The organism is Blastococcus sp. SYSU D00669, from assembly GCF_054050715.1.
In genome coordinates this window covers 54216-109665 of sequence record NZ_JBJGZV010000004.1, presented here as the reverse complement: position 1 = coordinate 109665, position 55450 = coordinate 54216, and the positions used below count along the sequence as shown (strand labels likewise).

Sequence of the window (55450 nt, the reverse complement as noted above, 5' to 3'; positions counted from 1 at the left end):
GATCGCCCTGGCCGCGGCCAACTTCGCCCCCGAACCGGCCGAGCAGAGCCCGAGCCTGTGGTTCCCGGCCGACCGCGCCTGGTGCGTCGTCACCGACATCGACCTGATGAGCAGCTACCTCGGTGGCAGCCGGGAGGCGGTGGCCGCGGTCCTGGCCGCCGACGGGCTCGACGCCTGGCCGGCCGAGCCGGACGACCCGGTGTCGCCGGACAGCGACCCGGTCAACCCGCCTCCGGAGTAGGGGGGCTGGACGGCGGAGCGCCGCCCCTGCATCCTGCGCCGGTGCGCCTGCTCACCGCCCGCCTCACCGCCGTGCTGTGGGCGCTGACCTGGTGGGTCTTCCCCGGCTTCGGTCTGGCGGACCTGTCCGTCTCCTGGGACCCGGACTGGCCGGTGGTCCTGGAGGCGAGCTGGGGCGTGTTCACGACCGTGCTCGTCGGCGGCTCGTTCCTGGCCGTGGCGGTGCGCCCGGCCCGGTCCGCTCCCGCGCTGGTCACCCTGGCGATCGCGCTGGGCGCCCTGCTGGTCGCCGCCGCGGCCGGGCTGGAGTGGCAGGTGCTCGGCTACGCCGGCGTGCTCGCGGTCGAGGCGGCGGTCCTGGTGGCGCTGCTCCGTCCGTGGCGCGAGGCGCTGCGTCCGGTGGCACGGGGCCGCTCCGCGCCGCTGCTGGTCGTCGCCGTCCTCGGTGCCTGGCCCTGGCTGGCGCACGCCGAGCGGATGTTCCGCGAGAACCGCCGGTCGGCCGGGGTGCTCATCGGCGACCTCACCATGGGGGTCGACCACCACGCGGTGCAGGGGGCGCTGGCCCTCGCGCTCGTCGCGCTGCCGCTGGCCGCCGCGGTCTGGCCGCGGGGGCGGCGGCACCTGGGCGTCGGCGCGGGGCTGTGCGCCGGCTACCTCGGCGTGGTCTCGTACGCGTTCCCCGTCACCTGGGCGGGCCTCGACCCGACCTGGTCAGTGCTCTGCCTGGTGTGGGCGGCGGCCCTCGTCGCGGTGTCGCTGGCGCCGGCGCGGTCGGCCGGGCGGGCGGCGCCCGCCGTCGACGAGCGGGCGGGGGTCCGGTGACCACCGACGGCCTGCTGCCGTGCCCCTGCTGCGGCAGCCGGACGCTGCCGGGCCACGCGAACTACGACATCTGCCCGGTCTGCTTCTGGGAGGACGACGGGACGACCGCTCTGGACCACCCGAGCCCCGTCAACCGGATGGCCTGCCTGCTGGAGGCGCGCAACGCCTACACCGCATGGGGCGCGATGGACCCCGAGTTCGTCCACCGCACCCGGCCGCCGCGCACCGACGAGGTCCCTCCCGGGACGCCGTTCCGCGGTGAGCTCCCCTACGACCGGTGGCCGTCGGTGGAGGTGGCGCCCGGCGTGCGGTTCGGCTGGATCGGGCCGTCGGTGTCGTACGGCGTCCACGAGCGGGAGGGCTTCGTCGTGCTCGCCGACGGGCGCCGCGCCGGGTTGCGCGTGCTCGGCGACCCGCACGCCGACCGGGGACGCGCCTGGCCGGTCGAGGACGCGTACCGCGACCGGGACGCGGTCCTCGAGGTGCGGGTACCGGGGCACCTCACCTCGACCGAGGACGTCGTGGCCGCGTTGCGCGCCGGGCTGGCGGCCGAGGTCGTCGCGCAGCTCCCCGCGCCGGAGGGCCCTTGGGCGCCCGCGCGGACGTCGCTGGGCCAGACCCGGGTGCACGGCGGTGGCGGGCACGGCCAGGACGACTGGGAGGCCTCCCCCGACGATCCCGACCGCGTGGCCGGGTGGGCCGAGGCGCAGCTGCGGGCGGGCGCGCAGCCGGGGGACGAGCTCGAGGCGCTCGGTCCCCGGGAGTGGGTGGTCCGGCGGCGGTCGCCGTCGGGGCTGACGATCCGCGGCGTCACCGTCCACGACGCCGGGCAGCTGCCGCCCGGCGTCCCCGGCCCGCTGCCCGACGGCACCCGCTGCGTGCTCCGGTGGAGTTCCGGGCTGTTCCCCGCCCCACCGCCGCCGGCCCCACCACAGCAGCAGCGGCGGCGGTGGGGACGCGGCTGACGCTCACCCGCCGGCGATCTTCCGCTCCAGGTACCAGGAGAAGTGGCCGCGGTAGCGCCGCTGCAGGTCGGGGAGCTGCCAGTCCCGCCCCCGGACCACGCCGCGGCACCGCTCCGTGCCGCAGGAGCAGGGCATCTCGTCGTCGTGGTCGTCGAAGAGCGCGTAGTCGGTGGTGATCTCCTCGCCCGCGCCGATGTCCCGCATCGCCACGACGAGGACGTTCCCGCCGAAGCCGGCGTTGGGGTCGCACGAGTGGTTGAGGAAGAGCATCACCGGCTCGTACTCGTCCGGCTCGCGTGCCACGAGGTGCAGGCCGTCGGCGATCTGCACGGCCGAGTTGGGCAGCGGTTCGGGCAGCGCGGCCAGCTCCTCGTCGGTCACGACGTGCCCGCCCTTGACCGCGACCACCTCACCCGCGGCGATCGGCGCCGTGGCGCGCAGCCCCCGCCCGGCGATCCCGCTGGCGAGGCCCTTCTGCGCCTTCGGTGAGATCCACGACCCGACGGGCGCGGCGGTCACGGCGTGCTCCTCCTACAGCTGCGCGAGCTCGGCGGCGAGGTCGTCCAGCCCGAGCGAGCCCTGGGAGAGCGCGGCCATGTGCCACGCCTTGAGGTCGAAGTCGGCGCCCCGGTTCTCCCGCGCGGCCTCCCGACCGGCCAGCCACGCGCGCTCACCGAGCTTGTAGCTGATCGCCTGCCCCGGCATGCCGAGGTAGCGCACCAGCTCGCTGTCGAGGAACTGCGGGTCGCGGCCGCAGTTCTCGCCGAAGAACGCCCGCGCGAGCTCGGGCGTCCAGGGCTGCCCGCGGTGGTCGGCGACGGCGCCCTCGGCGTCGTCCGGGATCGGCAGCTCCAGGTGCATGCCGATGTCGACGACCACGCGGACGGCGCGCATCTGCTGGGCGTCGAGGTAGCCGAGCCGGGCACCGGGGTCGGTGAGGTAGCCGAGCTCGTCCATGAGCCGCTCCGCGTAGAGCGCCCACCCCTCGACGTTGGCGCCGACCGAGCCGATCGACGCCTGGTAGGTGGAGAGGTCCTCGGCCACGTAGGCCCACTGCGCCAGCTGCAGGTGGTGGCCGGGGACGCCCTCGTGGTACCAGGTCGAGACCAGGTCCCACAGCGGGAAGCGCTCGCGGCCCAGCGTCGGCAGCCAGGTGCGGCCGGGCCGGGAGAAGTCCTGCGACGGGCGGGTGTAGTACGGCGCGGCCGCGCTGCCGGGCGGCGCGATCATCGCCTCGACCCGGCGGACCGGCTCGGCGATGTCGAAGTGCGTCCCGTCGAGGGCGTCCATCGCCTCGTCCATCATCGCCTGCAGCCGCTCGCGGACGGCCTCGACGCCCTCGACGGCCTCGCCGTGCACGTCGAGCCAGCGCATCGCCTCCATGGGCGTCGCCCCGGGCACGACCTTCCCGGCCTCGGTGCGCTGCTCGGCCAGGATCCGCTTGTGCTCGGCCCAGCCCCAGGCGTAGGCCTCCTCCAGGCCGCCGCCGGCGCCGAGGTCGGAGCCGGTCCACCGGCGGGCGAACATGGCGTAGCGGTCGCGGCCCACTGCGTCCGGCGTCCCCTCCGCCTGCGGCCGGTACGTGTCGCGCAGGAAGTCGCGGACGCCGGCGACCGCCTCGTCGGCGGCCCGCGCCGCCGTCTCCAGCTCGCCCCGCAGCGCCTCGGGACCCGCTTGCACGAACCCGTGGAAGTACGGCCCCGCGAGCCACTCGCCGAGCTGGCCGACGACGGTGTCCACCTGCCGCGGCGCGGCGAGCAGCCCCCGCCTCGAGCCCTCCTCCAGCGACTCGCGGTAGCCGCGGTAGGCCTCGGGCACGCGGGCCAGCCGACGGGCGATCACCGCCCAGTCGTCCTCGGTCTGCGCCGGCATCAGCGCGAACACCTGGCGGATCGAGTGCACGGGGCTGAACAGGTTGGACACCGATCGCAGCCCCTCCCCCGCCTCGTGCGCGGCGAGCTCGGCCTCCAGGCGCTCGCGCAGCAGGCGGGCGCAGCGCCGCTCGACCGGGTCGTCCTCGAGCGCGGGGTCGTTGGCCAGGACGCGGTCCAGCTCGGCGAGGGTGTTGCGGAGCAGGGCCGCCTCGGCCTCGAGACCGGCGGGCGAGATGTCGGGCAGCCGGTCGTCGCCCGGCCGGTTGCCGAGGGCGGTGGCGACGATCGGGTCGAGGTCGCTGACCTCCTCGACGTAGGCGTCGGCGACCGTGCGCGGGGTGGCAGGGCGGGTCGACGAATCGGGAGTGGTCATCGGATCCGTTCGAGTCGGGCGGACATGGTGGGGCGGAGCTGACGGTCGGGCCCGGCGCGGTCGATGGCGTACAGGAGCGCGCCGTCGACGATGCCGTAGAGCCGGACGGCGTGGACGACGTCGGGTGCGTCCGGCGTGCGGGCCAGCACGTCGGTGGCCAGCTCCCAGCTCGTCGTCGTCCGCGCCCGGCCGGCGTAGATCTCGACCCAGCCGTCGGGGCTGGCGACGAGGAGCTCGACGTCGTCCTGACCGCGGGCCCGGAGGAACCCCGACTCGCGGGAGTCGGGGCCGACGATCTGCCCGTCGTCGGTCAGCCGCCACGACCGCGCCTCGTAGGCGAGGAAGCCGCGCCCGTCGTGGGCGAAGCGGATCCACTGGCCGAACCGGTGGTCGCCCTCGGGGCCGGCCGCCTGCCCCTCGCCGTGCCACTCGCCGAGCAGCGGGAGGACCGACAGCAGCTCGTCGGAGACGTCGGGCCCGGAGCGAACGTCGGCGGTGTCGGGGACGGGCAGCTCGGTCGGGGCGCTCACCGGCGCACGCCCCTCGGCCGGCGGCCGGCCCGGTAGGCGCCGTACGCGCTGCCCAGGGCGGCCAGCGCCACCAGGGCGACCAGGAGCCAGGCGGAGACCATGACCCCACCGTAGAAGGACGGCGGCGCGCCGCCTCAGGCGGCCGGGGCGCCCGCCCGCGGACCCACGCCCGCGGCGTCGGCCACGACGTCCGGCCACGGGGTGGCGGTCAGCCCGAAGGTGGCCGTGGTGGCGGAGGCGTCGATGACGTAGGGCTGGTCGAACTGGTGCCGGACGTCGAGCACCTCGCGCATCTTCGGCGAGAACGGGCCGATCGCCCGCAGCAGGCCCCACGGGATCCCGCTGACCTCCGGCGCGGTCCGCCCGAGCGCCGCGGCGAGGTCGGTGAGCGCCTGCCGCTGCGTGCGGACGGCGCTCGGCACGTGCCACGCCCGCCCGTGGGCGCGCTCGTCCTCCGCGAGGGTCACCAGCACCTCCGCGACGTCGGGGATGTAGGACCACCCGCGCGGCACGTCGGGGTCGCCGACCACCCACGCGCGGCGGCCGGCCCGCAGGGCGGGCAGCTGGCGCTGCAGGTGCGAGTGCGCTGCAGGCACGGTGGGGCCGACGAAGTCGGCGGCGCGGGCCTCGGTGACGCGGGCCCGTCCGGCCCGGTGCGCGGCCAGCATGTCCTCCCACATCCGGACGCGCACGCGGCCCTTGGTGTCGGTCGCCCGCAGCGGCGACTCCGGCGTCATCGGGCCCTCGGGCCGGCCGTAGCCGTACAGGTTGCCCATGGTCACCAGGACGGCGCCGGCGTGCTCCGCCGCGGTCAGCAGCGCGGCGGCGACCGGCGGCCAGTCGCTGGCCCAGCGGTGGTAGGCGGGGTTGACCGCGTTGTAGAGCGCGGCCGCCCCGTCGGTGGCCGCGATGAGGGCGGTGGCGTCGGCCGCGTCCACGGCGCGGTGCTCGACGCCCGCGGTGGACGTGCCGCCGCTGCGGGACAGCACCCGCACCTCGTGGCCGCGGGCGGCGAGTAGTTCCGCCGTCGCCGTCCCGACCGGACCCTTGCCGACGATCACGTGCAGTGCCATGCCGTTCCCCTGTTCTGCGAGCAGTGCTCTCGGATATGACTCATGCTCTCCAGTCGTCCCGTCGCTGTCAAGAGCAGTGCTCTCACTTGCGTTCAGTGTTCTCGTAGGCGACCATGGCCGCGTGCCGACCACCGCCCGCGAACGCGTCCGCGCGGAGCTCACCCGCGAGATCACCGACGCGGCCCGCAGCCAGCTGGCCGAGGTGGGTGCGGCCGGGCTCTCGTTGCGCGCCGTGGCGCGCGAGCTCGGGATGGCGTCGTCCGCGCTCTACCGGTACTTCCCCAGCCGCGACGACCTGCTGACCCGGCTGATCATCGACAGCTACGACGCCCTGGGCGCCGCCGCCGAGCGGGCCGACGACCCCGGCGCGCCGTCCCGGCAGCGCTGGCTGGCGGTCTGCCGCGCCGTCCGGGCGTGGGCCCGGGAGCACCCGCACGAGTACGCGCTCCTCTACGGCTCGCCGGTGCCCGGCTACCGGGCGCCGGAGGACACGGTGCCGCCGGCGGTCCGCGTCGGCACGCTGCTGGGCCGGATCCTCGGGGACGCCGCACGGGCCGGCGAGCTGCCCGACAGCGCCGGCGAGCGCGACCGCGGGCTGATCAGCGACGACACGGTCACCGTGCTCGGCGGCGACCACCCGGCCATCGACGAGACCGTCCGGGTGCGCGCGCTGCTGGCGTGGAGCTCGATCTACGGGACGATCAGCTTCGAGCTGTTCGGCCACTTCGTGGGCGCCGTCGAGGACGCCGACCGCTACTTCGACCGCGCCATGGAGGAACTGGCCGACCTGCTCGGCCTGGCATGACGGCCACCGCGGAGGGGCCGCAGGTCGAGATCCGCGCCCCGCTGGTCGTGCGGGTCACCGGCTGGGTGGTCGCGGTGGGCGGCCTGGTGCTGGTCCTCGGGCCCGGACTGGTCGACGCCGTCCGGGCCGGCGACCCCGGCGCGGCCGTGCTGCGCGTCGCGTTCGCGGTGGTGTGGCTGGCGATCGCCGTGCGCACCACCGGCACGGCGGTCCGCACGACCGCGGACGGCCGGCTGCTCGTGCGCAACCAGCTCCGCACCCGGACCTTCGAGCGGTCCGAGATCGAGGACGTCCGCCCGGCCACCGGCCGGTCCGCCCAGGGAGCGGGCCTCCACCTGCTGCTGCGGGACGGCACCGTGGTGGCGCTGCAGGCCGCCGCGCCCCCCGGCCTGGGGGTGCACCGGCGCGACCTGACCCGTCACCAGGAGGCGCTGCGCCGGTGGCTGGCGGCAGCGTGAGGAGCTCCCGTGCCGTTCACCGGTAGCCACCCGGCGGCGGTCCTCCCGTTCCTGCGCACACCGCTGCCGGCGTCGGCGCTGGTCGTCGGCAGCACGGCCCCCGACCTGCCCTTCTACCTGCCGCTGCCGCAGTGGTACGCCACGCACACCGCCCTGGCGGTCGTGACCACCGACCTGCTCGTGGGCCTCCTCGCGTGGGCGGTGTGGCACGGCCTGCTGGTGGCACCGGCGCTGGCGACGGCACCCGCGCCGCTGCGGGCGCGGCTCGCCGGGCTCCGGGCGGGCCTGCGTCCCCGGCTCGCCACCGGGCGGCAGGCGCTGCTGCTCGTCGCGGCGCTGGTGCTCGGCGCGGCCACGCACGTGCTGTGGGACGAGTTCACCCACCCCCGCCGCTGGGGACCCGAGCACCTGCCCGCCCTCGCGGCGAACTGGGGACCGCTGCCGGGTCACCGCTGGCTGCAGTACGCCAGCAGCGTCGTCGGCGTCGTCGTCCTGCTGGCCTGGTCGGTCCGCTGGTGGCGGCGGACCCCGCCCGCACCCGTCGTGCCGGACCGGGGCACCCGGTGGGTCTGGCCGCTGCTCGCGGCCGTGGCGGTGGTCGCCGGCACCGCCGCGGCGCTGCGCGCGGGGACCCTGGACGACGCCGTCTTCCCCGGCGCGCGGTGGGCCGGCGGCTCGGCCCTGCTGGCCGGCGTGGTGCTGGCCGCGGCCTGGCACGCCGCGCGCCGGCTCCGCCGATCGGACGAACCGCGCGCCGGCTGACGGGAGATCGGGGCCCGCACCGGACAGACTCCCGGCGTGGACCCCGCTGCCGACCGGCGCCGGCGCTTCGAGCGCCTGGTGGCCGCCGTCTTCGAGCCGGTCCAGCGGTACCTGCTGCGGCGGGCAGCGCGCGGCTGCCTGGCCAACAGCCGGCGCGGCACGGCCCGGCAGGAGCGCCTCGTGCACCGGCTCGCCCAGCAGAGGACCGACGAGGCCGAGGACGACGGCGCGCTGGCCGAGGCGCTCGCCGGGCTGTCCGCCGCCGACCAGGAGCTCCTGCGGTCGTGGGCCTGGGAGCAGCTGCCGCCCCGCGAGATCGCGACCGTGCTCGGGATCAGCGCCAACGCCGCCGGCATCCGGCTGCACCGGGCGAAGCGGCGGCTGCGGGAGGCGTTCTCCGCGCGAAAGGACGGCGACGCGGCCGGACAGGTGGGGGTGCGGGACGGAGGAGGTGCGGCGTGACCGGGTCCGAGGACGACGACGACCTGCGCGCCCGCCTGGCCCGGCTCGACCCGGCCGGACCGCAGGTGCCGGTCGACCCCGCCACCGGCCTGCGGGCCGCCGAGCTGAGGGAGCGCGCCGTGCAGAGCACCGACGTCCCGACCGACCTGACCACCCGCCGCCGACCGCTCGCCCGGCTGGCTGCCGCCGCAGCCGTCGCCGCCGCCCTCGTCGTCGCGCTCGTGGTCGGCGGGGGCGGCTCGCGGGAGCCGACCACCGCCGCGTTCTCGCTCCCGGCGCCGGACGCCGCGGCCTCGTGCCTGGCGTTCGACGTGGCCGTCCTGCGGGACATGCCCGTCGCGTTCGCCGGCACGGTCACCGCGGCCGACACCGAGCGGGTCACCCTCGACGTCGACCGCTGGTACGCCGGCGGCGAGGCCGAGCGGGTCACCCTCGCCGTCCCGCCGGGCCAGACCTCGGCCGCGCTGGACGGCGTCGGCTTCCGCGCCGGCGAGCGCTACCTGGTGACCGCCGCCGCCGACGGCACGGTCAACGGCTGCGGCTACAGCGGCCCGGCCACGCCCGAGGTGGAGGCGGCGTTCGAGGAGGCGTTCGGCGGTTAGCCGCGCAGCAGCCGGAAGGCGTGCGTCCAGGTGCCGTGCGCGAACCCGTACGCCGTCCAGGCCAGGGCCATCGCCTCCAGCCACCGGCTGGCCTCGATGCCGCCGAGGTCGGCGACGTCCCAGCCGGTCTGCTCGAGCAGGCCGGTGACGGTCTGCTTGGCGCCGGCGTCGTCCCCGGCGATGAACATCGTCGGCGGCCCGCCGGGCAGGTCGGGGTCGACCATGAGCGCGTTGCCGACCGTGTTGTAGGCCTTGACCACCCGCGCCTCGGGCACCGCGCGCTGCACCTGCTCCCCCAGCGAGTCGGTGGTGCCGACGAACAGGCCGGGCCGGCCGGAGGACGTCTCGAGCGGGTTCGTGGCGTCGACGAGCACCTTGCCGACGAGCTCGTCGGCGACGGACCGGACCAGGTCGACCGCGACCTGGCCGTTCACGGCGAGGACGACGAGCTCGGCGACCCGGACCACCTCGGCCGGCTCCCCGCTGGGCACGCCCTCGATCTCCGCCCGCCGGGTGCCGATCCGCACCCGGTGCCCGTGCCGCGCGTACCCGATCGCCAGCGCGCGTCCGACGACCCCACTGCCCAGGATCCCGATCTCCACGGCTGTCGATCGTGGAGCGTCGGCACCTGTCGGGGAAGTACCTCAGGCCTCCTCCGGGTCCGGGCCGCGCACCGCGCGGCCACCGTCCACCGGCAGCACCGCCCCGGTGACGAAGGAGGCGGCGTCGGAGAGCAGGAACGCCACGGTGTCTGCCACCTCGGCCGGCGTGCCGACGCGGCCCAGGGGGTGGAGCACGGCCATCTGGTCCGTCGTCCGCGCCGCCGCCTGCGGGCCCTGCGACCGGAGGAGCTGCTGGTAGCGCTCGGTGTCGATCGAGCCCAGCGCCACCGCGTTGACCCGGACGCCGTCGGCGCCGTGCTCGACGGCCAGCGCCCGGGTGAACCCCTCGACCGCGGCCTTGGCGGTCGCGTACGGCAGCGCGCCGCGGACCGGCCGCTGCGCCTGGTGGCTCGAGACGTTCACGATCGACCCGCCGCCGCCGGCGGCCAGGAAGCGGCGGACGGCGCTCGTGCAGCCGGTGACCACCGGGGCCAGGTTCGCCGCGATCAGGGCCAGCACCTCGGCCGGCGGGTGCGTGTCCACGGCCGCGTCGCGGAAGACCGCGGCGTTGTTCACCCAGCCGGCCAGCCGCCCGGCGGCCTCGGCGCGGTCGGCGGCCTGCTCGGTCACGGCGGGGTCGGCGGCGTCCCCGGTGACCGGCAGCAGGCGCGCACCGGCCGGGTGCGCCGGCAGCCAGGCCAGCGCCGCGACGTCCCGTTCGAGGACGACGACGGTGCTCCCGTCGGCGGCCAGCCGCTCGACGACCGCCCGGCCGACGCCGCGGCCGCCGCCGGTCACCACGTAGGAGCGGGTCACGGACCGATCCTCCCCCGGATGCGCGTCAGCCCGCCCCGGCCGGAGCCGGGGCGGGCTGGACGTGCTGGAACGGCCCCGCCGGGCGGCGGGGTCCGTCCTCAGGCGAGGGCGACGGTCGTCTCGTTCAGGCCGACGTCGGCGGTGAGGGTGCGCTCGCCCTTGCCGACCGGGGCCAGCGAGCGGACCTTCCACTCACCCGGAGCGGCGAAGAACCGGAACTCGCCCTCGGGGCTGGTCACCACCTCGGCGGTGAACTCGTCGGTCGCGTCGAGCAGCCGGACGTAGGCGCCGGCCACCGGCGCGCCGTCGTGCCAGACCTGGCCCTGGATCACCGTCTGCGTGTCCAGGTCGATCCCCGCGAGGCTGCCGCCCTGCTTCGGGGCTCCGCACATGCTCAGGCCCCCTTCTCGATCGGGACGCCGACGAGCGAGCCGTACTCGGTCCACGAGCCGTCGTAGTTCTTCACGTTCTGCTGACCGAGCAGCTCGCGCAGGACGAACCAGGTGTGGCTCGAGCGCTCACCGATGCGGCAGTAGGCGATGGTGTCCTTGCCGGTGTCGAGGCCGGCGTCGGCGTAGAGCTGGCGCAGCTCGTCGTCGCTCTTGAAGGTGCCGTCCTCGTTGGCCGCCTTGCTCCACGGCACGTTCACCGCGGTCGGGATGTGGCCCGGGCGCTGCGCGCCCTCCTGCGGCAGGTGCGCGGGGGCGACCAGCTTGCCGGCGAACTCGTCGGGCGAGCGGACGTCGACCAGGTTCTGCTGGCCGATCGCGGCGACGACCTCGTCGCGGAACGCGCGGATCGAGGTGTCGGGCTCCTGCGCCGTGTACCGGGTGGCCGGGCGGGAGACCTCGGCGTCGGACAGCGGGCGGCTGTCGAGCTCCCACTTCTTGCGACCGCCGTCGATCAGCTTCACGGCCTGGTGGCCGTAGAGCTTGAAGTACCAGTAGGCGTAGGCGGCGAACCAGTTGTTGTTGCCGCCGTAGAGCACGACGGTGTCGTCGTTGCCGATGCCCTTCTCCGACAGCAGCTGCTCGAACTGCTCCTTGCTGACGAAGTCGCGGCGCAGCGGGTCCTGGAGGTCCTTCTTCCAGTCCAGCTTCACCGCACCCTCGAGGTGGCCCTTGTCGTAGGCGCTGGTGTCCTCGTCGACCTCGACGAACACGAGGCCCGGGTCACCGAGGTGCTCCTGGGCCCAGTCGGCGGAGACGAGCACGTCGTTGCGGCTCATGGGATTTCCTTCCTGGTGGGAGGCGGTCAGGCGGCGCGGGTCCGGGGCCCGGTCGCGCGCCGGATGAGCAGGTACATCTCGCAGCCCAGGCAGAAGCCGGTGGCCGCGTTGAGCAGGGCCGCCACCAGCGCCAGACCGGTGGCGATCGCGCCGACCAGCGGCGCGTCGAGCAGGTAGCCCAGCGTGCCGACCGCCGCGAACAGCAGGCCGACGAACTGGGCGAAGCGCGGCGGGGCCTCGGGCTCCCGCTCGCGGACCGGTCCCAGCCGCGGGGCGAGCAGGACCCGGAAGAGCACGCCGTACGGCGCGTACCGCAGCCCGGCGGCCGCCCCCACGGCGAAGACCACCGTCTGGACGGCGAGCAGCTGCCAGGAGGCGGTCAGCAGGACGACGGCGAGCGCGACGGTGGTGACCCACGCGGCGAAGCGCGGGCCGCGCACGTCGATCTCACGCGACGGTGCAGTCATGGAGGAGACCTTCGGACGGCGGACGGGGCACGTCTGGACGGTCGCGAACCGACCTCAGCGGGTCGGACACAGGCAGCTGCCGACGCGGCACAGGTCCACTGTGCGGCGCGAGGTCAGCAGGGTGCCCACGAGCCGAGGGTAACGGATCACGTCGTGCTCCCCACATGGGCGTCGACGAGAGCGGTCAGCTCCGCAGGTGCCGGGGCGCCGCTGCTGCGGCCGACCAGGCTGCCGTCGCGGCGCAGGTATAACAGGGTCGGGGTGCGGCGGACGTCGAGCTCGCGCACCTCGTCGAGGTGGCTCTCGGCGTCGACGTGCACGTAGGCCAGCCCCGGCCGCGTCGCCTGCAGCTGCTGGACCCGCGCACGGGTGGCGCGGCAGGGGGCGCAGAAGGCCGTGGAGAACTGGACGACGGTGAGGTCGGCGTCCTGCGGCCGGACCCCCAGCCGCTCGAGCACCGCCTGCGGACGCACGTCGCCGTCCCCTCCCGCCGCGCGGACGGCGCCGTCGCGGGCGCGCAGCCACCAGGCCGTGACCGCCGTCAGCACGAGGGCGACGCCGAGCACGACGGCTCCGATCGGACTCATCCCCCGCGCCAACACGGCGCTCCGGCGTCCGCATTCCCGGCGGCGCCGGTGTCAGCCGCGGAGCACCGTGTCGGTGGCCTCGACGGTGACCACCACGCCGTCCTCGCCGGGGCGCACGCCGGTCAGCTGCAGGCCGAACGGCAGCGCGGGGATGTCGTAGCGCAGGTCGAGCAGGTCGCTGACCTCCCCGACCAGCCAGCTCGGCACGTCGGCACCCGCGCCGGCGGCCTCCTCGACGTCGACCACGAGCTGGTTGCCGTCGAGGGTGACGGTGCCCGCCGCGGTGAGCGGCAGCGTGAACCCGGCGACCTCCACCGTCCTGGTGATCCGCAGCCCGTCGCCCTCCGGCGCGAGGGTCGTGTCCCCGCCGAGCTCGGCGGCGAGCAGGTCGTAGGCGAGGGTCGCCGTGCCGTCGACGCGGTCGACCGGCACCTCGCTCACCGACCCGGAGACCAGGCTCGACAGCGGCACCTGCACCCCCTGGAGGACGACGTCGGCGCTCGTCCCCTCCGGCTGCCCGAGCTCGTCGGCGGTCAGCGAGATCCGCACGTCCTCGTAGTCCCCGGCCACCACCTGGGTGAGGAAGGGGAAGCCACCGATCTCCACCGACGGCGTCCCCTGCAGCCCGCCCTGGGTGGCCAGCTGCTCGGCCACCCGGTCCTCGGCGAAGCCGACGGCGAGCCGGTCGGCGACCAGCGCGAGCCCGAGCAGGACGACGAGCGCGATCAGCAGACCCTTCACGCTCAGAGCGCCGTCTGCAGGGCGAGGGCGACCGGCGCGCAGGCGGCCAGCGGCAGCACCGCCTGCAGCACCGGGAGCGCGACCGCCCGCCCGCGTCCCCCGCCGGTCTCGACGGCCACGCAGCTGGCCGCGACGGCGACGAGCGCGGCGACCGCACCCAGCACCGCGCCGAACGTGCCAGCGGAGACGACGTCGGCGAGGCCGGCCTCGCCGCGGCGGGCCAGCGCCACCGCGACCGCGGCCGCCACCGCCAGCAGCAGGCCGATCAGCCCGCGCGGCACGTCGGCCGCCAGCTGCGGCTGCGGCAGCACGAGGTCGACGAGGTGCCCCACGACCAGGGCGGCGCCCACCACCAGCAGCGCGGTGGTGACGAGCCCGCCGGTGGGGTCCGTCCGGCCGAGCAGCAGCAGGACGGCGAGCGCCGTGACCGCGCAGACCAGCAGGACACCCGTCGCCAGGCCGGCCACGACGTCGTGCCGGTCGCGCCGGAGCATCTGCCCCAGGACGACGACGAGGAAGGCCGGCCCGAGCACCGCCAGGAGGTCGCCGAGCGCGGGGCGGTCGGACAGCTCGAGCGCGAGGACGCCGCCCACCGCGGCCGCGACGCCGACGACCCCCGTCCCGACCCCGGCGCCGGTCACCACGACCCAGGCGGCGACCAGCAGCACCTGCAGCACCAGCACCGCGGCCGGCAGGGCGCGCTCGTCGGCCGGCTGCGCACCGGCGAGCACCACGCCGACGGCGACCACCGCCGCCAGCGCCGCGGGCAGGTGGTGCGCGCGGCGCGGGACGGCCGTGTCCACGTCGACGGAGCTCACCGGTCGATCGTCTCAGACACCCAGCGCCCGATCCGCTCGACGAGGGGGGCCGACACGCCGCTCTCGGCGTGCCCGAAGCCGGGGACGACCCAGGCGGTCGCCGACGGTCCGGCGGCCTGCGCCAGCGTCCGGAAGTGCTCGAGCGGGAAGTACTCGTCGCGGTCGCCGTGCACCAGGAGCAGCGGGGTGGGCGCGATCCGGCTCACGACCTCCACCGGCGCGGGCAGCGGGGTCAGCCACGGCCGGTCCAGCCGCACCAGCCGCCGGCCCACCGCCCGGCCCGGTGAGGTCTCGAGCAGCCAGTGCACCCGCCGCATCGGCCGGGTGTCCCGGACGTACCAGCGGCTCACCGCGCTGACGCTCACCACGGCGTCGGGCCGGTGCCGGCCCAGCGCCGCCTGCCGCAGCACCGCTCCCCCGCCCATCGACAGCCCCAGCGTGACCACCGCGTCGGCGCCGTCCTGCCGGGCGGCGCCCACCGCGGCGTCGACGTCGGCGAGCTCGAGGTCGCCGCCGACCGACGAGCTCCCGTCCGAGCGCCCGTGGCCGCGGAAGTCCAGCGCCCGCACCGCGCCGAAGCGGCGCAGCCAGCCGGTCAGCCGCACGAACGGCGGGTAGGCGACCGAGTTGGTGAAGCCGTGCGCCACCACCCAGGTCAGCGTCCGCCCGTCCGGCCGGGGCGGGGCCGCGGAGGGCACGACGATCCCGCGCAGCGTCACCCGATCAGGTGTGACGACCTCCCAGGTCCCGTTACCTGTCGGTAACCACGAGGTCGACGGCACGTCGGTTATCCTGCGTGCTCACGCTCGACAGCGCCGTCGACGCCTCCCCCCACGAGGAGACCGCATGCGACTCGTGCTCATGACGGCGGCGCGCCAGGCGACCACCGAGGTCCTGCCCGCGCTGGGGCTGCTCGCCCACCAGGTCCGCGTGGTGGCGCCCGAGCTGTCCAGCCTGCTCGACGGCGACTCCGGCGACGTGGTGCTGGTCGACGCCCGCCACGACCTGATCCAGGCCCGCACGCTGTGCGGGCTGCTCTCCTCCACCGGCGTGGCCTCCGCGCTGGTGGCCGTCCTCTCCGAGGGCGGCCTGGTGGCGCTGTCGGCCGACTGGGGCGTCGACGACGTGCTGCTCGACACCGCCGGCCCCGCCGAGGTCGACGCGCGGCTGAAGTGGGCGACCGCCCGCCGGCTGGCCGCCGCGACGCCGGTCGACGGCCCCGAGGGCGGCGTCACCAAGGCCGGCGACCTGGTGATCGACGAGCACAGCTACTCGGCCAAGCTCCGCGGGCGGCCGCTCGACCTCACCTACAAGGAGTTCGAGCTCCTGAAGTACCTGGCCCAGCACCCCGGCCGGGTGTTCTCCCGGGCGCAGCTGCTGCAGGAGATCTGGGGCTACGACTACTTCGGCGGCACGCGCACCGTCGACGTCCACGTCCGCCGGCTGCGCGCCAAGCTCGGCACCGAGCACGAGGCGCTGATCGGCACGGTGCGCAACGTCGGCTACAAGCTCGACCAGCAGGTGGCCGAGGCCGCCGCCAAGGCCGAGAAGGCCGAGGCCGAGTCCGCCCCCGCACCCCTGGTCTGAGCCGGCCCTGACCTCCGCGCCCGCGCTCCGCGACGTCGACCGGCTCGCCCCGGACGACGTCGCCGCCGTCCTCGCGCTGCTCGACGCGGCGCAGGACGCCGACGGCGTCCGCCCGGTGTCGGAGGAGACCGAGCTGCGGCTGCAGCACGGGGGACCGCCCGGCAGCCGCGACGTGCTCGCCACCGCGGCCGACGGCGCCCTGGTCGGGTACGCGCGGCTCGAGACCGACGCCGACGTGGTCGCCGAGCTGGTGGTCGCACCCGCCGCCCGCCGGCAGGGCGTCGGGACGGCGCTGGCGACCCGGCTCGAGCAGCTCGCCGGCGGCGGCCCGCTCGCGGTGTGGGCGCACGGCGACCTGCCGGGCGCCACCGCGCTGGCCGGGCGGCGCGGCTACGGCCGGGCCCGGGTGCTGCTGCAGATGCGCCGCGACCTCACCGGCGTCGACGCCGACCCGCGGCCCCGGCTGCCGGAGGGCGTGCAGGTGCTGCCGTTCGTCCCCGGCCGCGACGAGGAGGCGTGGCTGCGGGTCAACGCCCGCGCCTTCGCGTGGCACCCGGAGCAGGGCCGGTGGACCGCCGAGGACCTGCGGCTGCGCGAGGCCGAGCCGTGGTTCGACCCGGCGGGTTTCCTGCTGGCCTGGCGCGGCGACCCCGACGACGGCGGCGTCCTGCTCGGCTCGCACTGGACGAAGGTGCACCCGCCCGGGGACGCCGCCGACGAGGCGGTCGGCGAGATCTACGTGCTGGGCATCGACCCCGACGCCCAGGGGCTGCGCCTCGGGCGCGCGCTCACCGACCTCGGGCTGGCGCACCTGCGCGGCCGCGGGCTGGGGCAGGTGCTGCTGTACACCGAGGAGGACAACGCCGCCGCCGTCGCGCTGTACGAGCGCACCGGCTTCCGGCGGTTCTCCGTCGACGTGCTGTGGCGCCGGGCGTAGCGAGCTGAGACGGTCTCGTTACCGGCGATAGCCGACGCGCCCTCGTTCACCGAGCGGTTGTGATCCCGTTCTCACCCGGTCGGGAAACGCTCGGCAGGCGTTCACCGCTCGTTCACCCGGCGACCCGGATCAGGCCACCTCGGCTCCCTAGCTTTCTCGCACGTTGGTCCAGTGCGCCCGGCTACGACGTCCGGGCCGTGTCGAGAGGCAACGACTTGAAGCTCAGCACCAAGACGCGCGCCATCCCCCTGGCGATGGCGCTCGCCGGCTCCCTCGCGCTCGCCGCGTGCGGCGCGTCCAACGAGTCCGGCGGTGGTGACGGGGGCAGCGAGGGCGGCAGCAGCGCCGAGCAGCTGAGCGGCACCCTGAACGGCGCCGGGTCGAGCGCCCAGCAGGCCGCCATGCAGGGCTGGACGGCCGGCTTCAGCGGCGAGCAGCCCGACGTGACCGTGAACTACGACCCGGTCGGCTCCGGCGGTGGCCGCGAGCAGTTCACCACCGGCGGCGTGCAGTTCGCCGGCTCCGACGCCCCGCTCGACGACGAGGAGCTCGCGGCCGCGGCCGAGGTCTGCGGCGACTCCGGCGTGTTCGAGCTGCCGAACTACATCTCGGCCATCGCGGTCGTCTACAACCTGCCGGGCGTCGAGGAGCTCAACCTCTCCCCCGCCACGATCGCGGGCATCTTCACCGGTGCGATCACCACGTGGAACGACCCGGCGATCGCCGCCGACAACCCGGAGGCGCAGCTGCCCGGCACGGCGATCACCGCCGTCCACCGCGGTGACGACTCGGGCACCACGAACAACTTCACCGAGTACCTGGCGGCGGCCGCGCCCGAGGTGTGGACCTCGGAGCCGGACGGCGAGTGGCCGCTCGAGGGTGGCGAGGCCGCCAACGGCACCTCCGGCGTGATCAGCGCGGTGCAGGCCGGCGAGGGCGCGATCGGCTACGCCGACGAGAGCCAGGCCGGCGAGCTGGGCGTCGCCAACATCAAGGTCGGCGAGCAGTTCGTCGCCCCGAGCCCCGAGGCCGCCTCGGCCGTGGTCGAGGGCTCGGAGCTGGTCTCCGGCCGCGGCGAGTACGACTTCGCCTACGAGATCAACCGCACCACGACGAACCCCGACGAGTACCCGATCGTGCTGGTCAGCTACCACATCGGCTGCGTCCAGTACGAGGACCAGGAGACCGCCGACCTGGTCAAGGCCTTCATGGGCTACGTGATCAGCGAGGACGGCCAGCAGGCCGCGGCCGACCAGGCCGGCTCGTCGCCGATCTCCGAGGGTCTGCGCGAGCAGGCCCAGGCCGCGGTCGACGCGATCAGCGCCGCCTGACCGTGCGTTCCGCCCGGATGGCCCGGGGCGTCGACAGACGCCCCGGGCCGTTCGGCCGCCCGGACCCCACATCCACCGCTCGTCGACCGGAGCCGGAGTGACCCTCACCAGCCCCCAGCAGGAGCGACCGAAGCGCTCGGTCCGCCGGCTGGGCGACCGCCTCTTCGCCGGCAGCGCCAGCGGCGCCGGCATCCTGATCCTGGTCGTCCTGGCCGGGGTCGCCGTCTTCCTCATCGCCCAGTCCATCCCCGCGCTGGTCGCCGACCCGGGCGAGCTGCCCGGCGAGGAGAGCGCCCTCGCCTACGTCTGGCCGCTGCTCTTCGGCACGCTGCTCGCCGCGATCCTCGCGCTGCTCATCGCCACCCCGCTGGCGATCGGCATCGCCCTGTTCATCACGTACTACGCCCCGCGCCGGCTGGCGCAGGGGCTCGGCTACGTCGTCGACCTGCTCGCCGCCATCCCCAGCATCGTCTTCGGGTTCTGGGGTATCGCGTGGCTGGCGCCGAAGCTCGTCCCGATGTACGAGTGGCTCGAGCGCAACCTCGGGTTCATCCCGCTCTTCGCCGGTCCCGCCTCGGCGACCGGCCGCACCATGTTCACCACCGGGATCGTGCTGGCGGTCATGATCCTGCCGATCATCAGCGCCATCTCCCGCGAGGTCTTCAGCCAGGCGCCCGCGCTGCACCGCGAGGCAGCCCTCGCCCTGGGCGCGACCCGCTGGGAGATGATCCGCATGGCCGTGCTCCCCTACGGCCGCTCCGGGGTCATCGGCGGCGCGATGCTCGGGCTGGGCCGTGCGCTGGGCGAGACGCTCGCCGTCGCGATCGTGCTGTCGGCCTCCGGCGTCGTCACGTTCAACCTGATCAGCAGCACCAACCCGTCGACGATCGCCGCGAACATCGCGCTGAACTTCCCCGAGGCCAGCGGCCTCGACGTCAACACGCTGATCTTCAGCGGTCTGGCGCTGTTCGTCATCACCTTCGCGGTCAACTTCTTCGCCCGGGCGATCGTCAACCGCCGGGCCGACTTCTCGGAGTGAACCGGATGAGCACCCCGACCCGGACCCCGGAGGCCCCCGCCCCGGTCGACTCCCTGCCAGGGAGCGACCACCACCCGCTCCCGCGCAGGTTCGCGCCCGCCGTCTTCGGCGGGCTGGCCGTCCTCGCCGTCCTGCTCCTGGTGGTGACCGACCTCAACGTCGTCCTGCTCGCCGTGGCGGTCGGGGTGGTCGGCACCGCGATCGTCTACACGGCGTCCCGGGCCCGCGAGGGCTCGCGCAAGGCGACCGACCGGTTCGTCACCAGCCTGGTCTACAGCGCCTTCCTCGTCGCGATGGTGCCGCTGGTGAGCCTCGTCTGGGAGGTCGTCAGCAAGGGCGCCGCCCGGCTCGACGGGGAGTTCTTCTCCTCCTCGATGGTGGGGGTCACCGGCCCCGGCGGCGGCGCCTACCACGCCATCTTCGGCACGCTGATCATCACCGCGATCACCGCGCTCATGTCGGTGCCGATCGGCCTGATGACCGCGATCTACCTCGTCGAGTACGGCCGCGGCCGGCTGAAGAAGTGGATCACCTTCCTGGTCGACGTCATGACCGGCATCCCGTCGATCGTCGCCGGCCTGTTCGCCTACGCGCTGTTCGTGATCTTCTTCGGCCCGGGCGTGCGCATGGGCTTCGCCGGTGCGGTCGCCCTGTCGGTGCTGATGATCCCGGTCGTCGTGCGCTCGTCCGAAGAGGTGCTGAAGCTCGTGCCCAACGAGCTGCGCGAGGCCTCCTACGCTCTGGGCGTGCCGAAGTGGCGCACGATCGTGAAGGTGGTCCTGCCCACCGCGCTCGCCGGTCTCGGCACCGCGGTGACGCTGGCGATCGCCCGGGTCATCGGTGAGACGGCGCCGCTGCTGGTCACCGTCGGCCTCACCAACGCGTCGAACTTCGACCCGTTCGACGGCCGCATGGCCACCCTGCCGGTCTACGCGTACTACCAGCTCACCCAGCCCGGCGTGCCCCCGGAGAACGGCATCAACCGGGCCTGGACCGCGGCGTTCGTGCTCATCGTGATCGTGCTCATCCTGAACCTCGTCGCACGGCTGATCAGCCGCGTCTTCGCCCCCAAGACCGGTCGCTGACCCGGCCGACCCGACCTACGGAGAACATCGTGGCCAAGCGCATCGACGTCTCGGACCTGAACATCTACTACGGCAACTTCCTCGCGGTGGAGGGGGTCAACGTCTCGATCGAGCCGCGCGCCGTGACGGCGCTCATCGGCCCCTCGGGCTGCGGCAAGTCCACCTTCCTGCGCTCGCTCAACCGGATGCACGAGGTGATCCCCGGCGCCCGCGTCGAGGGCAAGGTCGTCATGGACGGCCAGGACCTCTACGCCGCCGACACCGACCCGGTCGACGTCCGCCGGCAGATCGGCATGGTCTTCCAGCGGCCGAACCCGTTCCCGACGATGTCGATCTACGACAACGTGATCGCCGGCGTGCGGCTCAACAGCAAGAAGATGCGCAAGCCCGAGCTCGACGAGCTGGTGGAGCAGTCGCTGCGCGGCGCCAACCTGTGGGACGAGGTCAAGGACCGCCTCGACCGGCCCGGCGCCGGCCTCTCCGGCGGTCAGCAGCAGCGGCTGTGCATCGCCCGCGCGATCGCCGTCGAGCCCGACGTGCTGCTCATGGACGAGCCCTGCTCGGCCCTGGACCCGATCTCGACGCTGGCGATCGAGGACCTGATGACCGAGCTCAAGGAGCAGTTCACGATCGTCATCGTCACGCACAACATGCAGCAGGCGGCGCGGGTGAGCCAGCACACCGGGTTCTTCAACCTCAACGGCGTGGGGCAGCCGGGCCGGCTGATCGAGTTCAACCCGACCGAGAAGATCTTCACCAACCCCGACGAGAAGGCGACCGAGGACTACATCTCCGGCCGCTTCGGGTGATCGCCCGCCCGTAGTCGTCGCCCACCGGCGCCGTCCCCACCGGGGGACGGCGCCGGTGTCGTTCCACGGGTCGACGCAGTGCGCTACGGCGGGGTTCGACCGTCCAGAACCCCGCCTCAGCGCACTCGGTTGCAGCCGTAGCTCGGCAGGTGCCGCTCCAGCGCGGAGCCCTGTGCGGCACGGGCGCACTTCCGGCGCGCGAATGCGCCGTCGGTGCACATCGCCGCCGGTCCACCACCCCGTCGCGGCTGCAGGGGCTAGCTGCAGGCCGGCGCGGTCGGCTCGGGGGTGGGTGCGGCGGTGGTCTCGGCGGCCGACGTCTCCGGAGCCGGCACCGCCGCCGCGGGATCGGGGACGGTCACCGGCACCACGGTGGAGAAGTTGGGACCGAGCACCAGCTGGACGGCGTCGCCGGTGCTGTCGCTGGCCTGCAGCACCGCACCCGGCACCGCCGCCGCGACGGTGCGGGCGCGCTCGAGGGCCGCCGGGCCGTAGCGGACGAGGGTCTCGTTCACGGTCCCGGGCTCGTTGCCCACCGCCCCGACGCCGAAGCCCTGCGCCCGCAGCTGGTCGCCGACCTCGGCCGCCAGCCCCGCGGTGCCCGTGCCGTTGAGGACGTCGACGGTGACGGTGCCCGGCGCCGCGGTGAGCGGTTCGGGACCGGCCGGCGCCGGCGGGACCGCGGCTTCGGCGGACGCGCTCGGCCCGGCCGCGGGCGACGCCTCCGCCGGTGCCCCGTCGGCAGCCGGCGGGGCGGCGGTGTACTCCTCCGGCAGTGTCGTGCGCTCGATGACGGCGTCGAAGATCGACCGCGTGCCGGCGCCGTCGAGGAGCACGTACGCCTGCTCGGAGCCGACCGGCACGTAGCCGACCAGGGACACCGGCAGCCCGGCCCCCTGCACCGAGCCGTCCGGCAGCTCGCCGAGGGTGCCGGCCAGGCCGCGCAGGTCGCCCAGGGTCGTCGCCTCGTCGACGGTGAGGGCGTCGGCCGCCCGGGACAGGAACCGGGTGAGGGTGACGGTGTTCAGCAGCGTGCCGGTCGACATCGCCCCGCCCAGGGTGGCGGTCAGCACGACCTGCGCCCGCTCGGCCACCGCGGCGCCGGTGACGTCGGAGCCGGCGTCCCCCGGGCGCAGGAACGCCGCCGCGTCGGCGCCCGTGAGCTGGTGCTGCCCGGCGGGCAGGGGTTCGGCCGCCGCGGCCGACGCCGCCGAGCCCGGGACGCACACCGAGATCCCGTCGAGGGCGTCGACCATGCCGGGCAGCTGGGAGAGGTCCACCGCCAGGTAGTGGTCCACGCGCAGGCCGGAGAGCTGCTGCACGGCGCGCACCAGGCAGGCCGGACCGCCGTCGAGCAGCGAGGAGGCGAACGCCTCCGACGTCGGCGGGCGCAGCGAGCCGTCGGAGGTGCGGCAGGCCGGGGTGTCCACGTAGGCGGTCGGCGGGATGCTGACCAGCACCGCCCGCTGCTCCTCCTCGGACACGGAGGCGACCAGCGTGGCGACCGACGCCGGCCCCTCCTGCCCCGGGACGTCGTAGCCCACCACCACGTAGGTCTCGGTGTCGGCCTGCAGCTGCGGGGCCAGCACCTCCGCCCCGTCGGTGGCCAGCGCGTCCACGCGCCCGATGCTGCGGTCGACGTAGAAGTACAGGCCGAGGTGGTACAGCCCGACGAGGGCGACGACCGCGACGATCACGAGGACCGCACGCGTCAGCCGCCGGCGACCGCGGGTGGCGGTGGCGGACCGGCGGGCCCGGTGGGCGAAGCCGGGGGGCGGCCGCTCCTCCGGCCCCGGCGGGGCCGGCCGCTTGCCCGGGATCGGCGGGAGCGGCGCGACGGGACGGGAGGGGCGCACACCCGGCTCGACGTCGGCGGGCGGGAAGGTGACCGCGGCGCCGGCACGCGGCAGCGGCGGGACCGGCACGGAAGGGCGCGCCCGGCCGTCGGGCACGGGCGGCAGGCCGGGGCGGCGGCCGGCGGGTGGGGTCGTCGTCGCGGAGGACACGGGCGGGGCCGGGGCGGGCGGGGGCGCTGCGGGCGCCGGGCCGGCACCGGGGACCGGGGGCATGCCGCCGCGCGTGCCCGACGGCGGGACGTCCGGGGCCCTCAGCCGCGCGGGCGCCTCGTCGCGACCGGGTTCCTCACCGCGCCGGACGGCGCGCCGGCGGCCGGTGGCCGGACCGCCCTGGCGGGCGAGCAGCTGTTCGACGGTGATCGGCTGGGCGCCGGGCTGGTCGGCGCGGGCCCGGGACCGCCCGGGCACCCGACGGTCGCCGCCGTCGTCCCGCCTCGGCTGTTCCCCCACCGCTGTCGACTTCCCATCGTGGCTGTGCGTGCGCTGCCGTCCCCCGTCTACTGCCGGCGGCAGGCGCCGGCGCCCGCGCATCCGTGCGGCGGTCCTCCCACGATACGGGCGCCGCACCGCCCGATCGTGTCGACTCGCCTGTACCGAGGGGCGCCGGATCCGCACCCGTCGTAGCGTCGCGGGGGTGAGATTGCCTTCCCTCCCTGGTCCGGGCGACGTGCTCAACGCGGTGGAGGGGTTGCGCGAGGGGGTCTCGGACGCGCTGGCGCTGGTGCCGCGCATCGGCTCGGTCGTGGGGCGGGTCGAGGAGCTGCTCGGCCGCGTGACGACGCTGATCGGCCGGGTGGAGGTCGCGGTCGGGCGGGCCGAGGCGGCGCTCACCGCGCTGGAGGCGACCCGCGACAAGGCGGACGCCGCCATCGGCCGGGTCGGTGACACGCAGCGCAAGGCCGACGAGGCCATCGACCGGCTGGCCGGCACCCAGCAGCGGGCGGACGACGCGATCGCCGCCGTGGGCGCGACGCGGGCCGAGGCAGACGAGGCGATCACCGCCGTCGGCCGGACCACCGAGCGCGCCGACGGCGCCCTGGCCCGGGCGGAGGGGCTGGTCGGGCGGATGGAACCGGTGGTGGACGGCTACGCCGAGCCGCTGCAGCAGCTGGCACCCTCGCTGCGCCGGCTGGCCGAGACCATGGACCCGCACGAGGTCGAGGCCCTGGTGACGCTGATCGACCGGCTGCCCACCCTGGTGACCCACCTGGACGACGACATCCTGCCGGTGCTGCAGGGCCTCGAGGGCGTGGCGCCGGACGTGCACGCGCTGCTGGACACCGTCCAGGACCTGCGCGAGGTGGTGAAGGGCTTCCCGGGCTCGAGGCTGTTCCGCCGCCGCGGGCGCGAGGAGATCGCGCAGGAGCAGGCGGAGGAGCCGTCCTCCGACGGAGCGGGGCCCGCCGCCGGGTCCTGACGACCCGGCGGCGGGTCGCGGTCAGGTCTCGGTGGGGTAGCCCAGTGCGCGGACGACGTCGCCGATCCGCTCGTAGGTCCGGCCCCCGGGCAGCCGCTCCAGCTCGGCGACGACGGCGTCGGGTGCCCGGTGGTCGCGCGCGGCCTCCACCAGGTTCGGGCCGTCGCTGGGGAAGTCGGCGCGGTCGAGCCAGCGGGCGAGCTCCGCGCGTCGGACGACGGCGTCGGCGTCCATGCCGACCGGGGTGCCCCCGACGAGGGTGCCGGCGGGGTCGGCGTCGACGTCGGGCTCGCCCTCGGCCGACGGCTCGACCTCGCGCCACTCCTCGGCGCGGGTCCCCCGCTCGGCCTTGAGCATGCCCTGCAACTCGTGCTCGAGCTCCTCGTCCACGCGGGGGCTGTGCTTGGTGCTGCGCGCCGACGTGCCGGCGAACTGGTCTGCGCTCTCGGTCACGGGATCTCCTCAGTCCTCGTGCAGGGCACCCGGCTTGTGCACGGCGGTGCCCCCGCTCTTGTCGCTCTTCACCTCGTACTGGGGCTCGTCCTTGCTCGCCTTCACCTTCCGGCCGGCGGCTTCGGTCTCCTCGGTGATCTTCCGCTGGACGGTGCCCTCGGCCTTCGAGCCGTGGCTGTTCCAGGTGACGTGATCACCCTTCTTGAAGTCGTCGGCCATCGCTCCTCCTGGTCTGCGCGGTCCCCGCTCCCCTGCCCGTGGCGGGCGGCGGGCACACATCACCCGAAAGGAACCGGGTCTCACCCGTGCGGGCACTGACATCGCCGCCGCGGTGACGTAGCGTGTTCGTCGACGGGGGCGCTCTCACCTTTCCGCGCTGGTCACCGCGCGGACGGCGACTACCGAGGGTGAGTTCGACCGCCGTCCTCGATCGCCGGCCCGGTCGACTCCATTCCCCCGGGGTCGGCCGGGTCGGCCCGTTCCTACGCTGGTGCCCCGTGAACGCTCCCGACGTCCGCCCGGTCGACGTCCTCACCGTCGCGTCGGTGACCGACGTGACGCCGACCGTGCGCCGGGTGCTGCTGCGCGGCGAGCCGGCCGCCGTCGCCGCCGCCGGTCCCACGGTGCACCTCCTCGTCCCCCGGGTCGGCGAGGACGACCCGGTCTGGCCGGGGATCGCCCGGGACGGGCGGATCGTCTGGCCGCAGGGCAGCCACGGGGTGAGCCTGCGCAGCTACACCGCCCGCCGGCAGGACCCCGCCGCCGGCACGGTCGAGATCGACTTCGTGCTGCACGGCACCGGCCCGGCCGCCGCGTGGGCCGCGGCCGCCACGGCCGGCGCCCCGCTCGCCGTCGCCGGTGGCGCGGCGCTCGGCGACCGGCCGGCCGGCCGGCTGCTCCTGGCCGGCGACGAGACCGCCCTCCCGGCGATCAGCCGGGTCCTGGCCGCCGCCCCGGCCGCCACCGAGGGGCTGGCGCTGGTGGAGGTCGCCGGGCCGGAGGAGGAGCAGCCGCTCGCCGCCCCGGCCGGGGTCGAGGTGCGCTGGCTGCACCGCGGCGGGACGGCGCCGGGGGAGAGCACCCTGCTGGCCGACGCGGTGGCCGCGCTGGAGCGGCCGGCCGACGACGACCTGTTCGCCTGGGTGGCGGCGGAGTCGGCCGCCGTCCGCACGGTCCGCGCCGACCTGCGCGGACGCTGGGGACTGGGGCGGGCGCAGCACCACGCGATCGGCTACTGGCGGCGTGGGCGTTCGATGTCGCCCGCCGGCTGACAGGCAGTTCACAGGTACCGTCCAGGGCAGCCGAAGCCGGTGCCAGGAACCTCTCAGGCATGACGACGGCATCAGCACGCCCCCAGGGAGGAGCCGTGACCGGCAGCCAGCCCAGCGGGCGCCCCGCGCCCGAGGCCCGCCTCCTGGTGGTGGACGACGAGCCGAACATCCGCGAGCTGCTCTCGGCGAGCCTGCGCTACGCCGGCTTCGAGGTCGCCACGGCCGCCGACGGCCAGCAGGCCCTCGCCCTCGCGGCGTCCTTCCGTCCCGACCTGCTCGTGCTCGACGTGATGATGCCCGGCCTCGACGGCTTCGGCGTCGTGCGGCGGCTGCGCGAGAGCGGCCGGCACACCCCCGTGCTGTTCCTGACCGCGCGCGACGCGGCGGAGGACAAGGTCTCCGGGCTCACGCTGGGCGGAGACGACTACGTCACCAAGCCGTTCAGCCTCGACGAGGTGCTCGCCCGCATCCGGGCGGTGCTGCGCCGCACGTCCGGTCCGCAGCGGACCGCCGAGGCGCCGCGGCTCACCTTCGCCGACATCGAGCTCGACGAGGAGTCGCACGAGGTGCTCAAGGCCGGGCAGCTGATCCCCCTCTCGCCGACGGAGTTCAAGCTGCTGCGCTACCTCATGGCCAACGCCGGGCGGGTGCTGTCCAAGGCGCAGATCCTCGACCACGTCTGGAACTACGACTTCAACGGCGAGGCCAACGTCGTCGAGTCCTACATCTCCTACCTGCGCCGCAAGGTCGACACCTCCGAGCCGCGGCTGCTCCACACCATCCGCGGCGTCGGCTACACGCTGCGGCTGCCGCGCGGCACGTGACGCGGTGACGACCTCCGGACTGCTGGAGGGGGGTCCGCGCCCGGCCCGGCCCGCCCGGGTGCCCCTGCGGGTCACCCTCGTGGCGTTGCTGGTGGTGCTGGTCGCCGTCGGGCTCGGCGCGACCGGGATCGCGGCGACGTCGCTGCTGCGCGACTACCTGACCACTCAGCAGGACGCCCAGCTGGCTTCCTACCTGCGGCAGGTGGAGGAACGACCGGGCCGCTACCTCGGGTTCTGCGCGCGCGGGCAGTACCAGGCCGCGCCCACCCCGGTCTACCTCGCCTGCCTCCCGCCCGGTCAGACCGACCTCGTCGTCCTCTGGGGGCCGACCGGGGGTGGGGAGCCCGACGTCGGCACGCTGACCCCCGAGACCGACCTCGGCACTGCGGGGAACGCGGTCACCGTGCCCGCCGTCGACGGGAAGACCGACTGGCGGCTGATCAGCGGCGTGCTCCCGGACGGGTCCACGGTGGTGATCGGCATCGACGTCTCACGGGACCAGGCGGCCATCAAGCGCCTGGTGACCATCGAGGTCGTCGTCGGGCTGATCGTCCTCGTCCTGCTGGGAGCGGCCGGTTACCTGCTGGTGCGCAACAGCCTCCGGCCGCTGACCGACGTCGAGCGGACGGCGCAGGCGATCGCGGCCGGCGACCTGTCCCAGCGGGTGCCGGAGGGCGACGAGCGGACCGAGGTCGGCCGGCTGTCGACCGCGCTCAACGGCATGCTGGCCCGCATCGAGAGCTCGTTCCGGGCGCAGCAGGACTCCGAGGCGCAGGCCCGGGCGTCCGAGGAGCGGATGCGGCGTTTCGTCGCCGACGCCAGCCACGAGCTGCGCACCCCGCTCACCTCCATCCGCGGGTTCGCCGAGCTGTACCGGCAGGGCGCGGTCGGCGATCCCGAGGAGACGAAGCGGCTCATGCACCGCATCGAGTCCGAGGGCGCGCGCATGGGGTTGCTGGTCGAGGACCTGCTGCAGCTGGCCCGCATGGACCAGCAGCGGCCGCTGGCGATCACGCCGGTGGACCTGGCCGAGATCGCCGGCGACGCGGTGCACGACGCGCGCGCCGTCCAGCCCGACCGCCCGGTCACGCTGCACCTCGACGAGTCGCTGACCGACGTCCCCGTCGTCCTGGGTGACGAGGCCCGGCTGCGGCAGGTGATCGGCAACCTGGTGACCAACGCGCTGACCCACACGCCGCACACCGCCCGGGTGACCGTCACCGTCGCCGAGGACGCCGACCCCGACGTCCTGCTGGTGCGGATCGCCGACGAGGGGCCCGGCATGACCGAGGCCGACGCGGCGCGGGTCTTCGAGCGGTTCTACCGGGCCGACACCTCCCGCACGCGGGAGGGCGGGGGCACCGGCCTGGGGCTGGCCATCGTGGCCTCGCTGGTCGCCGCCCACGGCGGCACGGTGGACGTGGTCACGGCGCCGGGAGAGGGTGCCGAGTTCACCGTGCGGCTGCGCCGCTCGGGGCCGCCCGACTGAGCCCCGCGCGGGCCTGGCTACCGTCCCGGGACGTGGCACCCGAACCCGACCCGACGCTGCTGGCCGCCGTCACCGAGCTGGGCGGTGCGCTGCGCGGGCTGCTCGACGCCTCGGTGCGGACGACGGTGCCGGCCGAGGAGCTGCTCGCGGCCGCGGCGGAGGCGCGCGCGGTCACCGCGCGGCTGACCGCCGCGCAGCGGCCGGCCCACCAGCTGCCCGCGCTCGACGACCCGATCGCGTTCCGGCGCGTGTACAGCCCGGTGACCGGCGTCGGCAACGCGATGGCGCCGCCGCTGGACCTGCGCCGGGCCGACGGCGGGATCGTCGCCGAGACCGTGCTCGGCCTGGCCTACGAGGGCCCACCCGGGTACCTGCACGGCGGCGTGAGCAGCCTGCTCATGGACCAGATGCTGGGCTCGGCCGCGATCGCGGCCGGGCTGTGGGGCATGACGGCGCACCTCGAGCTGGACTACCGGCGGCCCGTGCCGCTGGACACGCCGGTGGTGCTGCGCGCCCGGGTCGTGGAGGACGCCGGGCGCCGCACCGCCGTCACCGGCACGATCGCCCTCACCGCCGAGCCCGACCGCGCGCTGGTCGAGGCGCGGGGCGTGTTCGTCTCCCCCCGGCCCGAGAAGCTGGCCGGCTACTTCGGCGCGATCACCGACGCCTCCGGCCGGCACGCACCGCCCGGGCGGCCGACCGACGCCACGGAGGTGCGGCGGTGACCGACGTCGACGTCGCGCGGGAGGCCGCCGCCGCGGCCGCGCGCGTCCTGCTGGACCTGCGCGCCGGCGGGGCCACCGGCCGGGAGCTGGGCGACCGCGGCGACGCCGGCGCGCAGGCCGCCATCGCGGCCGTGCTCGCCGAGCACCGCCCGGACGACGCCGTCCTCAGCGAGGAGGCGGTCGACGACCGGCGGCGGCTCGACGCGCCGCGGGTGTGGATCGTCGACCCGCTCGACGGCACCCGCGAGTACGGCGAGGGCCGCCGTGACTGGGCGGTGCACGTGGCGCTGTGGTCCGCGGGCTCGCTGAGCGCCGCCGCGGTCGCGCTACCCGGCCTCGGCACGGTGCTGGTCACCGACCCGCCGCCGGTCGTCCCCGCCCGCGACGGCGGCCCGCCGCGGATCGCCGTCAGCCGGACCCGCCCGCCGGCGGTGGCCGAGGCGGCGGCCCGGGCACTCGGCGGCACGACGGTGCCCATGGGGTCGGCCGGGTTCAAGGTGAGCGCGGTCGTGCGCGGCGAGGTGGACGCCTACGTGCACGCCGGCGGCATGTACCAGTGGGACTCCGCGGCGCCGGTCGCCGTCGCGCTCGCCGCCGGCCTCGTCGCCGTCCGCCTCGACGGCTCGCCGCTGCGCTACAACGAGGCCGATCCGTCGCTGCCCGACCTCGTGGTGTGCCGCCCCGAGCTGGAGGAGACCATCCTCACGGCCGTCGCCGCCGGGTGATCAGGGACACTGGTCCCGGGAATCCCTACCCAACCGATGCGGTTGGGGTCCCGTGGTAGCCCCTGCTGTCGAACGACCGGAGCCCGTGCGCGTGTCCACACCTGACTACCGGCTGACCCAGCTGGAGACGCTCGAGGCGGAGTCGATCCACATCATCCGCGAGGTGGCCGCCGAGCTGGAGCGGCCGGTGCTGCTGTTCTCCGGCGGCAAGGACTCCATCGTGATGCTGGAGCTGGCCCGCAAGGCGTTCGCGCCGGCCCGCATCCCCTTCCCGGTCATGCACGTCGACACCGGGCTGAACTTCCACGACGTCCTGGAGTTCCGCGACAAGCGGGTGGCCGAGCTGGGCGTGCAGCTCATCGTGGCCTCGGTGCCCGAGGCGATGGCCGCCGGCGTGGTCAAGGAGGAGCCGAACGGCTCGCGCAACCGCATCCAGACGCCGGTGCTGCTCGACGCCGTCGAGAAGCACGGCTTCACCGCGCTGTTCGGCGGCGCCCGCCGCGACGAGGACAAGGCGCGGGCCAAGGAGCGGGTGTTCAGCTTCCGCGACGAGTTCGGCCAGTGGGACCCGAAGAACCAGCGGCCGGAGCTGTGGGACCTCTACAACGGCCGCATCCACCTGGGCGAGTCGATCCGCGTCTTCCCCCTGTCGAACTGGACCGAGCTGGACGTCTGGCAGTACATCGCCCGCGAGGAGATCGCCATCCCGCCGCTGTACCTCGCCGAGGAGCGCGACGTCGTCGAGCGGCAGGGGATGCTCTACGCGGTCAACGAGTTCATCACCCCGCGCGACGGCGAGCGCGTGTTCCGCGAGTCGGTGCGCTACCGCACGGTCGGCGACGCCAACCTGACCGCCGCCGTGCGCTCGCAGGCCCGCACCGTCGAGGAGGTCATCGCCGAGATCGCGGTGACCCGGATGACCGAGCGCGGCGCCACCCGCGGCGACGACAAGGTCAGCGACGCCGCCATGGAGGACCGGAAGAAGGAGGGGTACTTCTGATGACGAGCACCCAGGCGCCCGTCGACGTCCACTCCGCCGCCGCCGAGCAGGCGCACGACATCGCCGTCGCCCGCAAGGACATCCTGCGCATCGCCACCGCCGGCTCGGTCGACGACGGCAAGAGCACCCTCATCGGCCGGCTGCTCTACGACAGCAAGGCCGTCTTCGAGGACCAGTACGAGGCCGTGGAGCGGGCCAGCGCCGGCGGCGACTACGTGAACCTCGCGCTGCTCACCGACGGCCTGCGCGCCGAGCGCGAGCAGGGCATCACCATCGACGTCGCCTACCGGTACTTCGCCACCCCGCGCCGCACGTTCATCCTGGCCGACACCCCGGGCCACGTGCAGTACACGCGGAACATGGTCACCGGCGCGTCCACCGCCGACCTGGCGATCGTGCTGGTCGACGCCCGCAAGGGCATGGTCGAGCAGAGCCGGCGGCACGCCTTCCTCGCCTCGCTGCTGCGGGTGCCGCACGTCGTCGTCGCGGTCAACAAGATGGACCTCGTCGACTGGTCCGAGGAGGTCTACGAGCGCATCCGCGACGAGTTCACGGCGTTCGCCTCGAAGCTGTCGATCCCCGACCTGACCGTCGTCCCCATCTCGGCGCTGCACGGCGACAACGTGGTGAGCCGCTCGGCGCACACGCCCTGGTACGAGGGGCCGTCGCTGCTGCACCACCTCGAGCACGTGCACGTGGCCAGCGACCGCAACCTGGTCGACGTCCGCTTCCCGGTGCAGTACGTGGTGCGGCCGCAGTCCGATGCGTTCCACGACTACCGCGGGTACGCCGGCACCGTGGCCAGCGGGGTGCTGCGCCCCGGCGACGAGGTGCAGGTGCTGCCGAGCGGCCTGACCACCACGGTCGCCGCGATCGACGGCCCGCGCGGGGCGGTCGAGGAGGCGTTCGCGCCGATGGCGGTGACCGTGCGGCTCGCCGACGACCTCGACGTCTCCCGCGGCGACCTGCTCTGCCGGCCGGGCAACGTGCCGCAGGCGACCCAGGACCTCGACGCGCTGGTCTGCTGGATGACCGACGAGCCCCTGCGCCCCCGGCAGCGGCTGGTGGTCAAGCACACCACCCGCACGGTGCGCGCGATGGTCAAGGAGCTGGTCTACCGGCTCGACGTCAACACGCTGCACCGCGACCTCGACGCCACCGAGCTCGGCCTCAACGACATCGGCCGGGTCAAGCTGCGCACCACCCAGCCGCTGTTCCTCGACGACTACAACCGCAACCGGGTCACCGGCCGGTTCATCCTCGTCGACGAGGCCACCAACGCCACCGTCGGCGCCGGGATGCTCCCGCCCCACCGCTGAACCGGTGCTCTGTCGCGATCGAGCGCGCGTGCTCGATCGCGACAGAGCACGTCAGGCCGCCTTCTCCAGGGCGCGGCGGGTGAGCAGGCGGGCGAGGTGCCGGCGGTACTCGGCGTCGGCGTGCATGTCGGACGACGGCTCGAGGCCCTGGTCGGCCAGCGCGGCGGCATCGGCGATCGACGCCCCGCCGGCCAGCGCTTCTTCGGTCGCGGTCGCCCGGACCACGGCGCCGGCCATGTTCGCCAGCGCCACCCGGCCCTGCACCGCCGCGGCGGCCACGATCGGCCAGTCGTTCTCGCGCCGCGTGAACTTCTCGTAGCCCCAGCCGCCCGCGCCGGTCCGCGGCACGCGCAGCTCGACGACCACCTCGTCGGGCTCGAGCGCGGTCTCGAAGAAGCCCAGCCAGAACTCGGTCACCGGGATCGACCGCCGGCCGCCCGGGCCCTGGACGACGACGTCGCCGCCCAGCGCCAGCAGCGCGGTGGGGAGGTCGGACGCCGGGTCGCTGTGCGCGACCGTGCCGCCGAGCGTGCCGCGGTGGCGCACCTGCGGGTCGCCGACGCGGGAGGCGACGTGCGGCAGCAGCGGCACCTCGGCGAGGGCGGCGTCGGAGCGCTCCAGCTCGAAGTGGCGGGTGCCCGCACCGATCGCGACCTCGCCGTCCTCGACCCGGACGTAGGACAGCTCCGGGATGCGGCTGATGTCCACCAGCACCGCCGGCACGGCCAGCCGCAGCTTCATCAGCGGCAGCAGCGAGTGCCCGCCGGCGATCAGCTTGGCGTCGTCGCCGTGCTCGGTGAGCGCGGCGACGGCCTCCTCCACCGAGGAGGCCCGCACGTAGTCGAACGGCGCCGGGATCACGCCTGGACCCCCTCGGACTGAGGCACCTGCCCGGCGGCCGGGCCGGCCTCGGCCGCGGCGCGGACCGCGCGGACGATGTTGTGGTAGCCGGTGCAGCGGCAGAGGTTGCCCTCCAGGCCCTCCCGCACCTCCCGGTCGGTGGGATCGGGGTTGTCGGCGAGGACGCCGATCGCCGCCATCACCATGCCCGGCGTGCAGAAGCCGCACTGCAGGCCGTGCTCGCTGCGGAACGCGGCCTGAACCGGGTGCAGCTCGCCGTCGGGGCCGGCCAGCCCCTCCAGCGTGGTCACGCTCCCTCCGTCGGCCTGCGCCGCCAGCACCGTGCACGACTTCACCGACAGCCCGTCGACGATCACCGTGCAGGCCCCGCACGAGGTGGTGTCGCAGCCGATGTTGGTGGCCCGCAGCCCGCAGACCTCGCGCAGGTAGTGCGCGAGCAGCAGCCGCGGCTCGACCTCGTCGGTCCGCCGCTGCCCGTTGACGGTGACGGTCACCTGCATCAGTGGGTCCCTCCGGAGGCCTGCTGGACGGCCCGCCACACCTTCATGGGGGTGGCGGGCATGTCGACGTGACGGACGCCGAGGTGCGACACGGCGTCGATGACGGCGTTGTGCACCGCGGGGGTGGCGCCGATGGTCCCGGCCTCGCCGATCCCCTTGGCGCCGAGCGGGTTGATCGGCGTGGGCGTGGCCATGTCGACCAGCTCGAAGCTGGGCAGCTCGGTGGCCGAGACGAACGGGTAGTCGGCCAGGGTGGAGGTCTGCGGGTTGCCGTCGGCGTCGTAGAGGACCTCCTCCAGCAGCGCCTGCGCCACCCCCTGGGCGATGCCGCCGTGCCGCTGCCCGTCGGCGAGCAGCGGGTTGACGATCGTGCCGGCGTCGTCGACGGTCACGATCCGCACCAGCTCGGCCTTGCCCGACTCGACGTCGACCTCGACCACGGCCAGGTGGGCGCCGAACGGGAAGGTCGGCCCGGCGGCGGTGAACCGGGTGTCGACCAGCAGCTGCTCCTGCTCGGCCAGCTGCGCGAACGTGATCCCGGCCCCCGGTGTGCCGCGCACCGCGATGCCCGCCGCCGCCAGGTCGACCTCCAGGTCGGCCGGGTCGGCCTCCAGCAGCTCGGCGGCGCGCGCCTTGGCCAGCTCGATCAGCTCGACCGCCGCCTGGTGCACGGCCGCGCCGCCCTGCTGCAGGCTGCGCGAGCCCATCGTGCCGCCGCCGCGCGGGATCCGGTCGGTGTCGCCGTGCAGCACGGTGATCTTCTCGACCGGGATGCCCAGCTGGTCGCTGGCCAGCATCGCCCAGGCCGTGGCGTGCCCCTGGCCGTGCGGCGAGGTGCCGGTGAGCACCGTCGCCGTCCCGTCGGGGTGCACCTCCAGCGACGCCGACTCGGCGGCGCCCATGCCGTTGTCGGCCCCGGTGATCTCGACGTACGTCGACAACCCGATGCCGAGCTGCCGGACGTCGCCGCGCTCGCGCCGGCGCGCCTGCTCGGCCCGCAGCTCCGCGTAGCCGGCCGCCTCCAGGGCCCGGTCGAGGGCGGCGGCGTAGTTTCCGGTGTCGTAGGTGGCGCCGCTGGCGGTCGTGTACGGCTCGTCGAACGGCGGGATGAGGTTCTTCCGGCGGACGTCGGCGGGGTCCATGCCGATCTCGGCGGCGAACACGTCGAGCGCCCGCTCCACGGCCGCGGTGGCCTCCGGCCGGCCGGCCCCCCGGTAGGCGCCGGTCGGCGTCGTGCTGGTGGCCACCGACCGCGCGTAGGCGTGCACCTTCGGGAAGGCGTAGGTGGCCGCGGCCATCAACCGGGTGAACGTCGGCAGGACGACGCCGAGCCGCGGATAGGCCCCGGCGTCCTGCACGACCTCGATCGCGTAGGCCTCGACGGTGCCGTCGCGGCGGCCGCCGACGGTGACGACCTGGTCCTGGCCGCGGCCGTGGACCATGCCGACCATGCTCTCCGACCGGTTCTCCGCCCAGCGGACCGGCCGCCCCACCCGCTTGGCGAGCCAGGCGACCAGCGCGAACTCCGGATCGGCACCGATCTTCGCGCCGAAGCCGCCGCCGACGTCGGGGGTGACCAGGTGCACCAGCGCGGGGTCGAGGCCGAGCCAGCCGGCGATCTGCCCCTTGGCCTGCTGGGCGCTCTGGTTGGAGCAGAAGATGGTCACCCGGCCGTCGTCGCCCCAGGCCGCGGCGGCCGCACGGGTCTCCAGCGGCACCGGCGCGACGCGCTGGTTGACCATCGGCTGCCGGACGACGACCTCGCAGCCGTCGAAGAAGCCCTCGGGGACGGGGTTGCCGAACGTCGCCATGACGTTGGTGCCCGCCTCGGGGAAGAGGAGCACCTCGTCGCGCACCGCGTGGTCGAGGGCGACCACGGCGGGCAGCGGGTCGATGTCGACCGACACCAGCTCCGCGGCGTCCTCGCCCTGGTAGCGCTCCTCGGTGAGGACGACGGCGACCGGCTCGCCGACGAACCGGACGGTGTCCCCCGCCAGCCACGGTCGCTGCACCGCCGGCGGCACCATCGGCAGCCCGGACGGCAGCGGCTCCAGGTCGGTGAGGTCGGCGGCCGTGACGACGTCGACCACGCCCGGCGCCTCGCGGGCCGCCGAGACGTCCACCGACAGCACCCGTCCGTGCGCCACCTGCGAGTGGACGAACGTGGCGTGCACGGCTCCGGTGAGGCGGTCGTCGACCAGGTCGTCGGTGTAGGTCGCGCCGCGGGTGAGGAAGAGCGGGTCCTCGGTGCGGACCACGCGGGTGCCCAGGATGCTCATGCGAACCCTTCGTCGAGTGCTCTCCCGGCACTCTGTCAGAGGGTGTGACCGCGCCCACGCGCGGGTGGCGGAGGCCGGGGGCGCCGGGCCGTCAGGGCCCCGCGGCCGCGCCGAGCACCCCCAGCAGCCGCAGCTTCTCGGCGGTCTCCGAGCCCGGGACGGCGGTGTAGACGAGCAGCCGGTGCGACTGGTCGGGATCGAGCAGGGTCTGGCAGTTGAGCTGGAGCGCGCCCACCTGGGGGTGGACGAAGCGCTTGACCTCGCGGGGGCGCAGGCCGACCTCGTGGTCCTCCCAGATGCGCCGGAACTCCTCGCTCCGCGCGAGCAGCAGGTCGACGTACCGCGCGGCCCGCGAGCCGGGACCGCGCTGGGCGACGATCTCCCGCAGGCCGGAGGCGTAGAGCCGGGAGAGGAACGGGTGGTCCTCCGGCGCGTAGAGCGCCCGCCAGGCGGGGTCGGTGAACCACCGGTAGCCGATGCTCCGCGCCGGGCCGGTGTACCGGGTGGCGTCCCCGGTCAGCGCCACGCCCAGCGGGGTCTGGCGGAGCGTCTCCCCGAGCTCGGTGATGACCTCCGCCGCGGTGTCGTCCAGCCGGTCGAGGATGCGCAGCAGGCCGGGGCTGACGTGCTCGCTGTCGGCACCCCGGGCCGGGGGGTGGTGCCCGGCGAGCCGGAACAGGTGGTCCCGCTCGTCGACGGACAGGTGCAGGCCCTGGGCGATGGCGGCGATCATCTGCTCCGAGGGCTGCGGCCCGCGCTGCCGTTCCAGGCGGGCGTAGTAGTCGGCCGACATGTGGCAGAGCGCGGCGACCTCCTCGCGGCGCAGCCCGCTGGTCCGGCGGCGCTGCCCGCGCGGCAGGCCGACGTCCTCGGGCTGCAGCGCCTCCCGGCGGATGCGGAGGAAGTCCGCCAGCCCTGCCCGGTCGATCCCCATGTGCCCCGTTCCTACCGCTGCCGCGCCGGCGTAGCCACGGACCGCCGATCCGTGGCTCCACAGGCCCTGAACGCCGTCCTCGATCCCGGCGACGGTGGACCCATGACACGCACACGACTCGACCCCACCGTCCCCGACCTGTCCGGCACGCGGGCCGTCGTCACCGGCGCGAGCGACGGCATCGGGCTCGGCATCGCCACGACGCTCGCCGCCGCCGGGGCGGAGGTGCTCCTGCCCGTCCGGAACCCGGACAAGGGCGAGGCGGCGCTCGCCGCGATCCGCCGGCGGGTGCCCGACGCGGAGGTGTCGCTCCGCTCCCTGGACCTGTCCTCCCTCGCCTCCGTCGCCGCCCTCGGCGAGACCCTGAACGAGGAGGGCCGGCCCGTGCACCTGCTGGTCGACAACGCCGGCGTCATGACGCCACCGGACCGGCGTACGACCGCCGACGGGTTCGAGCTGCAGTTCGGCACCAACCACCTCGGCCACGTCGCGCTCGTCACCCACCTGCTGCCGCTGCTGCGCGCCGGCCGCGCCCGCGTCACCTCGCAGGTCAGCGTCGCCGCGCGACGCGGCGCCATCAACTGGGACGACCTGGGCTGGGAGCGCGGCTACGACGGCATGCGCGCGTACCGGCAGTCCAAGATCGCCCTCGGGCTGTTCGGCCTCGAGCTCGACCGGCGCAGCCGGGCGGGCGGCTGGGGCATCACGAGCAACCTGTCCCACCCCGGCGTCGCACCGACGAGCCTGCTCGCCGCGCGCCCCGAGATGGGCCGCGCCGAGGACACGCGCGAGGTGCGGGTGATCCGCGCCCTGTCCCGTCGCGGTCTCGTGGTCGGCACGGTGGAGACGGCGCAGCTGCCGGCCCTCGTCGCCGCCACCTCCCCCGCCGCCCAGGGCAGCCGGCTGTACGGGCCGGGGGGATTCGGCGGCCTCGGTGGTCTGCCCGCGGAGCAGCCCCTCTGGCGCCCGCTGCGCAGCGCCGAGGACGCCGCGCGCACCTGGGACGTCTCCGTGGCACTGGTGGCCGACCGGAGCGGTCGCGCCGTCCGGCCGTCGTGACGACCGGCCCGGGCGGGACTACCGGAGGCGCACGGGCAGGGTCTCGAAGCCGCGCAGGGTCTGCAGGTCGCGGCGCACCGGGCTCCCGGCCACCCGCAGGCCGGGGAAGCGCTCGGTGAGCACCCGGAGCCCCACCACGCCCTCGAGCCGGGCCAGCCCCGCGCCGAGGCAGTAGTGGACGCCGCCGGAGAACGCGAGGTGCTCGCGGGCGTTCGGGCGGGTGACGTCGAAGCGGGCCGGGCCGGCGAACACCTCGGGATCGCGGTTGGCCGCCCCGAGCAAGAGGGTCACCCGCGCACCGGCCGGCAGCCGGCGCCCGGCCAGCTCGACGTCGCTCCGCGCCGTCCGGCCGGTGATCTGGACGGGGCTGTCGTGGCGCAGCGCCTCCTCGACGGCGCCCGCCCAGCCCTCGGGCGCGGCGCGCAGCGCGTCCCACTGGTCCCGGTGCGCGTCGAGCAGGACGACGGCGTTGCCGAGCAGGTTCACCGTGGTCTCGAACCCGGCGCCGAGCAGCAGCATCACCGTCGCGTGCAGCTCCCGCTCGGACAGCGCCTCCTCCCCCGGCAGCCCGACCAGGCGGCTGACCAGGTCGTCCCCCGGCTCGCGGCGCAGCCGGTCGAAGTGCCCGCGCAGGAACGCGTGCAGCTCGCGCAGCCCGCGCTCGGCGCGCAGGTAGCGGCGCAGCGGCAGCCCGGGGTCCAGCGTGGCCGCGCCGGCCTCGCCCCAGCGCAGGAAGTCCTCCCGCCGGTCGACCGGGACGCCGAGCAGCTCGGCGATGACGAGCACCGGAAGCTGGGCGGCGTAGCGCTCGACCAGGTCGACGACGCCGTCCTCGCAGTCGAGGGCGTCGAGCAGCTCGTGCGCCGTCCGCTCGACCATCGGCTCGAACGCGGCGATGGCCCGCGGCGTGAACGCGCGGCTGACCAGCCGGCGGTAGCGGCTGTGGTCCGGCGGGTCGACGACCAGCATGGACGGCGGTTCGGCGACGCCGGACGCGTCCAGCTCGTCGCCGTGCTCGAGGGCCCAGCGGATCGGGGCGGGCGCGGACGAGCGGTCCCAGCCGACGCCGAAGGCCTCCGAGCGCAGCACCTCCTGCGCCAGGGCGTGCGACGTCGTGACCAGGCCGAGGCTGCTGGAGGTCAGCGGGCCGGCCGCGCGCAGCTGCTCGTAGAGCGCGAAGGGCTGCTCGCGGGTCGCCCGGTCGCGCATGAACCGGCCCACGAGGTCCCCGCGGCGTGCGGCGCGCGTGAGGTAGACCGCGGGCAACCCGTGCCGGACCGCCCAGCGCAGCAGCGTGCGGTGCGACGGCCGGGCGACGGCGACGGCCGGGCGACGGCGACGGCCGGGGGACGGCGGGTGGCGACCGGGGCAGCAGTCACGGCCCGGAGTCTGTCAGCACGCCGACGGCGCCGCCCCCGACGGGGACGGCGCCGTCCGGGAGGGTCACTCGGTGGGCGCGGGAGCCGATCCCGGGTCGCCGTTCCAGTCCTTGCCGGCCTCGTCGGCGTGCTCCGAGTCGCTCGCGGTCTGGTCGGCGACGGTCTGCACCATCTCCTCGTCGGACAGGCCCTCGCCCGCCGCCTGCGTGTTGCTGGTGGGCTCGCTCATCGCGCAGTCTCCTTCGGTCCGCGAACAGGTCCCGCGGTCCCCGTCCCCGGACCCGGCCGGTGGCAAACCAGCGGCCGGGTCACTCGTGCCGCGGGGCGAGCTCGAACCAGACCCGCTTGCCCCCGTCGTGGTCCTCGCTGCCCCACCGGTCGGCGATCGCCTGGACCAGCCGCAGGCCGCGCCCGCGCGGGTGGCCGGTGTCGAGCTCGCGGATGACGGGCTGCACCGAGGAACCGTCGGCCACCGAGATCTGCAGCCAGCCGTCGGCCAGCTGCAGCTCCAGCGTCATGACCGCCTCGGCGCCGACGTGGTCGACGACGTTGGTGACGAGCTCGGTGACCAGCAGCGCGGCGTCGTCGCGGTCGTGCGGCGCGCGCCAGACGCGCAGCAGGTCGACGACGACGTGCCGAGCCACGGGCACGCTGCGCACCCCCGGGGGGAGGTCGACGCTGGCCGTGAAGGTGGACATCGGGTTCCGTTCTGCGCTGGCCTGGATCCTGTCGGGTCGGGGCCCCCACGCCGACGGGGTGGGCTCCGGCGGTCCGGCGCGACGGGTTGCGCGCCATCCGGTGGAGCGTGACTATCCACGCTCGGGATGCCGAGTGCAACCCCTCTTGCGTGTCGTACCCGTTGCATGTCACACGCGTTGCATGCAACATGGGTTCAGATGGATCGTGCGCAACTCGTCGACACAGGAAGAGGTCCCGCCCGCATGGTCGAAGGTCCCTCCGCGCCGGACGAGGCGAGCCGCGCCCTCGCCGACCTGGTCGCCGCGCTCGACGACTGCATCGACCGGCTGCACGCGGCCCGCGAGCGCGCGGACCGGCTGCTGGCCGCGCGCGCGAACGGGACCAGCTGGCTGGATCTCGTCACCACCGAGAGCCGACCGCTCGTGGTGGAGACGGTGAGCACCGTGATGGGCACCCTCGCCCGCGCCGGGAGCGCCTTCCGGCGCGCCGAGGCGCACGCCCTGCAGAGCGAGCAGGTCAGCATCAACCGCATCGCCGCGCTCTTCGGCGTGACCCGCCAGCGCATCTCCGCCCTCCTGCGCGAGCACGCGGAGGAGAAGGCCCGCGAGGACGACGCCGCCGCTCAGCCGGCGAGCGCGTCGATCGCCTTGTAGACCCGCTGCTCGGAGATCGGCCGCGGCGTACCGATGCCCTGCGCGAACAGGCCGACGCGCAGCTCCTCGATCATCCAGCGCACCCGGACCACCGGGTCGTCCGGCGCACCCGTGGCGGGCAGTCGCCGGCGCAGCTGCTCGTACTCCGCGGTGACCGCGGCGACCTGGTCGGTCCAGAGCGCGTCGCGGGCCGCGTTGGCCGGCAGCTTCTCCAGCCGGTGCGCCATGGCCTTCAGGTAGCGGACGACGTCGGGTAGCCGGCGCAGGCCGGTCTCGGTGACGAACCGCCGGTGCAGCAGCCCGCCCATCTGCCGGCGCAGGTCGGCGACGGCCGCCTCCGGCACCCGCCGCTGCGGCGCCGCACCGATCGCGACGGCGACCTCGCGGGCCTGGGTGAGGACCGCCTCGACCCGGCGCACGCCCTCCACCGTGAGCGGCCGCAGCTCGGCCCGCGCCCGCTCGACGAGCGCGGCGAAGGCGGCCGCGTCCCGCGGTGGCCCGCCGCCGGCGGCGACCAGCTCGCCGGCCGCGGCGTCGACGACGTCGGCCACCAGGTCGGGGATCTCGCCGTCGGGGTTGAACTGCAGGGCCAGCCGCGTGCGCGGCGAGAGCCCCTTGACCACGTCGCGGGCCGGCGACCCGGCGGCGAGCACGAGCAGCCGGCGGGCCCCGGCCCAGCCGAGGCGGGTGGCCTCGGCCTCGGTCGACACGACCCGGAGACCGACGGTCGCGCCCTCGTCGACCAGCGCCGGGAACGCCGTCACCTCGTGGGCGCCGCGACGCACCTCGACGGTGTGCGGCAGCGTGCCGAACTCCCACGAGGTCAGCCCGGTGCGCTCCAGCTCCGAGGCCGCCCGCGCCAGGCTGGCCCGGGCCTGCGGCGTGACCTGCGCCTTGAGGGCGGCGAGGTCCTTGCCGGTGGCCAGCGGGCGCTGCGCGTCGTCCAGCACGCGGAACGTGGCGCGCAGGTGGCCCGGCACCTGGTCGGGCTGCCACGCGTCGGGCGGGACGACGACGCCGGCGGCCCGCCGCAGCTCGCGCTCCAGTGCCGGCAGCAGGGGCTCGCCCGGGTCGATGTGCGGCAGCACCGCCCGCACCCGGTCGGGGATGGGCACCAGCGCCCGGCGCACCTGCTTGGGCAGCGTGCGCAGCAGCGCGGTGACCAGCTCCTCGCGCATGCCGGGCACGGTGAACGCCAGCGACTCCCCCGACGTCCGCTCGGCGACGGTGTCCAGCACGCCGATCGGGACGTCGACGGTCACCCCGTCGGTGGCGGTGCCCGGGGCGAAGGCGTAGGCCAGCGGCAGGGTCAGCCCCTGCGTCAGCTGCACGGCGTCGGGGAAGTCCTCGGCGCGCACCTGCCCGGCGGCGGCCGCGTTGGTGAGCATCTCCGGCGTGAACGTGAGCAGGTCGGGCGTCTCCCGGCGGGCGGTCTTCCACCAGCGGTCGAAGTGCCGCGTGGAGACGACGTCGGCGGGGACCCGGGCGTCGTAGAGCTCGAAGAGCGTCTCCTCGTCGACCCGGATGTCGCGGCGGCGGGCCCGCTCCTCCAGCTCGGCGACGCGCTCGATCGCCCGCTGGTTGTCGGCCCAGAACCGGTGGTGCGTCGTCCACTCGCCCTGCACCAGGGCGTGCCGGATGAACAGCTCGCGCGAGACCACCGGGTCGATCGACCCGTACTGGACCCGGCGGCCGACGACGAGCGGGATGCCGTAGAGGGTCACCCGCTCGCTGGCGACGACGGACCCGCGCTTGGCGTCCCACCGCGGCTCGGAGTGCTGGCGCTTGACCAGGTGGGAGGCGAGCCGCTCGACGTCGTCGGGGTCGACGCGGGCGACGGTGCGGGCGAACAGCCGGCTCGTCTCGACGAGCTCGGCGGCCACCACCCAGCGCGGCGGCTTCTTCGCCAGCGGCGTGCCCGGGGCGATGACGAACCGCGTGCCGCGGGCACCGAGGTATTCGCGGACGGGCCGCCGGCCCTGGTTCTTGGCCGGTTCGGCCTGCAGGCCGACGTGCGAGAGCAGGCCCGCCGTCAGCGCGATCGTGATGCCGCGCTCGTCGGGTTCGCCGGCGAGCTCGCCCAGCTGCATGCCGAGCCGCCGCGCCGTCCCCCGCAGCTGGCCGTGCAGGTCCTGCCACTCGCGGATGCGCAGGTAGTGCAGGAACTCGCGCTTCACCGTGCGGCGGAAGGCGCTGCCCGACAGCGCGTCCTGCTGCTCGCCGAGGTACCGCCAGAGGTTGAGCAGCGCGAGGAAGTCGGAGTGCTCGTCGGCGAACCGGGCGTGCGCCTGGTCGGCCGCCTGCTGCGCGTCGGCCGGCCGCTCCCGCGGGTCCTGGATGGTCAGCCCGGCGGCGATGACCAGGGCCTCCTCGAGCACGCCGCGCCGGTCGGCCTCGACGACCATGCGCGCGATCCGCGGGTCCAGCGGCAGCGCGGCGAGCGAGCGGCCCGTCGGCGTCAGCGCGCCCTGGTCGTCCAGCGCCCCGAGCTCCTCGAGCAGGGCGAGGCCGTCGGCGACCGCGCGCCGGTCGGGCGGGTCGACGAAGGGGAACTCGGCGACGTCCCCGAGGTCGAGGGCGGCCATCTGCAGCAGCACCGAGGCGAGGTTGGTGCGCAGGATCTCCGGGTCGGTGAACTCGGGCCGGGCGAGGAAGTCGTCCTCGGTGTAGAGCCGGATCGCGATGCCCGGACCGAGCCGGCCGCAGCGGCCGGAGCGCTGCCGGGCCGAGGCCTGGCTGACCGGCTCGATCGGCAGCCGCTGCACCTTGGTGCGATGGCTGTACCGCGAGATGCGGGCGGTGCCGGGGTCGATGACGTAGCGGATCCCGGGCACGGTGAGCGACGTCTCGGCGACGTTGGTGGACAGCACGATCCGCCGGCCGGTGTGCGGAGCGAAGACCCGGTGCTGCTCGGCCGCCGAAAGCCGGGAGTACAGCGGCACGATCTCGGTGTTCGGCAGGTCCCGCTCGGCCAGCGCGTCCTGGGTGTCGCGGATCTCCCGCTCGCCGGCGAGGAACACCAGGATGTCGCCCGGCCCCTCGGCGACGAGCTCGTCGACCGCGTCGAGGACCGCGCTCACCTGGTCGCGATCGGGGTCGGCCTCCGGGTCGTCGGGGTCCACGACGGGCCGGTAGCGCACCTCCACCGGGTACGTGCGGCCGGTGACCTCGACGATCGGCGCGTCGCCGAAGTGCTTGGCGACGCGCTCGACGTCGATGGTCGCCGAGGTGATGACCAGCTTGAGGTCGGGCCGCCGCGGCAGGATCTGGGCGAGGTAGCCCAGCAGGAAGTCGATGTTGAGGCTCCGCTCGTGGGCCTCATCGAGGATGATCGTGTCGTACTGGCGCAGCAGCCGGTCGCGCGCGATCTCGGCGAGCAGCACGCCGTCGGTCATCAGCTTGACCAGCGTGGAGTCGCCCACCGAGTCGGTGAACCGCATCTTGAAGCCGACGACGTCGCCGACCGGCGAGCCGAGCTCCTCGGCGATCCGCTCGGCGACGCTGCGGGCGGCGATCCGCCTCGGCTGGGTGTGCCCGATCCGCCCGCGCACGCCCCGGCCGAGCTCCAGGGCGATCTTCGGCAGCTGCGTCGTCTTGCCGGACCCGGTCTCGCCCGCGACGACGACCACCTGCGCGTCCCGCAGCGCGGCCGAGATGTCGTCGCGGCGGGCGCTCACCGGCAGCTCGTCGGGGTAGGTGACGGCCGGGACGGCGGCCCGCCGGCGCGCGATCCGCGCCTCGGCGGTGGCGACGTCGGCGGCGATCCGCTCCCGCTGCCGGGCGCGGGCCTCGGGGTCGCGGGTACGCCGCAGCCCGTCGAGCCGGCGCCGCAGCCGGTGCTCGTCCTCGAGCGTCAGGCCGGCCAGGCGGGAGCGGAGGTCGTCGGACGCCGCGGTGGGGCCGTCGTGCGGGGCGCTCACGGCGGGGTTCCTCCTTCGCTGGTCCGGACCTGCGGGTACCGGACGACGAGCCGGGTACCCGCACCGAGGATCCCACCGTCGCGCACCCGTCCCGCCGTTGCCCGGGTCACAGAATGTGCATGGTGCAACTTATTGCGTGTGCCGTACAACAAGTTGTAGCGTGCACATGTTCCGCCCCTCCGTCGTCCGGAGAACCGTGACCGCCTCCCCACCCCGCCCGTCCGCCGGATCCCGGCCGGACGCCCTGCGCCTGCTCTCCGAGCAGCTGCCCCGGTTCGGCCGGCTCGTGCACGCGCTCAAGGCCCAGCAGGCCGCCGAGGGCCGCGACCGCGCGGCCCTGGTGCTGCTCTTCCCCCTCGTCCGGCTCGGTCCGCTGCGCCAGGGCGCGCTCGCCGAGCTCGTGCACGCCGACCCGTCGACGGTCAGCCGGCACGTGACGACCCTGGTCGAGCGCGGGCTGGTCAGCCGCGTGGCCGACGAGAACGACGGCCGGGCGAGCCGGCTCGTCGTCACCGACGCCGGCCGCGCGCAGCTCGAGCTGCTCCGCCGCGAGCGCGAGGCGCACCTGGAGCAGATCACCGCCGGCTGGAGCGACGCCGACCTGGCCGCGCTCACCACCCTGTTCGGCCGGTTCCTCGACGACCTCACCGCCGGGCTCCCCGGCTTCCCCTGCGGCCCGGGCAGCGTCGCCCCCTCCGCCCCGACCGCCCTTCCCGCTCCGAGGGAGAACGCATGACCACCACCCGACCGAGCTCGGCCGACCGGAGGGACGCCCGCGCCGCAGCCGCCGCACCCGACGCGAGCGGCGTGTTCACCCACCGGCAGATCCTCACGATCCTGTCCGGGCTGATGCTGGGCATGTTCCTGGCCGCGCTGGACCAGACGGTCGTCTCGACCGCGATCCGCACCATCGCCGACGACCTGCAGGGCTACGACCTGCAGGCGTGGGCGACGACGGCGTTCCTCATCACCTCGACGATCGCCACGCCGCTCTACGGCAAGTTGTCCGACATGTACGGCCGGCGGGGCTTCTACCTGTTCGCCATCGCCGTGTTCGTCATCGGCTCGGCCCTCTGCGGCCTGGCCTGGAACATGTACTCCCTCGCCGCGTTCCGCGCCGTGCAGGGCATCGGCGCCGGTGGTCTGATGTCGCTGGCGCTGGCGATCATCGCCGACGTCGTCCCGCCGCGGGAGCGCTCGAAGTACCAGGGCTACTTCATGGCCGTCTGGGGCACCTCGAGCGTGCTCGGCCCGGTCATCGGCGGCTTCCTGGCCGGTCAGGGGTCCATCGTGGGCCTCGAGGGCTGGCGCTGGATCTTCTGGATCAACGTGCCGCTCGGCGTCGTCGCCTTCGCCGTCGTCATGCGGGTGCTGCACCTGCCGCACGAGCGCCGCGAGCACCGCATCGACTGGCCGGGCGCCCTCGCGCTCGTCGTCGCGCTGGTCCCCCTGCTCATCGTCGCCGAGCAGGGGCGCGAGTGGGGCTGGAGCTCCGGCCGGGCGCTGCTCTGCTACGTCGTCGGCGCGGTGGGCCTGGTCGGCTTCGTCGTCGCGGAGCGGATCTACAAGGAGGAGGCGATCCTGCCGCTGCGCATGTTCGCCAACCGGACCTTCTCGGTGAGCAGCGTCGCGAGCATCGTCCTGGGCGCGGGCATGTTCGGCGGCATCCTGCTCCTGCCGCAGTACCTGCAGGTGGTCCACGGCTCCAGCCCGACCGTCGCCGGCCTGCAGATGCTCCCGCTGGTGCTCGGCATCATGACCGGCGCCATGACCTCCGGTCAGACGATCGCGCGGACCGGCAGGTACAAGGCGTTCCCGCTGGTGGGCGTCGTCTTCATGGTCGTCGCGCTGGTCGGCCTGTCCATGGTGGTCGAGGCCGACGCCTCGGTCTGGACGCTGGTGCCGTTCATGCTGCTGCTCGGCCTCGGCCTGGGCTTCAACATGCAGCCGGTCATCCTGGCCGTGCAGAACGCCGTCTCGCCGCGGGAGATCGGCGTGGCGACGTCCTCGGTGACGTTCTTCCGCCAGATGGGCGGCACGATCGGGACGGCGGCGTTCCTCTCGATCATGTTCTCCCGGCTCGGCACCGAGATCCCGGAGCAGATCCGCCAGGCGGCCGCGTCCAGCTCGGAGGCCGCGCAGCAGGCCGCCGCGCTGCAGCAGGCGGGCGCCGACAGCGTCCTGGCCGACACCAGCGCGATCAACGCCTTCCCGGCGCTGGTCACGCCGTTCCGGGTGGGGTTCTCGAACGCCCTCGACCTGGTGTTCCTGGTCGCGGCGGCCGTGGTCGCGGTGGGCTTCTTCGTGCTGTGGTTCCTGCCGCAGCTCGAGCTGCGCAACCAGTCGGGCATCCAGGCGCAGCAGGCCGGGGCCGGTGAGGCCCCGGCGCCCGACGCCGTCCCGCCGGGTGTCGAGCGCACCCCGGGTGAGGAGACGGCCCACGCCGCCGGTGCCGCCGCGCCGACGTCGACCGCCCCACCGTCCGGCCGGCCCAAGGACTGAGCGCCGGCCGAGGGCCCCTTCCCGCAGCGGCGGGGAGGGGCCCTCGGCCTACTGTGGCGGGGTGCGATCGTCGTTGATCCTCTCCGCCCGCGACCTCGACTTCCTGCTGTACGAGTGGCTGGAGGTGGAGACGCTCACCAAGCGGCCGCGGTACGCCGAGCACTCCCGCGAGACGTTCGACGCGGTGCTGGAGCTGGCCGAGCAGATCGCCACCGAGCACTTCGCGCCGCACAACCGCAAGGCCGACGAGAACGAGCCGCGGTTCGTCGACGGCAGAGTCGAGCTCATCCCCGAGGTCGCTCGGGCGCTGGAGGTCTTCGCCGAGGCGGGGCTGATGGCCGGGGAGTTCGACGAGGAGTACGGCGGCATGCAGCTGCCGCACGCCGTCGGCCAGGCCGTCTTCGCCTGGTTCAAGGCGGCCAACGTCGGCACCTCGGCCTACCCGTTCCTCACCATGGCCAACGCCCGCCTGCTCCTCGCCCACGGGTCGCAGCAGCAGAAGGCGACGTTCGTCGCCCCGATGGTCGAGGGCCGCTGGTTCGGCACGATGGCGCTCTCCGAGCCGCAGGCCGGCTCGTCGCTCGCCGACATCACCACCCGGGCCGAGCCGCAGGACGACGGCACCTACCGGCTGTTCGGCAACAAGATGTGGATCTCCGGCGGCGACCACGAGCTGACCGAGAACATCGTCCACCTGGTGCTGGCCAAGATCCCCGGCGGCCCGCCCGGGGTGAAGGGCATCTCGCTGTTCGTCGTCCCGAAGTTCCTCGTGGCCGACGACGGTTCGCTGGGCGAGCGCAACGACGTCGTCCTGGCCGGGCTCAACCACAAGATGGGCTACCGGGGGACGACGAACACGCTGCTCAACTTCGGCGAGGGCGTGCACACGCCGGGCGGGCGGGCCGGCGCGGTCGGCCACCTGGTGGGCGAGCCGCACCGGGGCCTCACCTACATGTTCCACATGATGAACGAGGCGCGGATCGGCGTCGGGATGGGCGCGACCGTGCTCGGCTACACCGGCTACCTGCACGCGCTGGACTACGCGCGGACCCGGACCCAGGGCCGCCCGGTGGCCGCCAAGGACCCCGCCGCCCCCGCGGTGCGGATCGTCGACCACCCCGACGTGCGCCGGATGCTGCTCGCCGCCAAGTCCTACGCCGAGGGCGGGCTGGCGCTGGGCCTGTACTGCGCGCGGCTGGTCGACGAGGAGCAGACCGCCGAGACCGGGGAGGACCGCGCGCGGGCGCACCTGCTGCTCGAGACGCTCACGCCGATCGCCAAGGCGTGGCCCTCGCAGTGGGGGCCGGTCGCCGACGACCTCGCCATCCAGGTGCACGGCGGCTACGGCTACACCCGCGACTACCCGGTCGAGCAGTTCTACCGCGACAACCGGCTCAACCCGATCCACGAGGGGACGAACGGCATCCAGGCCCTCGACCTGCTGGGCCGCAAGGTGGTGGCGCAGGGCGGTGCGGGCCTGCGGCTGCTCACGGAGACGATCTCCGCGACCACCGCCCGGGCGGCCGGGACGGACTGGTCCGGGTTCGCCGCCGACCTCGACACCGCGGTGGCCCGGCTGGGCTCGGTCACGCGGACGCTGTGGGGCACCGGGGACCCGGAGCTCGCGCTGGCCAACGCCAGCGCCTACCTGGAGGCGGCCGGCCACCTGGTCGTCGCGTGGCTGTGGCTGGAGCAGGTCCTGGCCGCCGGGACGTCGTCCGGGGACTTCTACGAGGGGAAGCGGGCCGCGGCGCGGTACTTCCACCGCTGGGAGCTCCCGCGGGTGCACGTGCAGCTGGACCTGCTGGAGTCGCTGGACCGCACGGTCCTGGACACCGACGAACGCTGGCTGTGAGGACGGCGCTGCCCCGCCCCGGCGAGGGGGACGGGGCAGCGGGGCCCTCCTGTCAGGCTGCCTGGGCGACGCCCACCGGCTCGGCGGCGGGCGCGGTCCTCGCGGCGGCCCGCTGCTCGCGCTCGTAGCGCGCGGTCGAGCGGGTGCCCATCGCGATCACCAGGGCGGTCAGCACGAGGAACCCGATCAGGCTCACGGCCGGCCACAGCAACATCGGTTCTCCCCCACATCGGCGGTCGCGGCCACCCGGCTGGCGCCTGGGCGGCACGTTCTCGTGATGAGCTTCTTCCCCGGAACCCATCGGTCCCAATCGTCGGAACCTAAATCGCCCGTCCGGGTGTGACGACCGTCATCCCTGCCGACCCCCGGTCGGCGGCGCGGCTCCGCGCGGCTGCGTGGTCTCATCCTGGGGTGTCCCCCCGCGCCGTGGCAGCACCCGGGCCCGGCGCGTCGCCCCCCTCGCGGACCCCTCGGCCGCTGCTCCTCGTCCTCACCCTCGCCGCCGGCGTCACCACCCTCTCGCTCCTGCAGAGCCTCGTCGTGCCGGTGCTGCCGGCCGTCGCCGCTCAGCTAGGGGTGTCGGCAGGCGCGGCCGGCTGGGTGCTCACCGCCAACCTGCTCGCCGCCGCCGTCCTGACGCCGGTGCTCGGCCGGCTCGGCGACCTCTTCGGGGAGCGCCGGGTGGTGCTCGGCATCCTCACCGCCGTCACCCTGGGCACGCTGCTCGCCGCGGCCACCTCCTCGCTGCCGCTGCTGCTGGTGGCGCGCGTGCTGCAGGGCTCCTCCTACGGGCTGTTCCCGCTGTCGATCAGCGTGCTGCGCCGCGAGCTGCCGAAGGAGCGGCTGGGCGTCGCGATGTCGGTGGTCAGCAGCACCCTCGCGGTCGGTGGCGTGGCCGGGCTGGTGGCGACGGCGCTGCTCACCGGCGACGCCGGCAACTACCACCGCTCGTTCTGGCTCGGCCTCGCCGTCTGCGTCCTGGCGCTGGCGCTGGCCGCGTGGGTGCTGCCGGCGCGGCCGCCGACCGGGTCGGGGCGGGTCGACTGGTGGGGCGCGGTGCTGCTGGGCCTGGGGCTCGTGCTGTTCCTGCTGCCCCTGTCGCGGGCCGAGCAGTGGGGCTGGGCCTCCCCCGCCGTCCTCGGCTGCCTCGCCGGCGCCGTCGTCGTCCTGACCGGCTGGGTGGTGCTGCAGCGCCGCCTCGCCGAGCCGCTGGTGCGCCCGGCGCTGCTCACCGACCGGCGGATGGTGCTGCCCAACATCGCCGGTCTGCTGACCGGGGTCTGCATCTTCACCTCGTTCCTCGGCGTCCTCCAGTACGTGCAGACGCCGCCCGCGGTGGCCGGCTACGGCTTCGGCGCGAGCGTCCTCGAGGCGGCCGTGGTCTACCTCCTCCCGGGCGGGATCGCGGGGATCGTCGTCGCCCCGCTGGCCGGGCGGGTGGTCAGCCGCGTCGGCGCACTGCCGACGCTGCTCACCGGCGCGGTCTCCGGGATCGCCGGCTTCGCGGTGCTGGCGCTGTTCCGCGGGGCGCCGTGGCTGTTCGTCCTCGCGGGGCTGCTCACCCAGCTGTCGGTCACCGTCGCCTACGCGGCGCTGCCGGCGCTGGTCGTGCACGCCGTCCGCCCCGACGAGACCGGGGTGGCCAACGCGGTCAACTCCATCGCCCGCTCCAGCGGTCAGGCGCTGGGCAGCACCGTCGCCGTCGCCCTGCTCGCCGCGGGGCTCGACCCCGCGACCGGGCTGCCGCGGGAGTCGGCGTACGCGTGGATCGGCGCGGTCGGCCTGGCCTGCTGCGGCGGGGTGGCGCTGGTGAGCGCGCTCGGCTGGCGGTCGGAGCGGCGCGGACCGGACGAGCTCGCCGACGTCGAGGAGGCCACGGCCGGTGCCGGCGAGTGGTCGCCGGTCTCCGGCCTGCGCTGACCTGCACCTGCGCTGACCTGGACGGAAGCGCCCGGCGCGCGGGCCGTGGCATGGAACCGGACCGTCCGGGGCACCCACGGGAGGATCGTTCCCGAGACCGGAGGACCCCCATGGCCCGAGCCACCGGCTCCAGCAGCACCAAGCACGAGACGCAGTTCTCCGGCAACCGCACCGCCGACCCCGCACCCGAGGTCGACGAGATCAGCGGTACCCGCGCCGACTACGCGCCGGAGGGCGCTGAGCGCAAGACGTCGTTCTTCGCGACCCTGAAGCGCACGGTCAAGGAGTTCAGCGAGGACAACCTGACCGACTGGGCGGCAGCGCTCACCTACTACGGCGTGCTGGCGCTCTTCCCGGCTCTGCTGGCGATGCTGTCGATCATCGGGCTGGTCGCCGAGCCGCAGCAGATCACCGACGCGATCACCGCGGTGATCCCCGGCGCCGCCGCCGACACCATCCAGCCGGTGGTGGAGCAGATCGCCGGGAGCACCGCAGCAGGGTTCGGCCTGATCATCGGTGTCGCCCTGGCGATCTGGTCGGCGTCGGGTTACGTCGGCGCGTTCACCCGCGCGGCCAACGTCGTCTACGAGACGCCCGAAGGCCGCAAGATCTGGAAGCTCAAGCCCCTGCAGCTGCTCATCACGCTGATCGGTGTCCTGTTCGCGGCCGTGATCGTCGCCATGGTCGCGCTGAGCGGCCCGGTGGTCGACGCGATCGGCGGGGCGCTCGGCCTGGGCGAGACCGCGCTCACCGTCTGGAACGTCGCCAAGTGGCCGGTGATCGTCGTGCTGGTCGCCCTGATGATCGCCGTCCTGTACTACTCGACGCCGAACGTCAAGTTGCGCGGATTCAAGTGGGTGAGCCCCGGAGCCGGCGTCGCGCTGCTCGTCTGGGCGGTCGCCTCGGCGCTGTTCGCCTTCTACGTGGCGAACTTCGGCAGCTACAACAAGACCTACGGCGCCCTCGCCGGCGTGATCATCTTCCTGATCTGGTTCTGGCTGACCAACGTCGCAGTGCTCTTCGGCATCGAGCTCGACGCCGAGATCGAGCGCAACCGCGAGATCAAGGAGGGCGTGCCGAGGGCGGAGAAGGAGATCCAGCTCGACGCCCGCGCGGAGCCCAAGCCCAGGCAGACGACCTAGTCGCGGGTGAGCACGCGTCAGGCGCCCCCTCCCCGGCGGGAACGGGCGCCTGACGCGTGTCCGGGGTCGGTTCAGCGGGCGGTCGGCGGCCGGTCACCCGCGCGCGCCGCGGGGATGCGCTCCACCAGGCCGGCCAGCGCCGCCAGTCCACGGCTCGCGCCGCGCGCGACCCGCCCGAGCGGCTCGGGGACGCGCCGCGCGCCCGCGTCGACGACGTCACGGGTGCGGTCGAGCAGCGACAGCGGCAGCGCCGACAGCGCGTTGCCGGGCGGACGGCGGGACACCGTGGGGTGCGCCCGGGTCGGCGAGACCCGGCGCACCAGCTCCCACTGCCGCCCGATGCGGCGCAGCTCCTCGACGGAGAGCGCCTCCTGCAGGCGGGGCAGGAGCACGTCCTCCTCGTCGCGCACGTCCTCGCGCAGCACCTCGACCAGGCGGGCCACCCGCGCCGGCCGGCGCGGGTCGTCCCGGCCGTCCCGCTCCAGCGCGCTGACGAGCTCGTTGACCTCCTGGTGCTCCCGCTCGATCCGCAGGGTGAGCTCGTCGCCGTCCGGCAGGACCCGGCGCACGACCGGCCAGATCACGGTCTCCTCGGCGAACGCGTGGCTGAAGACCAGCCGGTCGACCCGGGTGAGCACCTCCTCCTGCGCGGTGCCGGTCGTGCCGTCGAGCTCGTGCAGCAGGCGGTCGAGCTCCTCGTGGTCGGCGCGCTGGCGGGCGAGCACGCTGCCGGGCCCGCCGAGCTCCTCGACGGTCTGGCCGGACAGTGATCGGGGCACGGGTACTCCTCAGGATCCGGAACGATGCCGCCCGGGTGTGCCCGTGCCCGCGCCGGGGCATGCCCGTCCCATGGACTCGATCGGCACGTCGGACTTCTACGACCTGGCGGGTCTGCTCGACGACGAGGGGCGCGAGCTCCTGCAGCGGGTCCGCACGTTCATGAACGAGCAGGTCGAGCCCTGCATCAACGAGTGGTGGACGCGCGGGAAGTTCCCGCTGCACCTCATCCCCGACATGGCGCAGCTGGGCATCGCGGGCACGCCCTACTCCGGCTACGGGTGCCCCGGCCGGTCGTTCCTGACCGACGGCATGGTCGCGATGGAGCTCTCCCGGGGCGACCCGTCGGTGGCCACCTTCTACGGCGTCCACAGCGGGCTGGCCATGGGGACCATCTACCTCTGCGGCTCCGAGGAGCAGAAGCAGCGCTGGCTGCCGCCCATGGCCCGCATGGAGCTGATCGGCGCCTTCGGCCTGACCGAGCCGCAGTCCGGCTCCGACGTCGCGCGCGGGCTGAAGACCACCTGCCGGCGGGACGGCGACGGGTGGGTGCTGAACGGGCACAAGAAGTGGATCGGCAACGCCAGCTTCGCCGACCTGGTGGTCATCTGGGCCCGCGACGAGGAGACCGACCGGGTGCTCGGCTTCGTCGTCGAGAAGGACACGCCCGGCTTCACCACGGTGGACCTCGAGGACAAGATCGCCCTGCGGGCGGTGCAGAACGCGCTCATCACGCTCGACGGCGTGCACGTGCCCGAGGAGAACCGGCTGCAGGAGGCGCACAGCTTCCGCGACACCGCCGACGTGCTGCGGATGACCCGGGCCAGCGTGGCCTGGTCGGCGGTGGGCTGCGCCCGCGGCGCCTACGAGCACGCGCTGCAGTACGCCGGCGAGCGCACCCAGTTCGGCCGGCCGATCGCGGAGTTCCAGCTGGTGCAGGACCTGCTGGTGCGGATGCTGGGCAACATCACCGCCTCGGCGACGATGTGCACCCGCGTCTCGCAGCTGCAGGACGAGGGCCGGCTGGCCGACGAGCACGCCTCGCTGGCCAAGATGTTCAGCACCATGCGCATGCGGGAGACCGTCGGCTGGGCCCGCGAGCTGATGGGCGGCAACGGGATCCTGCTGGAGAACCACGTCGGCCGGTACGTCGCCGACGCGGAGGCGATCTACTCCTACGAGGGCACCCGCGAGGTCAACGGCCTCATCGTCGGCCGCGCGATCACCGGCAAGGGGGCCATCGTCTAGAGGAACCGGATGGAACGGCCCCCGTGCAGGGGCCCGCCGCGAGCCTGCGAGCGGTGGGGGGCACGGGGGTCCTCCTATTGGCGGCTCCACCACTCGGCGGCGGCCTGCTCGGGCGTGCGGCCGCGGATCTCCACGGCGCGGTTGAGGTCGACCAGCTCCTGGGTGGTCAGCCGCGCGCTGGTCGAGTCCAGCGCCTCCCGCAGCCGGTCGCCCCAGCGGTCCAGGACGGCGGTGCGCACCAGCGGGACGACGTTCTCGTGCGGCTGCAGGCCCCGGTCGTCGAGCAGCAGGAGCACGGGGGCGGTGCCCAGGCGGGCGTCGGTCGTCTCGAGGAGGCCCACGTCGATCTCGCCCGCCAGCAGCGCCTCCACGGTGGCGCCGCGCGAGGGCATGCTCAGCACGTCGCCGAACCGCAGCCCGTAGACCTCCTCCAGGCCGGGCAGGCACAGCGGGCGGTCCGGGCACTCGGGCGGCCCCCCGAAGACGAGGTCGGGGGCGAGCGGCACCAGCTCCGAGAGCCGACCCACCTGGTGCTCGGCGGCGAACGCGGTGGTGACGGCGAAGCCGTTCTGGTCCTCGGCGGGCGCCGCGGCGAGCACGGTGACCCCGCGGTCGACCAGGATCAGCGACAGGGTGCCGTGCAGCTCCGCCACCGACCGCCGCGCGACGGCGTCGCCCCCGCCGAGGAAGGTGACCGCCGTGCCGAGGTAGTCGATGACGACGTCGACGACCCCCTGCTCCAGCGCCGGCTCGACCACCTCGCGCGTGCCCAGCCCCGGCTCCACGGCCACCGGCAGCCCGGCCCGCCGCAGCGCCTCGGCGTAGACGGCGACCAGCACCTGGTTCTCGGCGAAGTCGTAGGCGGTGAACCGGATCGTGCCCTCGGGCAGCGGGGGTGCCGACGGCGTCTCGGCGCCGCAGGCGACCAGGGCCGCCAGCACGACGGGGAGGACGGCGGTGCGCCACCGGGACCATCGCACGGGCGGCCTCCTCCCCGGCCCCCCGCTCGGGGGCAGGCTAGCGGCCGCGAGGCGCAAAGGGGTGGTCCCGGCACCCGGTGGGAGAGGAGCATCCCTCGGCATGGCGTCGCCGCCGCAGGCCGTGCCCGCGACGGTGCCGGCCCCGCGGCAGGCACCGCTGGAGCTGCGCCGTGTGCGCCGCCGGCGGCGCCCCTCCGGTGAGCCGCCGCCGCTGCCGCACCAGCTGCACGCGTCGGGCAAGTGGTGGCTGGCCGCCTCGGCCGGCGTCGTCGTGGCCTGGGTCGTGGTGTGGGCGACCGACAGCGTCGCGCTGTTCGACCTGCTCGACACCCGCATCCTGCAGGGCCTGGCCGCCGTCCGGACGCCCGCGCTGACCGAGGTCGCCGAGGTCGCCGGGGTGCTGGCCAGCGGGCCGGCGCTGCAGGTGCTGTGGCTGGCCAACCTGCTCGTCCTGGTCGCGGTCCGCCGGTGGCGGCACCTGTTCGTCTGGGTGGGCGTCGGTCTGGTCGTCGTCAACGTGGCGGCGAGCATGGCCGCCACGCTGCAGCGGCCCCGGCCCTTCGAGGTCGAGATCCTCGGCCGCTGGGCCGGCTTCTCCATGCCCTCGCTGCCGATGACCGTGCTGGCCACGTTCCTCATCAGCACCC

The 55450-nt window shown here is 75.0% G+C and carries 58 protein-coding genes (2 of these 58 only partly in view); 31 read left to right on the top strand and 27 right to left on the bottom strand.

Annotated features, from left to right (window positions below; genetic code table 11):
- The 3 genes in view from ACI8AF_RS05015 to ACI8AF_RS05005 are tightly spaced (at most 41 nt apart) and all read left to right on the top strand, a layout consistent with a single transcriptional unit that may run on beyond the window.
- Nucleotides 1-241, top strand: the end of a protein-coding gene (locus tag ACI8AF_RS05015) for a hypothetical protein (protein ID WP_456538571.1). 467 nt of this gene lie to the left of the window's left edge; 241 of the gene's 708 nt are visible here — the last part of the coding sequence; the start codon falls outside the window, past its left edge; its stop codon occupies nucleotides 239-241.
- Nucleotides 242-282: 41 nt separating this feature from the next.
- A complete protein-coding gene (locus tag ACI8AF_RS05010) occupies nucleotides 283-1065 on the top strand; it encodes a hypothetical protein (RefSeq protein ID WP_456538570.1) in 783 nt (260 codons plus the stop codon).
- Entirely contained in the window at nucleotides 1062-2030 is a 969-nt protein-coding gene (locus tag ACI8AF_RS05005) for a CPCC family cysteine-rich protein (protein WP_456538569.1), read from the top strand. The genes ACI8AF_RS05010 and ACI8AF_RS05005 overlap by 4 nt, the downstream gene beginning before the upstream one ends.
- 3 nt (nucleotides 2031-2033) lie before the next feature.
- On the opposite strand, the gene ACI8AF_RS05000 is transcribed toward ACI8AF_RS05005, so the two are convergent.
- The 4 genes from ACI8AF_RS05000 to ACI8AF_RS04985 form a co-directional block, all read right to left on the bottom strand.
- Nucleotides 2034-2549, bottom strand: coding sequence for an SET domain-containing protein (locus ACI8AF_RS05000; RefSeq protein WP_456538568.1), 516 nt, complete (start codon nucleotides 2547-2549; stop codon nucleotides 2034-2036).
- 12 nt (nucleotides 2550-2561) lie between these two features.
- Complete coding sequence (locus ACI8AF_RS04995) at nucleotides 2562-4277, bottom strand: DUF885 domain-containing protein (RefSeq protein ID WP_456538567.1); 1716 nt, start codon at nucleotides 4275-4277, stop codon at nucleotides 2562-2564.
- Nucleotides 4274-4807: an FABP family protein gene (locus ACI8AF_RS04990; RefSeq protein ID WP_456538566.1), complete on the bottom strand. Its 534-nt coding sequence runs from the start codon at nucleotides 4805-4807 to the stop codon at nucleotides 4274-4276. The genes ACI8AF_RS04995 and ACI8AF_RS04990 overlap by 4 nt, the downstream gene beginning before the upstream one ends.
- A gap of 134 nt (nucleotides 4808-4941) precedes the next feature.
- Nucleotides 4942-5880 (bottom strand): NAD-dependent epimerase/dehydratase family protein, encoded by a 939-nt coding sequence (locus ACI8AF_RS04985; protein ID WP_456538565.1) that lies wholly within the window; start codon nucleotides 5878-5880, stop codon nucleotides 4942-4944.
- 121 nt (nucleotides 5881-6001) lie between these two features.
- Between ACI8AF_RS04985 and ACI8AF_RS04980 the strand changes: the two genes are divergently transcribed.
- Genes ACI8AF_RS04980 through ACI8AF_RS04960 form a run of 5 tightly spaced genes read left to right on the top strand, consistent with a single transcriptional unit; the run spans nucleotide 6002 to nucleotide 8969 of the window.
- Nucleotides 6002-6685: a TetR/AcrR family transcriptional regulator gene (locus tag ACI8AF_RS04980; protein ID WP_456538564.1), complete on the top strand. Its 684-nt coding sequence runs from the start codon at nucleotides 6002-6004 to the stop codon at nucleotides 6683-6685.
- Nucleotides 6682-7143, top strand: coding sequence for a PH domain-containing protein (locus ACI8AF_RS04975; protein WP_456538563.1), 462 nt, complete (start codon nucleotides 6682-6684; stop codon nucleotides 7141-7143). The genes ACI8AF_RS04980 and ACI8AF_RS04975 overlap by 4 nt, the downstream gene beginning before the upstream one ends.
- Before the next feature lie 9 nt (nucleotides 7144-7152).
- Nucleotides 7153-7905, top strand: a complete 753-nt coding sequence (locus tag ACI8AF_RS04970; RefSeq protein WP_456538562.1) for a DUF4184 family protein — start codon at nucleotides 7153-7155, stop codon at nucleotides 7903-7905.
- 36 nt (nucleotides 7906-7941) lie between these two features.
- Nucleotides 7942-8367: an RNA polymerase sigma factor gene (locus ACI8AF_RS04965; RefSeq protein ID WP_456538561.1), complete on the top strand. Its 426-nt coding sequence runs from the start codon at nucleotides 7942-7944 to the stop codon at nucleotides 8365-8367.
- Nucleotides 8364-8969: a hypothetical protein gene (locus ACI8AF_RS04960; protein WP_456538560.1), complete on the top strand. Its 606-nt coding sequence runs from the start codon at nucleotides 8364-8366 to the stop codon at nucleotides 8967-8969. Before ACI8AF_RS04965 ends, ACI8AF_RS04960 begins: the two co-directional genes overlap by 4 nt.
- Here ACI8AF_RS04960 and ACI8AF_RS04955 read toward each other — a convergent pair.
- From ACI8AF_RS04955 to ACI8AF_RS04915, 9 genes are all read right to left on the bottom strand, one after another.
- A complete protein-coding gene (locus ACI8AF_RS04955; RefSeq protein ID WP_456538559.1) occupies nucleotides 8966-9571 on the bottom strand; it encodes an NADPH-dependent F420 reductase in 606 nt (201 codons plus the stop codon). The genes ACI8AF_RS04960 and ACI8AF_RS04955 overlap by 4 nt on opposite strands.
- A 42-nt stretch (nucleotides 9572-9613) precedes the next feature.
- Entirely contained in the window at nucleotides 9614-10387 is a 774-nt protein-coding gene (locus ACI8AF_RS04950) for an SDR family NAD(P)-dependent oxidoreductase (protein ID WP_456538558.1), read from the bottom strand.
- A gap of 98 nt (nucleotides 10388-10485) precedes the next feature.
- Nucleotides 10486-10779 (bottom strand): DUF1416 domain-containing protein, encoded by a 294-nt coding sequence (locus tag ACI8AF_RS04945; RefSeq protein ID WP_456538557.1) that lies wholly within the window; start codon nucleotides 10777-10779, stop codon nucleotides 10486-10488.
- Between the two features lie 2 nt (nucleotides 10780-10781).
- Nucleotides 10782-11615 carry a sulfurtransferase gene (locus ACI8AF_RS04940; protein WP_456538556.1) on the bottom strand — a complete coding sequence of 278 codons (834 nt, stop codon included), beginning with the start codon at nucleotides 11613-11615 and terminating at the stop codon, nucleotides 10782-10784.
- Between the two features lie 26 nt (nucleotides 11616-11641).
- Entirely contained in the window at nucleotides 11642-12082 is a 441-nt protein-coding gene (locus tag ACI8AF_RS04935) for a DUF4395 domain-containing protein (protein ID WP_456538555.1), read from the bottom strand.
- Between the two features lie 146 nt (nucleotides 12083-12228).
- Nucleotides 12229-12669 (bottom strand): thioredoxin family protein, encoded by a 441-nt coding sequence (locus tag ACI8AF_RS04930; RefSeq protein WP_456538554.1) that lies wholly within the window; start codon nucleotides 12667-12669, stop codon nucleotides 12229-12231.
- A gap of 51 nt (nucleotides 12670-12720) precedes the next feature.
- Entirely contained in the window at nucleotides 12721-13410 is a 690-nt protein-coding gene (locus tag ACI8AF_RS04925; RefSeq protein ID WP_456538553.1) for an LmeA family phospholipid-binding protein, read from the bottom strand.
- Between the two features lie 2 nt (nucleotides 13411-13412).
- Nucleotides 13413-14228: a hypothetical protein gene (locus ACI8AF_RS04920; protein WP_456538552.1), complete on the bottom strand. Its 816-nt coding sequence runs from the start codon at nucleotides 14226-14228 to the stop codon at nucleotides 13413-13415.
- Nucleotides 14225-14947: an alpha/beta hydrolase family protein gene (locus ACI8AF_RS04915; protein WP_456538551.1), complete on the bottom strand. Its 723-nt coding sequence runs from the start codon at nucleotides 14945-14947 to the stop codon at nucleotides 14225-14227. Before ACI8AF_RS04915 ends, ACI8AF_RS04920 begins: the two co-directional genes overlap by 4 nt.
- Nucleotides 14948-15074: 127 nt before the next feature.
- Here ACI8AF_RS04915 and ACI8AF_RS04910 point away from each other — a divergent pair, with 127 nt between their 5' ends.
- From ACI8AF_RS04910 to pstB, 6 genes are all read left to right on the top strand, one after another.
- Nucleotides 15075-15815 (top strand): winged helix-turn-helix domain-containing protein, encoded by a 741-nt coding sequence (locus ACI8AF_RS04910; RefSeq protein ID WP_456538550.1) that lies wholly within the window; start codon nucleotides 15075-15077, stop codon nucleotides 15813-15815.
- A 7-nt stretch (nucleotides 15816-15822) separates the two neighbouring features.
- Nucleotides 15823-16752: a mycothiol synthase gene (gene mshD, locus ACI8AF_RS04905; protein WP_456538648.1), complete on the top strand. Its 930-nt coding sequence runs from the start codon at nucleotides 15823-15825 to the stop codon at nucleotides 16750-16752.
- Between the two features lie 215 nt (nucleotides 16753-16967).
- Entirely contained in the window at nucleotides 16968-18083 is a 1116-nt protein-coding gene (gene pstS, locus ACI8AF_RS04900) for a phosphate ABC transporter substrate-binding protein PstS (RefSeq protein ID WP_456538549.1), read from the top strand.
- 97 nt (nucleotides 18084-18180) lie between these two features.
- On the top strand, nucleotides 18181-19122 hold the full coding sequence (gene pstC / locus ACI8AF_RS04895; protein WP_456538548.1) for a phosphate ABC transporter permease subunit PstC: 942 nt from the start codon (nucleotides 18181-18183) through the stop codon (nucleotides 19120-19122).
- Between the two features lie 5 nt (nucleotides 19123-19127).
- The gene (pstA, locus tag ACI8AF_RS04890) at nucleotides 19128-20207 is read left to right on the top strand and encodes a phosphate ABC transporter permease PstA (protein ID WP_456538547.1); all 1080 of its coding nucleotides are present in this window, start codon (nucleotides 19128-19130) and stop codon (nucleotides 20205-20207) included.
- Nucleotides 20208-20236: 29 nt separating this feature from the next.
- Entirely contained in the window at nucleotides 20237-21016 is a 780-nt protein-coding gene (gene pstB / locus ACI8AF_RS04885; RefSeq protein ID WP_456538546.1) for a phosphate ABC transporter ATP-binding protein PstB, read from the top strand.
- Between the two features lie 257 nt (nucleotides 21017-21273).
- Here pstB and ACI8AF_RS04880 read toward each other — a convergent pair whose 3' ends face one another.
- On the bottom strand, nucleotides 21274-23280 hold the full coding sequence (locus ACI8AF_RS04880) for an LCP family glycopolymer transferase (RefSeq protein WP_456538545.1): 2007 nt from the start codon (nucleotides 23278-23280) through the stop codon (nucleotides 21274-21276).
- Nucleotides 23281-23506: 226 nt separating this feature from the next.
- On the opposite strand from ACI8AF_RS04880, the gene ACI8AF_RS04875 reads away from it, so the two are divergent.
- Nucleotides 23507-24289, top strand: a complete 783-nt coding sequence (locus ACI8AF_RS04875; RefSeq protein WP_456538544.1) for a hypothetical protein — start codon at nucleotides 23507-23509, stop codon at nucleotides 24287-24289.
- A 21-nt stretch (nucleotides 24290-24310) separates the two neighbouring features.
- Here ACI8AF_RS04875 and ACI8AF_RS04870 read toward each other — a convergent pair whose 3' ends face one another.
- Both ACI8AF_RS04870 and ACI8AF_RS04865 read right to left on the bottom strand, forming a co-directional pair.
- Nucleotides 24311-24742, bottom strand: a complete 432-nt coding sequence (locus tag ACI8AF_RS04870; RefSeq protein WP_456538543.1) for a DUF2795 domain-containing protein — start codon at nucleotides 24740-24742, stop codon at nucleotides 24311-24313.
- Between the two features lie 9 nt (nucleotides 24743-24751).
- Complete coding sequence (locus ACI8AF_RS04865; protein ID WP_456538542.1) at nucleotides 24752-24961, bottom strand: DUF2945 domain-containing protein; 210 nt, start codon at nucleotides 24959-24961, stop codon at nucleotides 24752-24754.
- A gap of 278 nt (nucleotides 24962-25239) precedes the next feature.
- Between ACI8AF_RS04865 and ACI8AF_RS04860 the strand changes: the two genes are divergently transcribed.
- The 7 genes from ACI8AF_RS04860 (at nucleotide 25240) to ACI8AF_RS04830 (ending at nucleotide 32095) form a co-directional block, all read left to right on the top strand.
- Nucleotides 25240-26013, top strand: a complete 774-nt coding sequence (locus ACI8AF_RS04860) for a siderophore-interacting protein (RefSeq protein ID WP_456538541.1) — start codon at nucleotides 25240-25242, stop codon at nucleotides 26011-26013.
- Nucleotides 26014-26108: 95 nt separating this feature from the next.
- Nucleotides 26109-26837: a response regulator transcription factor gene (locus ACI8AF_RS04855; protein ID WP_456538540.1), complete on the top strand. Its 729-nt coding sequence runs from the start codon at nucleotides 26109-26111 to the stop codon at nucleotides 26835-26837.
- 4 nt (nucleotides 26838-26841) lie between these two features.
- Entirely contained in the window at nucleotides 26842-28326 is a 1485-nt protein-coding gene (locus tag ACI8AF_RS04850) for a sensor histidine kinase (protein WP_456538539.1), read from the top strand.
- Nucleotides 28327-28358: 32 nt separating this feature from the next.
- On the top strand, nucleotides 28359-29051 hold the full coding sequence (locus ACI8AF_RS04845) for a PaaI family thioesterase (protein ID WP_456538538.1): 693 nt from the start codon (nucleotides 28359-28361) through the stop codon (nucleotides 29049-29051).
- Nucleotides 29048-29776, top strand: a complete 729-nt coding sequence (locus ACI8AF_RS04840) for an inositol monophosphatase family protein (protein WP_456538537.1) — start codon at nucleotides 29048-29050, stop codon at nucleotides 29774-29776. The genes ACI8AF_RS04845 and ACI8AF_RS04840 overlap by 4 nt, the downstream gene beginning before the upstream one ends.
- Nucleotides 29777-29867: 91 nt before the next feature.
- Complete coding sequence (cysD, locus tag ACI8AF_RS04835) at nucleotides 29868-30776, top strand: sulfate adenylyltransferase subunit CysD (protein WP_456538536.1); 909 nt, start codon at nucleotides 29868-29870, stop codon at nucleotides 30774-30776.
- On the top strand, nucleotides 30776-32095 hold the full coding sequence (locus tag ACI8AF_RS04830; protein ID WP_456538535.1) for a sulfate adenylyltransferase subunit 1: 1320 nt from the start codon (nucleotides 30776-30778) through the stop codon (nucleotides 32093-32095). Before cysD ends, ACI8AF_RS04830 begins: the two co-directional genes overlap by 1 nt.
- A gap of 51 nt (nucleotides 32096-32146) precedes the next feature.
- On the opposite strand, the gene ACI8AF_RS04825 is transcribed toward ACI8AF_RS04830, so the two are convergent.
- The 4 genes from ACI8AF_RS04825 to ACI8AF_RS04810 all read right to left on the bottom strand — a co-directional run bounded on the left by ACI8AF_RS04825 (nucleotide 32147) and on the right by ACI8AF_RS04810 (nucleotide 36669).
- The gene (locus ACI8AF_RS04825) at nucleotides 32147-32956 is read right to left on the bottom strand and encodes an FAD binding domain-containing protein (protein ID WP_456538534.1); all 810 of its coding nucleotides are present in this window, start codon (nucleotides 32954-32956) and stop codon (nucleotides 32147-32149) included.
- Complete coding sequence (locus ACI8AF_RS04820) at nucleotides 32953-33456, bottom strand: (2Fe-2S)-binding protein (RefSeq protein ID WP_456538533.1); 504 nt, start codon at nucleotides 33454-33456, stop codon at nucleotides 32953-32955. Before ACI8AF_RS04820 ends, ACI8AF_RS04825 begins: the two co-directional genes overlap by 4 nt.
- Nucleotides 33456-35735: a xanthine dehydrogenase family protein molybdopterin-binding subunit gene (locus ACI8AF_RS04815; protein WP_456538532.1), complete on the bottom strand. Its 2280-nt coding sequence runs from the start codon at nucleotides 35733-35735 to the stop codon at nucleotides 33456-33458. The genes ACI8AF_RS04820 and ACI8AF_RS04815 overlap by 1 nt, the downstream gene beginning before the upstream one ends.
- A gap of 91 nt (nucleotides 35736-35826) precedes the next feature.
- Entirely contained in the window at nucleotides 35827-36669 is an 843-nt protein-coding gene (locus tag ACI8AF_RS04810) for a helix-turn-helix transcriptional regulator (protein ID WP_456538531.1), read from the bottom strand.
- Between the two features lie 102 nt (nucleotides 36670-36771).
- Between ACI8AF_RS04810 and ACI8AF_RS04805 the strand changes: the two genes are divergently transcribed.
- On the top strand, nucleotides 36772-37728 hold the full coding sequence (locus ACI8AF_RS04805) for an SDR family oxidoreductase (protein ID WP_456538530.1): 957 nt from the start codon (nucleotides 36772-36774) through the stop codon (nucleotides 37726-37728).
- A gap of 18 nt (nucleotides 37729-37746) precedes the next feature.
- Here ACI8AF_RS04805 and ACI8AF_RS04800 read toward each other — a convergent pair whose 3' ends face one another.
- The 3 genes from ACI8AF_RS04800 to ACI8AF_RS04790 form a co-directional block, all read right to left on the bottom strand.
- Nucleotides 37747-38937, bottom strand: a complete 1191-nt coding sequence (locus ACI8AF_RS04800) for a cytochrome P450 (RefSeq protein WP_456538529.1) — start codon at nucleotides 38935-38937, stop codon at nucleotides 37747-37749.
- A gap of 234 nt (nucleotides 38938-39171) precedes the next feature.
- A complete protein-coding gene (locus tag ACI8AF_RS04795; protein WP_456538528.1) occupies nucleotides 39172-39336 on the bottom strand; it encodes a hypothetical protein in 165 nt (54 codons plus the stop codon).
- A gap of 79 nt (nucleotides 39337-39415) precedes the next feature.
- Nucleotides 39416-39805, bottom strand: a complete 390-nt coding sequence (locus ACI8AF_RS04790) for an ATP-binding protein (RefSeq protein WP_456538527.1) — start codon at nucleotides 39803-39805, stop codon at nucleotides 39416-39418.
- Nucleotides 39806-40048: 243 nt separating this feature from the next.
- Here ACI8AF_RS04790 and ACI8AF_RS04785 point away from each other — a divergent pair, with 243 nt between their 5' ends.
- Complete coding sequence (locus tag ACI8AF_RS04785) at nucleotides 40049-40459, top strand: hypothetical protein (protein ID WP_456538526.1); 411 nt, start codon at nucleotides 40049-40051, stop codon at nucleotides 40457-40459.
- Here ACI8AF_RS04785 and hrpA read toward each other — a convergent pair.
- On the bottom strand, nucleotides 40429-44379 hold the full coding sequence (gene hrpA, locus ACI8AF_RS04780; protein WP_456538525.1) for an ATP-dependent RNA helicase HrpA: 3951 nt from the start codon (nucleotides 44377-44379) through the stop codon (nucleotides 40429-40431). The genes ACI8AF_RS04785 and hrpA overlap by 31 nt on opposite strands.
- Before the next feature lie 196 nt (nucleotides 44380-44575).
- On the opposite strand from hrpA, the gene ACI8AF_RS04775 reads away from it, so the two are divergent.
- The 3 genes from ACI8AF_RS04775 (at nucleotide 44576) to ACI8AF_RS04765 (ending at nucleotide 48736) form a co-directional block, all read left to right on the top strand.
- A complete protein-coding gene (locus ACI8AF_RS04775) occupies nucleotides 44576-45115 on the top strand; it encodes a MarR family winged helix-turn-helix transcriptional regulator (protein WP_456538524.1) in 540 nt (179 codons plus the stop codon).
- Complete coding sequence (locus ACI8AF_RS04770; protein WP_456538523.1) at nucleotides 45112-46881, top strand: MDR family MFS transporter; 1770 nt, start codon at nucleotides 45112-45114, stop codon at nucleotides 46879-46881. The genes ACI8AF_RS04775 and ACI8AF_RS04770 overlap by 4 nt, the downstream gene beginning before the upstream one ends.
- Before the next feature lie 61 nt (nucleotides 46882-46942).
- Complete coding sequence (locus ACI8AF_RS04765; protein ID WP_456538522.1) at nucleotides 46943-48736, top strand: acyl-CoA dehydrogenase; 1794 nt, start codon at nucleotides 46943-46945, stop codon at nucleotides 48734-48736.
- 52 nt (nucleotides 48737-48788) lie between these two features.
- Here the strand turns inward: ACI8AF_RS04765 and ACI8AF_RS04760 are convergent, their stop codons facing one another.
- Nucleotides 48789-48950: a hypothetical protein gene (locus ACI8AF_RS04760; protein WP_456538521.1), complete on the bottom strand. Its 162-nt coding sequence runs from the start codon at nucleotides 48948-48950 to the stop codon at nucleotides 48789-48791.
- A gap of 212 nt (nucleotides 48951-49162) precedes the next feature.
- Between ACI8AF_RS04760 and ACI8AF_RS04755 the strand changes: the two genes are divergently transcribed.
- Together ACI8AF_RS04755 and ACI8AF_RS04750 are read left to right on the top strand one after the other, a co-directional pair.
- On the top strand, nucleotides 49163-50656 hold the full coding sequence (locus ACI8AF_RS04755) for an MFS transporter (protein ID WP_456538520.1): 1494 nt from the start codon (nucleotides 49163-49165) through the stop codon (nucleotides 50654-50656).
- Nucleotides 50657-50766: 110 nt separating this feature from the next.
- On the top strand, nucleotides 50767-51798 hold the full coding sequence (locus ACI8AF_RS04750; RefSeq protein ID WP_456538519.1) for a YihY/virulence factor BrkB family protein: 1032 nt from the start codon (nucleotides 50767-50769) through the stop codon (nucleotides 51796-51798).
- Nucleotides 51799-51869: 71 nt separating this feature from the next.
- Here the strand turns inward: ACI8AF_RS04750 and ACI8AF_RS04745 are convergent, their stop codons facing one another.
- Nucleotides 51870-52577, bottom strand: a complete 708-nt coding sequence (locus ACI8AF_RS04745; RefSeq protein WP_456538518.1) for a hemerythrin domain-containing protein — start codon at nucleotides 52575-52577, stop codon at nucleotides 51870-51872.
- Nucleotides 52578-52647: 70 nt separating this feature from the next.
- On the opposite strand from ACI8AF_RS04745, the gene ACI8AF_RS04740 reads away from it, so the two are divergent.
- Nucleotides 52648-53823 (top strand): acyl-CoA dehydrogenase family protein, encoded by a 1176-nt coding sequence (locus ACI8AF_RS04740; RefSeq protein WP_456538517.1) that lies wholly within the window; start codon nucleotides 52648-52650, stop codon nucleotides 53821-53823.
- Nucleotides 53824-53897: 74 nt separating this feature from the next.
- Here ACI8AF_RS04740 and ACI8AF_RS04735 read toward each other — a convergent pair whose 3' ends face one another.
- Entirely contained in the window at nucleotides 53898-54803 is a 906-nt protein-coding gene (locus tag ACI8AF_RS04735) for an ABC transporter substrate-binding protein (protein WP_456538516.1), read from the bottom strand.
- 100 nt (nucleotides 54804-54903) lie between these two features.
- Between ACI8AF_RS04735 and ACI8AF_RS04730 the strand changes: the two genes are divergently transcribed.
- Nucleotides 54904-55450, top strand: the beginning of a protein-coding gene (locus ACI8AF_RS04730) for a phosphatase PAP2 family protein (protein WP_456538515.1). Its footprint extends 1154 nt past the window's final position; the window shows 547 of its 1701 coding nt (coding positions 1-547); its start codon is at nucleotides 54904-54906; its stop codon lies off the right edge, out of view.

Excerpts from the sequence above, each read along its gene's own strand:
- ACI8AF_RS04995 (WP_456538567.1), bottom strand. The coding sequence starts at position 4,277 with ATGACCACTCCCGATTCGTCGACCCGCCCTGCCACCCCGCGCACGGTC.
- ACI8AF_RS04985 (WP_456538565.1), bottom strand. The coding sequence starts at position 5,880 with ATGGCACTGCACGTGATCGTCGGCAAGGGTCCGGTCGGGACGGCGACG.
- ACI8AF_RS04975 (WP_456538563.1), top strand. The coding sequence starts at position 6,682 with ATGACGGCCACCGCGGAGGGGCCGCAGGTCGAGATCCGCGCCCCGCTG.
- ACI8AF_RS04945 (WP_456538557.1), bottom strand. The coding sequence starts at position 10,779 with ATGTGCGGAGCCCCGAAGCAGGGCGGCAGCCTCGCGGGGATCGACCTG.
- ACI8AF_RS04940 (WP_456538556.1), bottom strand. The coding sequence starts at position 11,615 with ATGAGCCGCAACGACGTGCTCGTCTCCGCCGACTGGGCCCAGGAGCAC.
- ACI8AF_RS04935 (WP_456538555.1), bottom strand. The coding sequence starts at position 12,082 with ATGACTGCACCGTCGCGTGAGATCGACGTGCGCGGCCCGCGCTTCGCC.
- ACI8AF_RS04930 (WP_456538554.1), bottom strand. The coding sequence starts at position 12,669 with ATGAGTCCGATCGGAGCCGTCGTGCTCGGCGTCGCCCTCGTGCTGACG.
- ACI8AF_RS04910 (WP_456538550.1), top strand. The coding sequence starts at position 15,075 with ATGCGACTCGTGCTCATGACGGCGGCGCGCCAGGCGACCACCGAGGTC.
- pstA (WP_456538547.1), top strand. The coding sequence starts at position 19,128 with ATGAGCACCCCGACCCGGACCCCGGAGGCCCCCGCCCCGGTCGACTCC.
- ACI8AF_RS04865 (WP_456538542.1), bottom strand. The coding sequence starts at position 24,961 with ATGGCCGACGACTTCAAGAAGGGTGATCACGTCACCTGGAACAGCCAC.
- ACI8AF_RS04830 (WP_456538535.1), top strand. The coding sequence starts at position 30,776 with ATGACGAGCACCCAGGCGCCCGTCGACGTCCACTCCGCCGCCGCCGAG.
- ACI8AF_RS04820 (WP_456538533.1), bottom strand. The coding sequence starts at position 33,456 with ATGCAGGTGACCGTCACCGTCAACGGGCAGCGGCGGACCGACGAGGTC.
- ACI8AF_RS04815 (WP_456538532.1), bottom strand. The coding sequence starts at position 35,735 with ATGAGCATCCTGGGCACCCGCGTGGTCCGCACCGAGGACCCGCTCTTC.
- ACI8AF_RS04810 (WP_456538531.1), bottom strand. The coding sequence starts at position 36,669 with ATGGGGATCGACCGGGCAGGGCTGGCGGACTTCCTCCGCATCCGCCGG.
- ACI8AF_RS04805 (WP_456538530.1), top strand. The coding sequence starts at position 36,772 with ATGACACGCACACGACTCGACCCCACCGTCCCCGACCTGTCCGGCACG.
- ACI8AF_RS04800 (WP_456538529.1), bottom strand. The coding sequence starts at position 38,937 with ATGCGCGACCGGGCGACCCGCGAGCAGCCCTTCGCGCTCTACGAGCAG.
- ACI8AF_RS04795 (WP_456538528.1), bottom strand. The coding sequence starts at position 39,336 with ATGAGCGAGCCCACCAGCAACACGCAGGCGGCGGGCGAGGGCCTGTCC.
- ACI8AF_RS04790 (WP_456538527.1), bottom strand. The coding sequence starts at position 39,805 with ATGTCCACCTTCACGGCCAGCGTCGACCTCCCCCCGGGGGTGCGCAGC.
- ACI8AF_RS04785 (WP_456538526.1), top strand. The coding sequence starts at position 40,049 with ATGGTCGAAGGTCCCTCCGCGCCGGACGAGGCGAGCCGCGCCCTCGCC.
- ACI8AF_RS04770 (WP_456538523.1), top strand. The coding sequence starts at position 45,112 with ATGACCACCACCCGACCGAGCTCGGCCGACCGGAGGGACGCCCGCGCC.
- ACI8AF_RS04760 (WP_456538521.1), bottom strand. The coding sequence starts at position 48,950 with ATGTTGCTGTGGCCGGCCGTGAGCCTGATCGGGTTCCTCGTGCTGACC.
- ACI8AF_RS04750 (WP_456538519.1), top strand. The coding sequence starts at position 50,767 with ATGGCCCGAGCCACCGGCTCCAGCAGCACCAAGCACGAGACGCAGTTC.
- ACI8AF_RS04740 (WP_456538517.1), top strand. The coding sequence starts at position 52,648 with ATGGACTCGATCGGCACGTCGGACTTCTACGACCTGGCGGGTCTGCTC.